The sequence below is a fragment of the Flavobacterium tructae genome (assembly GCF_002217475.1).
GTDB classification, from domain to species: domain Bacteria; phylum Bacteroidota; class Bacteroidia; order Flavobacteriales; family Flavobacteriaceae; genus Flavobacterium; species Flavobacterium tructae.
The window spans coordinates 1-57,671 of record NZ_MUHH01000009.1 but is presented as its reverse complement, the minus strand read 5'-3'; the positions used below and the strand labels follow the sequence as shown (position 1 = coordinate 57,671).

General features: G+C 35.2%; 59 protein-coding genes and 5 tRNA genes (1 of these 64 running past the window's edge). 22 read left to right on the top strand and 42 right to left on the bottom strand.

The features are described 5' to 3' along the window. Positions 1-14, bottom strand: the start of a protein-coding gene (locus B0A80_RS01985; RefSeq protein WP_089076240.1) for a four helix bundle protein. The gene continues 361 nt to the left of window position 1, outside the view; 14 of the gene's 375 nt are visible here — the first part of the coding sequence; its start codon is at positions 12-14; its stop codon lies beyond the left edge, outside the window. A 37-nt stretch (positions 15-51) separates the two neighbouring features. After that, on the bottom strand, positions 52-414 hold the full coding sequence (locus B0A80_RS01980; protein ID WP_089076239.1) for a DUF5522 domain-containing protein: 363 nt from the start codon (positions 412-414) through the stop codon (positions 52-54). A gap of 179 nt (positions 415-593) precedes the next feature. Between B0A80_RS01980 and B0A80_RS01975 the strand changes: the two genes are divergently transcribed. From B0A80_RS01975 to B0A80_RS01965, 3 genes are all read left to right on the top strand, one after another. Further along, on the top strand, positions 594-1,736 hold the full coding sequence (locus B0A80_RS01975) for an ABC transporter substrate-binding protein (RefSeq protein WP_017498677.1): 1,143 nt from the start codon (positions 594-596) through the stop codon (positions 1,734-1,736). A 5-nt stretch (positions 1,737-1,741) separates the two neighbouring features. After that, positions 1,742-2,770, top strand: coding sequence for an iron chelate uptake ABC transporter family permease subunit (locus tag B0A80_RS01970; RefSeq protein ID WP_394364265.1), 1,029 nt, complete (start codon positions 1,742-1,744; stop codon positions 2,768-2,770). 120 nt (positions 2,771-2,890) lie between these two features. Beyond that, complete coding sequence (locus tag B0A80_RS01965) at positions 2,891-3,667, top strand: ABC transporter ATP-binding protein (RefSeq protein ID WP_089076237.1); 777 nt, start codon at positions 2,891-2,893, stop codon at positions 3,665-3,667. Between the two features lie 66 nt (positions 3,668-3,733). On the opposite strand, the gene B0A80_RS01960 is transcribed toward B0A80_RS01965, so the two are convergent. From B0A80_RS01960 to B0A80_RS01945, 4 genes are all read right to left on the bottom strand, one after another. Beyond that, positions 3,734-4,189 (bottom strand): tRNA (cytidine(34)-2'-O)-methyltransferase, encoded by a 456-nt coding sequence (locus B0A80_RS01960; protein ID WP_089076236.1) that lies wholly within the window; start codon positions 4,187-4,189, stop codon positions 3,734-3,736. Positions 4,190-4,286: 97 nt separating this feature from the next. Continuing rightward, positions 4,287-4,859: a pseudouridine synthase gene (locus B0A80_RS01955; protein ID WP_089076235.1), complete on the bottom strand. Its 573-nt coding sequence runs from the start codon at positions 4,857-4,859 to the stop codon at positions 4,287-4,289. A gap of 53 nt (positions 4,860-4,912) precedes the next feature. Further along, the gene (locus B0A80_RS01950; protein ID WP_089076234.1) at positions 4,913-5,125 is read right to left on the bottom strand and encodes a hypothetical protein; all 213 of its coding nucleotides are present in this window, start codon (positions 5,123-5,125) and stop codon (positions 4,913-4,915) included. 39 nt (positions 5,126-5,164) lie between these two features. Further along, positions 5,165-5,641, bottom strand: a complete 477-nt coding sequence (locus B0A80_RS01945) for a copper resistance protein NlpE (protein WP_089076233.1) — start codon at positions 5,639-5,641, stop codon at positions 5,165-5,167. A gap of 423 nt (positions 5,642-6,064) precedes the next feature. Between B0A80_RS01945 and B0A80_RS01940 the strand changes: the two genes are divergently transcribed. Continuing rightward, positions 6,065-9,505, top strand: a complete 3,441-nt coding sequence (locus tag B0A80_RS01940) for a T9SS-dependent choice-of-anchor J family protein (protein WP_089076271.1) — start codon at positions 6,065-6,067, stop codon at positions 9,503-9,505. Positions 9,506-9,622: 117 nt separating this feature from the next. Here B0A80_RS01940 and B0A80_RS01935 read toward each other — a convergent pair whose 3' ends face one another. The 5 genes from B0A80_RS01935 to B0A80_RS01915 are packed head-to-tail and all read right to left on the bottom strand — an operon-like array spanning position 9,623 to position 13,873. Next, positions 9,623-10,144: a MepB family protein gene (locus B0A80_RS01935; RefSeq protein ID WP_089076232.1), complete on the bottom strand. Its 522-nt coding sequence runs from the start codon at positions 10,142-10,144 to the stop codon at positions 9,623-9,625. Positions 10,145-10,195: 51 nt separating this feature from the next. Then, complete coding sequence (locus tag B0A80_RS01930; protein ID WP_089076231.1) at positions 10,196-11,992, bottom strand: hypothetical protein; 1,797 nt, start codon at positions 11,990-11,992, stop codon at positions 10,196-10,198. Next, positions 11,989-12,540 carry an RNA polymerase sigma factor gene (locus B0A80_RS01925; RefSeq protein WP_017498834.1) on the bottom strand — a complete coding sequence of 184 codons (552 nt, stop codon included), beginning with the start codon at positions 12,538-12,540 and terminating at the stop codon, positions 11,989-11,991. Before B0A80_RS01925 ends, B0A80_RS01930 begins: the two co-directional genes overlap by 4 nt. Before the next feature lie 50 nt (positions 12,541-12,590). After that, positions 12,591-12,989 carry a hypothetical protein gene (locus B0A80_RS01920; protein WP_089076230.1) on the bottom strand — a complete coding sequence of 133 codons (399 nt, stop codon included), beginning with the start codon at positions 12,987-12,989 and terminating at the stop codon, positions 12,591-12,593. Positions 12,990-12,997: 8 nt separating this feature from the next. After that, entirely contained in the window at positions 12,998-13,873 is an 876-nt protein-coding gene (locus B0A80_RS01915) for a protease complex subunit PrcB family protein (protein ID WP_089076229.1), read from the bottom strand. A 179-nt stretch (positions 13,874-14,052) separates the two neighbouring features. Here B0A80_RS01915 and rmuC point away from each other — a divergent pair, with 179 nt between their 5' ends. The 4 genes from rmuC (at position 14,053) to B0A80_RS01895 (ending at position 17,488) form a co-directional block, all read left to right on the top strand. Further along, on the top strand, positions 14,053-15,426 hold the full coding sequence (gene rmuC / locus B0A80_RS01910) for a DNA recombination protein RmuC (RefSeq protein ID WP_089076228.1): 1,374 nt from the start codon (positions 14,053-14,055) through the stop codon (positions 15,424-15,426). Positions 15,427-15,489: 63 nt separating this feature from the next. Further along, positions 15,490-16,038: an acyl-CoA thioesterase gene (locus tag B0A80_RS01905; RefSeq protein ID WP_026110234.1), complete on the top strand. Its 549-nt coding sequence runs from the start codon at positions 15,490-15,492 to the stop codon at positions 16,036-16,038. A 219-nt stretch (positions 16,039-16,257) separates the two neighbouring features. Then, a complete protein-coding gene (locus B0A80_RS01900; RefSeq protein WP_070907589.1) occupies positions 16,258-16,650 on the top strand; it encodes a VOC family protein in 393 nt (130 codons plus the stop codon). 268 nt (positions 16,651-16,918) lie between these two features. After that, positions 16,919-17,488 carry a YceI family protein gene (locus B0A80_RS01895; RefSeq protein ID WP_089076227.1) on the top strand — a complete coding sequence of 190 codons (570 nt, stop codon included), beginning with the start codon at positions 16,919-16,921 and terminating at the stop codon, positions 17,486-17,488. On the opposite strand, the gene B0A80_RS01890 is transcribed toward B0A80_RS01895, so the two are convergent. Next, entirely contained in the window at positions 17,489-18,400 is a 912-nt protein-coding gene (locus B0A80_RS01890) for a TIGR01777 family oxidoreductase (RefSeq protein ID WP_089076226.1), read from the bottom strand. It lies immediately after the preceding gene. Positions 18,401-18,498: 98 nt separating this feature from the next. Here B0A80_RS01890 and B0A80_RS01885 point away from each other — a divergent pair, with 98 nt between their 5' ends. After that, on the top strand, positions 18,499-19,158 hold the full coding sequence (locus B0A80_RS01885; protein WP_089076225.1) for a TetR family transcriptional regulator C-terminal domain-containing protein: 660 nt from the start codon (positions 18,499-18,501) through the stop codon (positions 19,156-19,158). Further along, entirely contained in the window at positions 19,158-20,462 is a 1,305-nt protein-coding gene (locus B0A80_RS01880; RefSeq protein WP_089076224.1) for an ABC1 kinase family protein, read from the top strand. Before B0A80_RS01885 ends, B0A80_RS01880 begins: the two co-directional genes overlap by 1 nt. A gap of 75 nt (positions 20,463-20,537) precedes the next feature. On the opposite strand, the gene B0A80_RS01875 is transcribed toward B0A80_RS01880, so the two are convergent. The 14 genes from B0A80_RS01875 to B0A80_RS01810 form a co-directional block, all read right to left on the bottom strand. Beyond that, positions 20,538-21,833 (bottom strand): cryptochrome/photolyase family protein, encoded by a 1,296-nt coding sequence (locus B0A80_RS01875; protein WP_089076223.1) that lies wholly within the window; start codon positions 21,831-21,833, stop codon positions 20,538-20,540. Between the two features lie 51 nt (positions 21,834-21,884). Next, positions 21,885-22,349, bottom strand: a complete 465-nt coding sequence (locus tag B0A80_RS01870; RefSeq protein ID WP_089076222.1) for an SRPBCC family protein — start codon at positions 22,347-22,349, stop codon at positions 21,885-21,887. A 9-nt stretch (positions 22,350-22,358) separates the two neighbouring features. Next, entirely contained in the window at positions 22,359-22,799 is a 441-nt protein-coding gene (locus B0A80_RS01865) for a sterol desaturase family protein (RefSeq protein ID WP_089076221.1), read from the bottom strand. Between the two features lie 65 nt (positions 22,800-22,864). Next, positions 22,865-23,704 carry a phytoene/squalene synthase family protein gene (locus B0A80_RS01860; protein WP_089076220.1) on the bottom strand — a complete coding sequence of 280 codons (840 nt, stop codon included), beginning with the start codon at positions 23,702-23,704 and terminating at the stop codon, positions 22,865-22,867. 3 nt (positions 23,705-23,707) lie between these two features. Next, positions 23,708-25,174, bottom strand: a complete 1,467-nt coding sequence (locus B0A80_RS01855) for a phytoene desaturase family protein (protein ID WP_089076219.1) — start codon at positions 25,172-25,174, stop codon at positions 23,708-23,710. 37 nt (positions 25,175-25,211) lie between these two features. Next, positions 25,212-26,111 carry a MerR family transcriptional regulator gene (locus tag B0A80_RS01850; RefSeq protein ID WP_017498457.1) on the bottom strand — a complete coding sequence of 300 codons (900 nt, stop codon included), beginning with the start codon at positions 26,109-26,111 and terminating at the stop codon, positions 25,212-25,214. Between the two features lie 72 nt (positions 26,112-26,183). Then, complete coding sequence (locus B0A80_RS01845; protein ID WP_070907581.1) at positions 26,184-27,146, bottom strand: ion channel; 963 nt, start codon at positions 27,144-27,146, stop codon at positions 26,184-26,186. A gap of 127 nt (positions 27,147-27,273) precedes the next feature. Then, positions 27,274-27,774 carry a tetratricopeptide repeat protein gene (locus B0A80_RS01840; protein ID WP_165607929.1) on the bottom strand — a complete coding sequence of 167 codons (501 nt, stop codon included), beginning with the start codon at positions 27,772-27,774 and terminating at the stop codon, positions 27,274-27,276. A gap of 125 nt (positions 27,775-27,899) precedes the next feature. Continuing rightward, positions 27,900-28,844 carry a DUF4421 family protein gene (locus B0A80_RS01835; RefSeq protein ID WP_089076218.1) on the bottom strand — a complete coding sequence of 315 codons (945 nt, stop codon included), beginning with the start codon at positions 28,842-28,844 and terminating at the stop codon, positions 27,900-27,902. A gap of 272 nt (positions 28,845-29,116) precedes the next feature. Further along, positions 29,117-29,189 (bottom strand) — tRNA-Lys (locus B0A80_RS01830). 38 nt (positions 29,190-29,227) lie between these two features. Further along, positions 29,228-29,300 (bottom strand) — tRNA-Lys (locus B0A80_RS01825). A 155-nt stretch (positions 29,301-29,455) separates the two neighbouring features. Then, positions 29,456-29,538 (bottom strand) — tRNA-Leu (locus B0A80_RS01820). 41 nt (positions 29,539-29,579) lie between these two features. Then, positions 29,580-29,652: transfer RNA gene (locus B0A80_RS01815), tRNA-Lys, on the bottom strand. Between the two features lie 38 nt (positions 29,653-29,690). Beyond that, positions 29,691-29,763: transfer RNA gene (locus B0A80_RS01810), tRNA-Lys, on the bottom strand. 127 nt (positions 29,764-29,890) lie between these two features. On the opposite strand from B0A80_RS01810, the gene B0A80_RS01805 reads away from it, so the two are divergent. Beyond that, a complete protein-coding gene (locus tag B0A80_RS01805; protein ID WP_089076217.1) occupies positions 29,891-30,409 on the top strand; it encodes a shikimate kinase in 519 nt (172 codons plus the stop codon). Here B0A80_RS01805 and B0A80_RS01800 read toward each other — a convergent pair. Further along, positions 30,401-30,901 (bottom strand): phosphoribosyltransferase domain-containing protein, encoded by a 501-nt coding sequence (locus tag B0A80_RS01800; RefSeq protein WP_017498452.1) that lies wholly within the window; start codon positions 30,899-30,901, stop codon positions 30,401-30,403. The two genes, B0A80_RS01805 and B0A80_RS01800, sit on opposite strands and share 9 nt — an antisense overlap. 157 nt (positions 30,902-31,058) lie before the next feature. After that, entirely contained in the window at positions 31,059-31,448 is a 390-nt protein-coding gene (locus tag B0A80_RS01795) for an RNA-binding S4 domain-containing protein (RefSeq protein ID WP_017498451.1), read from the bottom strand. 79 nt (positions 31,449-31,527) lie between these two features. Here B0A80_RS01795 and B0A80_RS01790 point away from each other — a divergent pair, with 79 nt between their 5' ends. Beyond that, a complete protein-coding gene (locus B0A80_RS01790; protein WP_070907574.1) occupies positions 31,528-32,715 on the top strand; it encodes an FKBP-type peptidyl-prolyl cis-trans isomerase in 1,188 nt (395 codons plus the stop codon). A gap of 452 nt (positions 32,716-33,167) precedes the next feature. On the opposite strand, the gene B0A80_RS01785 is transcribed toward B0A80_RS01790, so the two are convergent. The 3 genes from B0A80_RS01785 to B0A80_RS01770 form a co-directional block, all read right to left on the bottom strand. Then, on the bottom strand, positions 33,168-34,121 hold the full coding sequence (locus B0A80_RS01785; protein WP_017498449.1) for a transketolase family protein: 954 nt from the start codon (positions 34,119-34,121) through the stop codon (positions 33,168-33,170). A gap of 75 nt (positions 34,122-34,196) precedes the next feature. Next, positions 34,197-35,045, bottom strand: coding sequence for a transketolase (locus B0A80_RS01780; RefSeq protein WP_017498448.1), 849 nt, complete (start codon positions 35,043-35,045; stop codon positions 34,197-34,199). A gap of 251 nt (positions 35,046-35,296) precedes the next feature. Then, on the bottom strand, positions 35,297-36,157 hold the full coding sequence (locus B0A80_RS01770; RefSeq protein ID WP_089076215.1) for a polysaccharide deacetylase family protein: 861 nt from the start codon (positions 36,155-36,157) through the stop codon (positions 35,297-35,299). A gap of 319 nt (positions 36,158-36,476) precedes the next feature. On the opposite strand from B0A80_RS01770, the gene tgt reads away from it, so the two are divergent. From tgt to B0A80_RS01720, 10 genes are all read left to right on the top strand, one after another. Next, complete coding sequence (gene tgt / locus B0A80_RS01765; RefSeq protein WP_017498446.1) at positions 36,477-37,607, top strand: tRNA guanosine(34) transglycosylase Tgt; 1,131 nt, start codon at positions 36,477-36,479, stop codon at positions 37,605-37,607. A gap of 67 nt (positions 37,608-37,674) precedes the next feature. Continuing rightward, positions 37,675-38,763 carry an LptF/LptG family permease gene (locus B0A80_RS01760; RefSeq protein ID WP_026110191.1) on the top strand — a complete coding sequence of 363 codons (1,089 nt, stop codon included), beginning with the start codon at positions 37,675-37,677 and terminating at the stop codon, positions 38,761-38,763. Then, complete coding sequence (locus tag B0A80_RS01755) at positions 38,750-39,637, top strand: DMT family transporter (protein ID WP_070907571.1); 888 nt, start codon at positions 38,750-38,752, stop codon at positions 39,635-39,637. The genes B0A80_RS01760 and B0A80_RS01755 overlap by 14 nt, the downstream gene beginning before the upstream one ends. A gap of 112 nt (positions 39,638-39,749) precedes the next feature. Continuing rightward, entirely contained in the window at positions 39,750-40,703 is a 954-nt protein-coding gene (locus tag B0A80_RS01750; protein WP_017498443.1) for an acetyl-CoA carboxylase carboxyltransferase subunit alpha, read from the top strand. Positions 40,704-40,842: 139 nt separating this feature from the next. Then, positions 40,843-42,387: a replicative DNA helicase gene (gene dnaB / locus B0A80_RS01745; RefSeq protein ID WP_017498442.1), complete on the top strand. Its 1,545-nt coding sequence runs from the start codon at positions 40,843-40,845 to the stop codon at positions 42,385-42,387. 138 nt (positions 42,388-42,525) lie between these two features. Beyond that, positions 42,526-42,903, top strand: coding sequence for a hypothetical protein (locus tag B0A80_RS01740; RefSeq protein ID WP_017498441.1), 378 nt, complete (start codon positions 42,526-42,528; stop codon positions 42,901-42,903). A gap of 144 nt (positions 42,904-43,047) precedes the next feature. Beyond that, positions 43,048-43,548, top strand: coding sequence for a hypothetical protein (locus B0A80_RS01735; RefSeq protein ID WP_089076214.1), 501 nt, complete (start codon positions 43,048-43,050; stop codon positions 43,546-43,548). A 1-nt stretch (position 43,549) separates the two neighbouring features. Further along, a complete protein-coding gene (locus tag B0A80_RS01730) occupies positions 43,550-44,341 on the top strand; it encodes a sensor histidine kinase (RefSeq protein WP_089076213.1) in 792 nt (263 codons plus the stop codon). A 114-nt stretch (positions 44,342-44,455) separates the two neighbouring features. Then, a complete protein-coding gene (locus tag B0A80_RS01725; RefSeq protein ID WP_017498438.1) occupies positions 44,456-45,121 on the top strand; it encodes a response regulator transcription factor in 666 nt (221 codons plus the stop codon). Positions 45,122-45,460: 339 nt separating this feature from the next. Continuing rightward, positions 45,461-46,720, top strand: a complete 1,260-nt coding sequence (locus tag B0A80_RS01720) for an asparagine synthetase B (protein WP_089076212.1) — start codon at positions 45,461-45,463, stop codon at positions 46,718-46,720. Between the two features lies 1 nt (position 46,721). Here B0A80_RS01720 and B0A80_RS01715 read toward each other — a convergent pair whose 3' ends face one another. From B0A80_RS01715 to thrS, 11 genes are all read right to left on the bottom strand, one after another. After that, entirely contained in the window at positions 46,722-47,525 is an 804-nt protein-coding gene (locus B0A80_RS01715; RefSeq protein ID WP_089076211.1) for an endonuclease/exonuclease/phosphatase family protein, read from the bottom strand. 132 nt (positions 47,526-47,657) lie between these two features. Continuing rightward, positions 47,658-47,912: a hypothetical protein gene (locus B0A80_RS01710; RefSeq protein WP_017498435.1), complete on the bottom strand. Its 255-nt coding sequence runs from the start codon at positions 47,910-47,912 to the stop codon at positions 47,658-47,660. Between the two features lie 80 nt (positions 47,913-47,992). After that, entirely contained in the window at positions 47,993-48,661 is a 669-nt protein-coding gene (locus B0A80_RS01705) for a response regulator (RefSeq protein WP_070907567.1), read from the bottom strand. Positions 48,662-48,671: 10 nt separating this feature from the next. After that, positions 48,672-50,450 (bottom strand): tetratricopeptide repeat-containing sensor histidine kinase, encoded by a 1,779-nt coding sequence (locus B0A80_RS01700; protein WP_089076210.1) that lies wholly within the window; start codon positions 50,448-50,450, stop codon positions 48,672-48,674. Positions 50,451-50,452: 2 nt separating this feature from the next. Then, entirely contained in the window at positions 50,453-51,925 is a 1,473-nt protein-coding gene (locus tag B0A80_RS01695) for a tetratricopeptide repeat-containing sensor histidine kinase (protein ID WP_233430687.1), read from the bottom strand. A gap of 417 nt (positions 51,926-52,342) precedes the next feature. Next, the gene (locus tag B0A80_RS01690) at positions 52,343-52,777 is read right to left on the bottom strand and encodes a carboxymuconolactone decarboxylase family protein (RefSeq protein ID WP_017498431.1); all 435 of its coding nucleotides are present in this window, start codon (positions 52,775-52,777) and stop codon (positions 52,343-52,345) included. 218 nt (positions 52,778-52,995) lie between these two features. Continuing rightward, the gene (locus tag B0A80_RS01685; protein WP_089076208.1) at positions 52,996-53,568 is read right to left on the bottom strand and encodes a Crp/Fnr family transcriptional regulator; all 573 of its coding nucleotides are present in this window, start codon (positions 53,566-53,568) and stop codon (positions 52,996-52,998) included. Between the two features lie 134 nt (positions 53,569-53,702). Beyond that, the gene (gene rplT, locus B0A80_RS01680) at positions 53,703-54,047 is read right to left on the bottom strand and encodes a 50S ribosomal protein L20 (protein WP_017498429.1); all 345 of its coding nucleotides are present in this window, start codon (positions 54,045-54,047) and stop codon (positions 53,703-53,705) included. Positions 54,048-54,147: 100 nt separating this feature from the next. Beyond that, complete coding sequence (gene rpmI / locus B0A80_RS01675) at positions 54,148-54,345, bottom strand: 50S ribosomal protein L35 (RefSeq protein ID WP_007810722.1); 198 nt, start codon at positions 54,343-54,345, stop codon at positions 54,148-54,150. Between the two features lie 133 nt (positions 54,346-54,478). Next, positions 54,479-55,030, bottom strand: a complete 552-nt coding sequence (gene infC, locus B0A80_RS01670) for a translation initiation factor IF-3 (protein ID WP_072974136.1) — start codon at positions 55,028-55,030, stop codon at positions 54,479-54,481. 22 nt (positions 55,031-55,052) lie between these two features. Then, on the bottom strand, positions 55,053-56,999 hold the full coding sequence (gene thrS, locus B0A80_RS01665) for a threonine--tRNA ligase (protein ID WP_017498427.1): 1,947 nt from the start codon (positions 56,997-56,999) through the stop codon (positions 55,053-55,055). Positions 57,000-57,671 lie beyond the last annotated feature (672 nt).

Genomic DNA, 57,671 nt, shown 5'->3' with positions numbered 1-57,671 from the left:
ATATTCTCTTTCATAATTCACAACTAGCAATTTATAATCAACAATCAACAATTAGTAAGGGCAGTGTCGGCATTCGTTTCCGCAGCAGCTTCCTCTTTTTAAGTGAAACCAGGCTTTGAAAACATAATTTCCGTTTTCCAAATAATAATCAATTCCTTCGATTAACTTTTCTTGTTTGGGTAAAGATATGGCTTTATTTTTAAGAGCTTTTTGTGGGGTAAGCGTTTCTACGTAAGCGTCGATTTTATCTTCGCAGGCTTCTTTAAAACAAACGGGGCAAAGACAGTCGCCTCCTTCGGAAAGATTAAAAATAGGGGGGAAATCATTACACCAACACTTGTTTTCATTTGAAGTATCTCCACAGCTGAAAGAAGATTCACAGCTCGAGCAGACTTTGGTTTTTATGGGATTCATTAGGGAAAAATGATGTTTATTTGATTTTGTAGGAATAAAGGTAGATAAAAAAAATAGAAATTGCGTTACCTTTGTCAGTAATGAAATTGTAAAATTTATAAGGAAGACGATTCAAATTATATGCCATAAAAGCAGCATGATGAAACTGAGCCCTTTAAAAAAAATAACAGAACCTATATATGAGACATTTACTGCCAAAAATGATTTTTGTTTTACCTTTTTTTCTTCTAATCGGATGCAAAAAAAATGAATCTTCGGAGATTGTAAAAACGGAAACCGAAAAAAATAGTATCGAATATGCGTCGGGACTCTCGATTATAAAGCACGAAGGTTATTCGGTAGTAACTGTATCAGATCCGTGGCCGGATGCCCATACCAAGTTTACTTATGTACTGAAAGAGAAAGAGGCGAAAGTACCGGACAGTTTACAAAAGTACACGACTATCAAAGTTCCTTTGGAGTCAATTGTGGTGACTTCAACGACTAACATTCCGTTTTTGGAGATGTTGGAAGTAGAGAATAAATTGGTAGGTTTTCCTCATACCGATTACATTTCTTCAGAAAAAACCAGAGCACTGATAGACAAAGGTGCCGTTAAAAATGTGGGGCAAAACGAGAAATTAAATATCGAACAATTAATAGAGTTGTCTCCGGACTTAATAGTGACTTTTGGAGTAGACAATAACAATGCGATGCTTGATAATTTGAAAAAAAGCGGTTTAAATGTTTTGATTCAGGCCGACTGGATGGAGCAATCTCCCCTTGGAAAAGCAGAGTGGATTAAACTCTACGGTGCTTTATTTGGCAAAGAAGAACAGGCGAAAGAGTTGTTTGATAAAATTGTTTTGAGTTATGACCAGGCTAAAAAATTAGTAGCGGGAAAACCAGCAACTTCAAGTGTTTTATATGGTTCTATGTACGAAGATATCTGGTATGTAGCTAAAGGAAACAGTTGGGTGGCGCAGTTTATGAAAGATGCTCAGGCCAATTATCTATGGGCCGATTTGAAAGGTACGGGAAGCGAAGGCTTGTCTTTTGAAAAAGTCTTAGTGAAAGCCAAAACGGCTAATTTCTGGATCGCTGCAGGTTCCTTTAAAAGTCTGGACGAATTCGGAAAAAGTAATCCTCATTATACAGAGTTTGATGCCTTCAAGTCTAAGAATGTTTATACGTTTGAAGGTAAATCAGGAGCAACGGGAGGAACCGTTTATTATGAGCTGGCGCCAAGCCGTCCTGATTTAGTATTAAAAGATTATATCAAGATTTTTCACCCGGAGTTGTTGCCAAGTTATGAATTTACTTTTGCCTCTAAATTAAACTAAGTTCATTGATTCATAAAAAACGAAATATAATACTGTTTTCGGTACTCGGTCTGGCCTTATTGTTTATGTTCTTTTTAGACATTAGCCTGGGATCAGTAACCATACCTTTTAAGGAAGTATATAACAGTATGACGGGAAGCCATGCCAGTAAATTGACCTGGGAATATATTATTGTCAATTATCGTCTGCCAAAGGCTATTACAGCCATGTTGGTTGGTATTGGTTTATCGGTGAGTGGTTTGCTGATGCAGACTTTGTTTAGAAATCCGCTCGCAGGACCTGATGTTTTAGGTTTAAGTTCGGGAGCAATTCTGGCAGTTGCGATTGTGATTCTAGGGGCAGGTTTTTTACCTTCATTTTTAAACTCGATTTTATTGTCGCCGTATGCAATTGTACTGGCTTCGACAATAGGAAGTGTTTTGGTTTTACTATTGGTTTTATTGGTAGCACAGCGTTTACGAAATACGATGGCAATTTTAATCGTCGGATTAATGTTTGGGAGTTTTACTAGTGCTATTGTTGGGGTCTTGACGTATTTTAGTTCAGCAGAACAATTGCAGAAATTCACCTTTTGGTCTCTGGGAAGTCTTGGGAACCTTTCGTGGACTTCGATCTTGATTTTGGCAGTTTGTGTTGCTTTTGGTCTGTTTTTGAGTGCCGGAAGTATTAAGCCTTTAAATGCCTTGCTTTTAGGTGAAAATTACGCCAGAAGTATGGGGTTGAATTACAAGAGAGCCCGATTGATCATTATTTTTGCAACAAGTATTCTGGCCGGAACTGTTACTGCTTTTGCAGGGCCGGTTGCATTCATAGGTTTGGCAGTGCCACATATTGCAAAGCTCACTTTTCAGACCAGTAATCATACCATTTTATACTGGAGTACTTTTTTCTATGGAGGAATAATTATGTTGTTTTGCGATATAGCATCACAAATGCCGGGACTGGAGACTACATTGCCCATTAATGCCATTACGTCTATAATTGGCGCACCAATTGTCGTTTGGCTGCTCATGCGTAAAAGAAATTTTCAGTAAATAAATTAGCCACAGATTAAGCGGATTCAACGGATTTTCGCAGATTGATTTTTAAAAATTAAAAGCGGTGAAGAAAAACCTTAGCATCTTAGCGACTTAGAACCTTAGCAACTTTAAAAGATGAAAACTATTTTAAAAACAAAAGATCTCAACATCGGCTATAAGTCAAAGAAAGGAGTTGTGACCATTGCTGAAAATCTAAATCTGAATTTAGCTTCGGGGAAACTAATCTCGTTAATTGGTGCAAACGGAATTGGGAAATCGACTTTGTTGCGCACGATTACCGGAATTCAACAGCCGTTGAAAGGACATGTTTTTCTAAATGAAAAAAATATAAGTAACTATAAGCCTCTGGAATTAGCTCAAAATTTAAGCTTAGTTTTAACCGAAAAGTTACCGCCAAGTAATTTGTCTGTTTTCGAATTAGTAGCTTTGGGACGTCAGCCTTACACCAATTGGATTGGGACTTTAAGTCAGAATGATATCGAGAAAGTTCAGGAAGCTTTAGAGTTGACTCAAATAGAGCATCTGGCACAGAAAAAGCATTTCGAAATTAGTGACGGACAATTGCAGAAGGTTTTAATTGCGCGAGCTTTGGCACAAGATACTCCGTTGATTATTCTGGACGAGCCGACAACACATCTTGATTTGCTGCACAAAGTTTCGCTATTCAAACTCCTCAAAAAACTAACAGAGGAAACTCAGAAATGTATTTTATTTTCGACTCATGACATCGATCTGGCAATTCAGTTGAGTGATGAAATGATTATTATGACTCCTGAATTGGTGGTACAGGATGCGCCATGCAATTTAATTTCAAAAGGAAGTTTTGCCACCCTATTCAAAGACGAACATATTATTTTTGATGCCGAAAAAGGAAAGTTCGTAATTACGTAGCAGACCTGTCGAATACTTTACAAAGGGACCGGATTACCGTTTAAAACTAAAGGAATTAAGGACTAATTATTTTTTCAGTCCGATTTGTCTTTTTGCTTCTCCTACCACAAAAGCCACAGAATTGGCAATATTAAAACTTCGGATTAATTTTGACATGGGAATGGTGAGGTGATTCTCAAAACGTGCCAGAACTTCTTTACTTAAACCTACACTTTCTTTACCAAATACAAGCCAGTCTCCATCCTGAAAATCAGTTTCGAGATATGATTTTTCGGCATGAGAACTCATCAGAAAAACACGTGACTGATCAGGAATCTGCTGAATCCATTCTTCTATATTTGGATATTCGGTAACGTCAAGATGTACCCAGTAATCTAATCCCGAACGTTTCAGGTTTTTGTCGTTAATTACAAATCCGAAAGGGTGAATTAAATGTAATCTGCTTTCTGTACCCACACACAAACGTCCAATGTTTCCGGTGTTATTAGGGATTTCAGGCTCTACAAGAACTATGTTTAGCATTTTTTTTTTTTTTGAGTTATGGGTTATGAGGTGTGAAATGTGAGATGTGAAATGGGTATGAGTGTTTTATTCTTTTAAATAATAATTGTCACATTATCTAATTATCTAAATTAAAATCAGTCACTTCCATCACTTCTCCGGCTTTTAAGTTTTGCAAAGATACATTTCCTATGCGAACACGAACTAGTCTTAAAGTTGGAAATCCAACAGCCGCGGTCATTTTTCGAACCTGACGAAATTTTCCTTCTCTTATTGTAATAGAAGCCCAGGAGGTTGGACCATGGCGTTCATCTCTGATTTTTTTGGCTCTTGGACCAAAGTCAGGAATTTCAGTAACGATAAAAGCAGTGCAGGGTCTGGTTTTGTATTTACCGCCATCAAAACCTATTTCAACGCCTTTTTGTAAGGCCTCGATGGCTTCTGGAGTGATGATTCCGTCGACCTGAACGTAATATTCTTTGTCTACCTTTTTGCTTCTTACCAGTTCGCTTATCCTTCCGTCTGTCGTCAATAAAAGTAAACCTTCAGAGTCTTCATCAAGTCTTCCGATGGCCATAGTACCTTCAGGGAAATGGTATAATTCCCCTAAAAGCTTTTTCTTTCTCTTCAATTCATAAATAAACTGACTTAGATAGCCGTAAGGTTTAAAAAGAAGAAAATGGTGATGCATATTTGTTTTTTGACTGCAAAGATAACTTTGTTTGCAGAGTTTAAAAGGAAATCTTAAGATTTAGATTTTTCATGCTTCATTTTTTTTAGCCATTTCAGAACAAACCAGATTGCCGTAATTGCAAATAGGACCAGAATTGGGAGATAATAATTTTTGAAAAAATCATGAAAATAACTTCCAATTAATACGTAAGCTGAAGCGATACACAATTTGATTCCAATAAATTCAGCATTAGACCAGGAAGTTTTGATTTTGAAGAAGTTCATAATTCTGGATTGAATCGTTAGTAAATACTGTTAAAGAGGTTATTTTTTTAAAGTCAAAAAGTAGTTTAGATCAGATTTAATCCTTTTTCTGTCTTTATCCAGTAGATAGATCTTTTCAGGATTAGAACTATAATAGCCATAGTACAGCTGTTTTTCTTCCGGCTGATCCCAGTTTAGGACATAAATTGTACCGTCCGGATCTTTATCTAATCCTCTTTCTGTATTAAAATTGCCTTTCTGGGTAAAGACATTTCCGGGTTCTTTTCCCTGATAGACACTTATGAGTTCGAATTTATTGTTTTGTGAAACACTATAATCGTTGTAGATTTTCAAGGTCATTTGAATTCCGCTACAATCAGCACACGGAATTATTCCTTCATAGATTGTTGTTTTGCTGAAACTGTTGTCGGTTTTAGTGACCGTTTCCTTGTTTGTAGTGTTGTTTTCTTTAGTTGTTTTTGTATTGCAGGACAGCAGCAGAGAAAATAGAGCCGAAAAGATAAATAAGTTTTTCATGTTGTATCGTATTAGTTAATGCCTCAAACGATTTAAAGGTAAAGAAAATTGTACAGATAGAAAAAGTGAAATTTAAGGATTCATTTTTCAGTTTTAGGAGTTCTAATAGCATAGACTAATGAGGAAAAATAATGTCGTTAAAAATATTTAGGGGGTAAATTAAGTCCTTTTGATTTTGTGACAGAGAAATTTTAAAAAAGAAATAACTTGTTAAATCGCAATAATCTCTTAATTCGTACAAAAACAAAATGTTTTGTGAAGTCGCACCAGATCTAAGAATAATTGAAAGAACTGACGGATAATTTATTTTTTGCTGGAAAATTTTCACAAAAGTGCGATACGATAAGTTTATGTTTTCACAATATTCTGTTAACTTTAAAGAATATAAATTTGATTTCTAAAAACTCTATTTTTTTAAACTTTATGAAAAACAATTACTCTGTACGCCATCTCATGGCTTTTTTAAGTTTTTTTTGTTGGTCAGGTCTAAGTCTTGTTGCGCAAACGATGCCAACAGTTCAGACTTTGCCTTACGCACAAAATTTTGATAATTTAACTGCCAATTCAACAACTTATCCGGCAGGTTTTCAGGGATGGAATGCAGCCGGAGCTCCTGGCAGTAATTATGTTACAAATGCGACTTTAGTTGGTGACAGAGCTCTGGTAGCAAGCAGCACATCGTCAACGAATAGTGGTAATGTCCATAATTACAATGGTAAAATTGGTTTTCTAAATAACTCATCGCTCGATTTGGCTATTGGTTTTGCTTTTTCTACAACAGGCAAAAGTAGTATTGAAATTAAATATGATGCGATGGTAGTTCGTAATCCTTTCGGTAGTACTGTTAATGATACAAGAATAAACGAAATGGTGTTGCAATACAGAATTGGAGATAATACTGCTTTTACATCACTATTATCGACAGCCTATCAAAATAACAATGTTATTCAGGTTACACCGGCTACTACTGCACCACAAAATCTTCAAACCATAAAAGTAAGTTTGCCGGCAGAATGTAACAACCAGCCGGTAATTCAGATACGATGGATTTCGAAGCAAGTTTCAGGAGGTGGCGCACGTCCTTCATTTGCGGTGGATAATATCAATATTGATGTAAAAGCAGATACCAGTGCGCCTGTAAGCGATTCCGGTTATCCAAAAGCCGATAATATTTTATTGGATAGTTTTGATTTCTCTGATAAATTAAATGAGGTGGGGAAAACGTATTATGTTTTAGTACCGGGAGGAAGTACAGCACCAACAGCTGCACAAATTAAGGCAGGTCACGATGCTAGCGATGCGGCGGCTTTACAATCAGGATTTTTGGATGTTACGAATGCTGCTAATGTGTACACCAAAACCTTCTCAGGTTTAACGCTAAATGCAAATTATACTGTTTTTTCTGTTTCAGAGGATGCTTTAGGAAATTTACAGGCTACCCCTGCTAAAGTTGATGTTACAATTTCGAGTGCACCAATTCCTTCTTTAACGACAACGGTTTCTACTTTAGATTTTGGATTTTCGGAGGCTAATTTGAGTTCGGATAATTTGAGTTATCAAATTCAGGGAACTAATATATCAAATACTGTTACGGTAACAGCAAATGACAAATTTACAGTTTCAAAAGACGGAAATACATTTAGTACTTCGGTTTCTTACCTTGCAGCTGATTTTGCTTCGGGTGCTACGCCAACAGTTTATGTGAGGTTTACACCGGATGCTATTGGAAGTTTTTCGGGACAAATAACACATGGTGCGACCGGAGCAACAACCAAAATAGTGACGCTTACAGGAGTAGGAATTGATCCGTACCAACAAGGTTTTAACGATGCAAATGTTTTAAGCAATAGCGGATGGACGCAATACAATGTTGCCGGTACTGCAAATAAATGGACTCCAACTACTGTGGCCAGAAATGTAAACTCAGGAGCGGGAGCGGTAATTATGAACGGCTATTCCGATAGCGGAGCTAGTAAAGACTGGTTGATTTCTCCAAAATTGCGTTTAGATAATGCAGCTAAATTTGATAAAGCGATCTTACTTTCTTTTTATTCCCGTAAATTTTATGCGGGTACCGATCTGAAATTAATGGTTTCTACCGATTATGATGGAAAGAGTAACCCTGAAAATGCAACCTGGACCGTAATTGATGGTAAATTTCCAACCATAACAGGAACCTATGCACAATCGCAATACATTAAATTAGACAGTTACAAAACAAGTCATACCTATCTGGCCTGGGTGTATGAAACTACAGCCGGAGGAGCAAACAATGCTGCAGAATGGTCATTTGATGATTTTGCAATTACAAATACAACAGGTTATATAGATGCAAATCCTGTTTTAGATTTTGGAGATGTAAATGTAAGTGGAGTTTCGGGAACCCAGACTTTTCCTCTTAAGGCAGAAGGATATGGAGATATTACCGTTACTGCTCCTGCAGATTTTCAATTGTCTTTGGACGGAAGTTCATTTCAATCGACTGTAGTAGTTAGTGCAGCTGACGCCGCAGGAAGTAAACAGATTTATGCAAGATTTACACCATCTGTAAAAGCATTAACGATTTCAGGTGTGTTAACAGTTACAGGAACTTCTTTAAATAAGCAAATAGGTTCGTTTACCGGTTCATCTATACCAAAGGCAGATACTTTTGATGTAGTGACCTATAACTTAGAGTTTTTTGGTACAGATGTGAAAGATAAGTCAAACAAAGAATTCGGACCTACCGATGATGCTCTGCAAATTGAAAATGTGGCCAAAGTAATGAACAAGTTAAATGCTGATGTTTATGTGGTTCAGGAAGTTTCTGATGAACCGGCTTTAGATGCTTTAGTGCAAAAAATTAGCGTTAATGGTAAAACGTTTGATAAAGTAATTTCACCTTCATGGTCGTATTCTTTTAATCCTGCAGATCCGAATTTTCCACCTCAGAAATTGGTGGTGATCTACAATACACAGACAGCAACGGTAAAAAATACCAGAGTAATGTTTAAAGATCTATACGATCAGATACGTGCTAAAACGGTTACGTTGAATAATTATCCAAGTCCTGAGAATAAGGATGAGAATTTTTTCTCATCAGGACGTTTACCTTATATGGTGCAAATTGAGACGAATGTTGGCGGAGTAAAAAAACTAATCAATTTAGTAGACCTTCATGCCCGTGCGAATAGTGGGTCTGATATCAGTAAATACAATATGCGTAAGTATGATGCACAAGTATTGAAAGACAGTTTAGATACTTACTATGCTAATTCGAATCTGATTATTTTGGGAGACTATAACGATGATGTAAGTAAATCAGTTATTACGCCAAATCCATCTTCTTATAAGATGTTTGTTGATGATCAGACTAATTATAATGCACTTACTTTAGAAATCAGTAAAGCAGGAGCATATACTTATTTAAGTTCGGGCGGATTTTTAGATCACATCATGATTTCAAACGAATTAAACGACCAGTACATCGCAAATTCGATTGCAGTTTATGATCCTCGTAACGATATTAATAATTATACCAATACAACTTCAGACCACGGTCCGGTAATTGCCCGTTTTGAATTGAAATCTTCGAATCTGTCGACTATCGATTTTGAAACTAAAAATGGTTATGCGGTTCAGGCTTATCCGAATCCAACTACTGATGTGGTGAATGTGATTGTAAAAACCAATACTGATAAAAAACTGAAATTGAAGTTTTACGATGTTTCAGGCCATTTATTAGGGAATCCGGTTGATATTAATGCAACACAGGATGTAAGTACTACGGCTGTCCCGGTAAGTTATTTGCAAACGGGGATTTACTTTTATACGCTAACCGAGAATAATAAAGTAGTTTATAAAGGGAAGATTATTAAAAAGTAAGAAGTGAAATGTAAAATGTAAGAAGGAAATTGATTTGTGGTTTCTTTTGAACAGTTTACAATAGCTTTCAGTAAAAAGTAAAAGCAGTCCAAAGTAAAATTTGGGCTGCTTTTTTATTTAAAACAATGTTTTGAATCGTTTCAGATTTGTTTCGGGCGTAATGAAGTAAAAGTAATTCAATTGCCATTGCTGCGTTTTCTGAGCTTGTTTACTTGTTGTTTCATCCCACGGAGGATACACTCTTGTGGCTCTTTTGCCTTCTTTTTTCGAAGTGGTAAAAATACCTTTCTCTAATAGAATCGGTTTAGGAAAAACAAATTGTCCGAAGAGTTCGTTCTTTCGAACACTGACAATCACAAAGTCAATAGCGTCTGTGAAATCAAAGGGCTCAATAATTCCCGTCGTATTGCGTTTCCATAAAGTTACAAACTGACCTGTTTTGGTGGGTGTGATTTTCGCTTTCCTGTAACAGATGTTTTTCTGATTCAATCGAAAACGGTAAGCATCGTACTCATTGCTTTCAGCTTCCGGCTGAGGTTGAGTGAGGTCAAAATCGCAACAATCGTAAAGTATTTCTTTGGCAATTATAAGATCTTTAGGTAGTGACTCCGGATCGGTCCCATTGTTTTTGAGGATCATTTTATCGTTTTTTCTAAGTAATTTTTTGGTAAAACTACCACAAAAAGAACTTTAAAAAGTAACATTCAATCCAAAATTTAATCCCCATTGAAACTGATTAAAAGATTGGCTGCTTAGCGGATTAACATAATAATTCATAGCAGGCTCCACAAAAACACTTGTTTTCTTGTAAACGCGATATTGCAAAGTACTGCTTAATGTAGAACCGTAGATGAAATCATTGGCATTGACATTCTGACCAATCGAATTTCCGTTTAAGGCCATGTTATTTGAAATCAGTTTCCCCACAAAACCACCGGTATTGATGTTGATGTTGGTCCTGTTTTTACTGAAAACAGAATACGAAACCTCTAAAGGCATTTCGATATATCTTAAGTTTTGATCCAGATTCCCACTTTCAATAGAATTGCTTTCAATGTTATTTTGTTTTAACGCATTTGTAGTGTTTTTAGAAACAAAAATGTAACCTGAACTAGTGCTAATTTGGGGAGCTGCTGCGACTACTGTTGCATTTTGATTAAAATAGTCATTAGAAGTCATGGCAGCATTAGGCGGACCATTGCTTATGTACGATACATCGGCAACACTTTGTCCTAATTCGTTGATCTTAAAACCTGAACCAACGGCCCATTTTTTGTTGATTTTATATTTTGTTTTAACACCGTAAGTACTTCCCTGTTTTGAGTCGTTTACATTGCCCAGCGTTTTGTCATTTTTATAATTTTCCGAGTTGGCTAATCCGGCAAAAACTTCAACGGCCCATCTTTCTCCTTTAGAAATTGTCGTTTTCTTTTCTTTCTCGTTTTTCTCTTCCGGATTAATTATACCTTTTTCTAAGTTTTGAAGTTCTGCCAACTGAACGGAATCCTGCTTGCTTAAAACGGTACTGAATTTCGAATTGTTTTTTGAATTACCTGTTAATTCTCTGCCCGGGAATGCATTTTCAATAGCAGTTTTCTGATGCTTATCAGAAAGCGGATTCACAGCACTTAAAGCTGTACTAATGTTATTTTTAGCAGGCAATTGCTCTTCGAAAACAGAAGCCGACACCTTATTTTTTGAATTTGGATAGAAAGGGTTGGCTTTTCCTGCACTAAAAGTTTGTTCCGCTACTATTTGATTAGCAGCTTTTTTATCAGCACTAATAGGATAATTTTTTGAATAAGAACCCAATCCATTATTTTTGCTGATAGTATATACTTTCTCAGCTACATTTTGATTGGAACTCTTTCCCTTTGGATTTAAAAATTGATTTGTTGACGCAGAATTGAATGCATTTGATGGATTTGAATGGGCTGTATTTGTTTTGGCAGAAACAATTACTTTTTGGGTTGCAGTATGATCTTCATTTTTCTTTTGAAGAGTTGAGTTCAAATTTGCATTCCCTGAATTAGCCTTATTTGTTACATCAGAATGAGCAACTGCCGTTTTTTGATTGTGATTTTTTATAGAAAGCTCAGACGAATTTGTACTGTTCTTCAGAGAAGAGTTACTAACGGTATGATTTGATTCTTGTTGAGGGGTATTTACAACAGCATTATTCTCTTTACTTTGAATTGTTCTGTTAGAGTTTTTATTGTCTTCTTTCTCATCAAGAACCACACTATTGTTTTCTATAGAGCCATTTTTTACTGTTTTGATTGCAGAAGTTGAGGTAAAATGTAAAACAGAAGGAAGCAGCAAACCTAATAATAAGCATGCAGCAGCCGACCACCAAAGAATAGCTTTCTTCTTTTTCTTTTTGGGTTGGTCTAATTTTTCTTCAATCTGACTCCATAATTCAGGAGGAGGAACACTTGAAAAGTTTTCCATTGATGAAAAAAGATCTTCTATATTTTGCTTTTTCATGCTATTTTAAAATTTTTTATGCTCATTATTTTTTTTTGCAAAATGCTTTTGGCCCGATTTAGATTTGATTTTGATGTTCCTTCGGAGATTTTTAAAAGTTCGGCTATTTCTTTATGCTTTAGTTTTTCAAAAACATACAGGTTGAAAACGGTGCGGTACTGATCCGGTAGATCCCGGATATATTCCAGCAGTTTCTCCTGTTCGACCGGAGCAATATCCAATTCCTCCTCCTCTACAAAATCAGTATCCGGATCAAAAACGTCCAAAAAGAAACTCTCTTTTTTCTTCTTGTTCAGCGTTTCAATCAACTTATTAATGAAAATACGTTTTAGCCAGCCTTCAAAACTTCCTTCAAATTTATATTGGCCGATTTTCTGAAAAACGATGACAAAAGCCTCCTGAAATACATCTTTGGCATCGTCTTCATTTCTCATATACTTCAGGCATATACCATATAAAACAGGAGAGAACAACTGATAGATTTTCAGTTGCCCTTCTCTGTCATTTTTGATGCACAGTCGTATGTATTTATCTAAATCGTCTTTCAAAAAAGTGGTTTGTTTGGTTTTGCAAAAATAGTTCTTATAAGCTTATAAAACTACCTTTTGTAAATAGTACGTGATGCATCGGTATTATTGCTGACAATGGTTAGGTTTTGATTGTCAAGGTTTTCTATAACATAAGTCTTGCCTTCAAAAGTGATTAAGTCATGTTCAGCCTGATCAAAGTAACCAACACCTTTTTCAATTGTATAGGCGCTATTTCTTATTTCAACATTGTTTTTGTACGTGATTATTCTTCCGTTTGGTGTAAAAACGACTTTTTTGTTAAATCCGATCGTTTTAGGAGTTGCCGTATAGGGATTACTGTTTCCTCCAATCGATTTTTCCCAAATCCAGGTGTTTACAATCGAACCCGAATTTATACCCGTAGATTCCAATGAATATGCCGACGAAAAGAGACCGCATATGATGATAAATAAGAAATATTTTTTCATGAATCAGATTATTTTAGACTTGTTATTTTATCCTGAATAGCCTTTTTGAATGCTTTTATTTCGGCACTTTGATCGGCAGTATCTTTGTTGTCGATGGTAATTTTAGTAACATTTATGCCCTGACGTAATTCAAAATATACGCCTCCCTGATCTGCAGCATCCGGAGAACCATACGTTTTAGTTTTTCCTTTTAAAGCTAAAATTTCAGCAGGTACCGATTTTAAGAATAGCGTGTAATCTCCTTTTTTGGTAGCCGCCGTATAGCGGTATTGATCGAAATCATAGGCACCAGCTTTAACGTTTAAGAATTTTTGAATATTAAAATCGTTGATCTGATAGAATTTTTGACAATCAGCACCTGTACATTGACCGTTGAAACTTCCTATTACGACATTGTCACGGTTGTCTGCTACTTTATTGAATAGTATTGTTTTAGTTGTTTTTGGTATTAAAATGAAATCTGACGGATACGTTGCCCCGGGTGCAATTGTCTCGCCCACTTCAGGTTCTTTTTCGTAGTAATTAACCAGAATCTGACATTTGTTTTGAACAATGCTGGTTATTTTAATTTTAAAACCGCCTGTAGGTTTAAGTCCTGAGAAAATACCAACGATCATTTCTTTATTAAAATCGATAGGTGTAATAGTAGCATTTGGACACGTATTCTCTTTTTTTGTGAAGTAAGCATTCAATCTTTCTTCAGAAGCAGCTAAAAATGCAACAGGATTGGTAGGTAAAGATTTAACACTATAGTTGCATAAAAGTGGAATTCCTGTAAAAGCTAAGTCTTCACTTTCTCCGCAAACCACATTCATATCTTCATTATTAAGGGAGCAGGCACTGAATCCAAAAGCTATAAACAAGCTTAGCATTAATTTTTTCATAACAATATTTTAATAGTTTATAATTAGTAGATGTCTTCTTTTAGAAATGGTTGCGTGAAATTTTTTATTTTTTTACAATAATGATTTCATTTTTCGAGATTAGGGATTCGTGAAATTTCTAATTTTGAATAAAGCACTGCGTATTATTGTGTACTTTTACTTTATATAAAAATGTAATCATGTTTGAATTTCTTCCGTATTTGTTAGCCTTCACAGCTGCGTTATTTCTAGGGATATATTTAGGAAAGACGTTATTTGCTGCACGATTTCAATCCGAAAAAGTGAGTCTGGAAGAAAGGTTGAGTGCCACCACAAATCAATTACAAATTCAGAAAGAGCAGTTTGAAAACGAAAGAAGAAGTTTCGAAAAACAGCTTCATCTGAGCAGTTCTGAAAAAGAGAATATCCGAACCGAAAAAGACAGTCTCGCAATTCAGCTTTCTAAAAAAGAAGTTGATTTTGAAAACTTGTGGGAACGTCATAAAGAACAAAAGAATGAAGTAAGCGAACTTCAGGAGAAATTTACCAAAGAATTTGAAAACCTGGCGAATAAAATTCTGGAAGAGAAATCGGCAAAGTTTACGGAGCAGAATAGTGAAAACATGAAAAATATCCTGCTGCCTTTGCAGGATAAAATTCAGGGATTCGAAAAAAAGGTAGAACAAACTCACAAAGAAAGTATTGATTATCATGCGGCTTTGCGTCAGCAGATTTTAGGATTGAGTGAAATGAATGCCCAAATGAGTAAAGAAACCCTGAATTTAACGAAGGCTTTGAAAGGTGACAGTAAAATGCAGGGGAACTGGGGCGAATTGGTTTTAGAACGTGTTTTAGAAAAATCCGGTTTAGAAAAGGGGAGAGAATACGAAGTACAGCAAAGTTTTACAAATGCTGAAGGAAACAGAGTTTTGCCCGATGTTGTAATCAATTTACCCGACGGTAAAAAGATGATCGTCGATTCAAAAGTTTCTCTGGTTGCTTATGAAAAATGGATCAATGAAGAATCTGAAATTCTTAAAATGGACTTCCTCAAAGAACATGTAAACTCTATTAAAAGACATGTCGAGCAGTTGGGAAGCAAAAATTATCATGATTTGTATCAAATCGAGAGCCCGGATTTTGTCTTATTGTTTATCCCCATTGAACCTGCTTTTGCGATTGCTTTAAATGAAGATTCGACCTTGTACAATAAAGCGTTTGATCGAAACATCGTTATTGTAACTCCTACAACCTTACTGGCGACTTTAAGAACTATTGATAGTATGTGGACCAATCAAAAACAACAGGAAAATGCCTTTGAAATTGCCAGACAAGCAGGAGCATTATACGACAAATTTGAGGGATTTGTTACCGATTTGGTACGTATTGGAAATAAAATAAAAGACACAAAAACGGAATACGAAAATGCCATGAGCAAGTTGGTAGACGGAAGAGGAAATCTGATTTCAAGTGTCGAAAAATTAAAAAAAATGGGAGCGAAGGCTAAAAAATCGCTTCCTGAAAATATTATTGCAAGAGCTTCTAATTCAGATGAAAATCAATCTTTAAATTAAAAATGGAGTTTTATCAAAGCTGTTCGCAAAGAAACCTTTCCATTCAAATACAAATAAAAAATTATGACTGCAGATTTCAAACACGTTTCTTCATCGAAAATAAGTATATCAGAATTAATGTTGCCTTCGCATACTAACTTTAGTGGAAAAATTCACGGAGGATATATTTTACAGCTGTTAGACCAGATTGCTTTTGCATCAGCCTCAAAATTTAGTGGCAACTATTGCGTAACCGCTTCTGTGGATACGGTAAACTTTTTAAAACCTATTGAGGTTGGAGAATTAGTAACTATGAAAGCATCGGTAAATTACGTGGGAAGAAGTTCTATGATTGTGGGAATTCGTGTGGAAGCTGAGAACATCCAAACGGGAGCCATCAAACATTGTAATTCTTCTTATTTTACCATGGTGGCTAAAGATAATGAAGGGAAAAGTGTGCCTGTTCCCGGACTTATTTTGTCTAATTTAGAAGAGGTGAGACGCTTTAGGAAATGCATCAAACAAATCGAATCTAAAAAAGAAGTAGAAGAACATGCAAGAATGACAGACGTTAATTCTATCGAAGATCTGGCAAATTTAAATCAGTACAATGTGCTTTTAGAAATTCACTAAGGTAGGGCTTTAGAGGTGAGTTCTTTTGATAAATAGTGAGATGGGTTTTTTAAAAAGAAAAAAGAAGAAAGAGAAAAGAAAAGAGAGAAATATAGTCTTCTGCGTTTTATTAGAAGTGAAACGCTTTTTTCGGTTAATAAACTATGTTTCTATGTGTTAAAAAAGATTTTTTATGTACATACACCCAATTAAAATAATTTACAATCAAATCAAATACAAATGGTAAAGTTTGGCTATACAATTCTATACGTTGAAGATGTAGAAAAATCAATTTCGTTTTATGAAAATGCATTTGGATTTTCAAGAAAATTTGTAACTCCGGAGGCGGATTATGGCGAATTGAGTACAGGAGAAACAACCCTTTCGTTTGCTTCAAAAGAATTAGCAGCCCAAAATCTGAAAGACGGTTTTATCGAAAGTAAACCGGAGCAGAAACCTTTTGCCATCGAATTGGGTTTTATAACCGATGATGTCGAGGAATTAGTACAGAAAGCAATTTCAGCAGGAGCGACACTGGTCAAAGAAACTACTCAGAAACCATGGGGACAAGTAGTGGCCTATGTACGTGATCTGGATGGATTTTTAATTGAAATCTGTACACCAGTGCAATAAGATTTCGTGGAGTTTCTGATGTCATAATTGGAGTGCCAGTAAACGGTATCAGAATTGATTTTTAGGCAGGTAAAACATTCACAAATATTTAGCAGTAAATAGGCAACCGTAATCCTGAAAAAATCGTAACTTTAAGTATAAATGATTGGGTTACTGTTTTTTCACGGAGTACTGCCATTCTATTTTTTAACTTATCTTAAGTCCAGTTGTTTCTCTTCTTAAAAATAGAAAAAGATCGAATGACATAATTGTTTAATTGTTAACGATTATGAAAAAAATTACATTACTTATTTTACTGTTTACAGCTCATTCCGTTATGGCTCAGGATAAATTTTTTACCAGTACGGGAACCATAAATTTTGAAGCATCAGTGCCCTTTTTCGAAGATGTAAAAGCTGTAAACAGACAGGTCACAATTATTGTTGAGCCCAAAACGAGTACTTTTATCTGTACCGTTTTTATTAAAGATTTTCGTTTTAAATTAGACCTGATGCAGGAACATTTTAATGAAAATTATATGGAAAGCCATCGTTATCCGAAAGCTGTTTTTAAAGGAAAAATTCAAAAATTTGATCTAAAAAACATAGACGAAATCGAAAAGGAATATCAAATTAAAGGAAAACTTTCGATGAAGGGAAAATCAAGAGAAATTCTGGTAAATGCACTTATTAAAAAAGTGGGTGACGGAATCCAGATCATTTCCGATTTTCCAATTTTGATCTCTGATTATAATATCGAAATTCCGAACAGAATAGCCGTTAAGATTGCTAAAACGGTGAATACTGAATTAACGGGAGTAATTAAAAGTGATGATCCGGTATATCTAACGCTAAAATGACTAATTGAGGCAGTTGACCAGCGCGCCTTCTAAATCGGTAAATTGAAATTCAAATCCTGTCTTTTGTATCTTTTCAGAGGAAACCCTCTGTCCTTTTAAGACAGCCTCGCTCATTTCGCCTAAAACAATTTTAAGAATAAAGGCGGGTACTTTTGGGAGCCAGATTTTATAACCGTATAAGCTGGCAAGCATTTTTGAAAAACTAAGGTTCGTAGTATTGTCTGTCACGCAGGCATTGTACGGACCTTTTATCGTTTCATCAGTAAGTGCTTTTAGATAAATCTGACATAAATCATCGATATGAATCCAGGGAAGATATTGTTTTCCCGTGCCCAAAATGGCACCGAAACCGGCTTTGAAATTGGGTCCCAGTTTTTTTAGAAAACCTTCATTTCTTCCCAAAACAATCCCCGTTCTGATTTTAGCAGTTCGAATTCCTAAAGAAGTAATTTTATCTGTGGCCTGTTCCCATTCAACGCAGGTAATGCCTAAAAAATCGGTTGCAGGAGGCGTGTCTTCCGTACAGATAACAGAACTGGTGACAGCTCCGTAAATTCCAACCGCCGAAGCCGAGATAAAAGCCTCCGGAACTTTATTGTTTTTCTTTAAGATCGAATAAATAAGATCGATGGGTTGTACACGGCTTTCTACAATGACTTTTTTACGTCTTTTAGTCCATCTCTTCTCAACAATTCCTTCGCCTGCTAAATGGATAATATAATCAGCCTGAAGAATTGCTTCTTCGTTGATATAATTCGTTTTTAAATTCCATTTATAATAGGTGATTAATGAGGTGTTTTCTCGTGCGCTACGGCTCAAAATCGATACCGTAAAACCACTGTCAGTGAGTAGATCGGTAAGTTGTTTCCCAACAAATCCAGTGCCTCCGGTTAATAAAACATTTTTTGCCATGATAGTTTATAATATATTTAACAGTGCATTTTGTTTAAGGCAAAGTAAAGGTACTTAAACATTCCTTACCTTTAAGGCAAATTCTAAATTTTAATGAAATGGCAACTAAAAATAAGGCTATCACAAGAGAAGATATCGTTTCAAAATACATGGATGAAGTTTTAGAAAAGGGGCAAAAACCAAAATCGGTTTATCATTTTGCAAAAGAAAATGGTTTTACTGAGGCAGAGTTTTATGCTTTTTTTGGAACATTAGAAGGTTTAGAAAAAGAAATATTCAGACTGTTTTTTGCGAATACAGTTGATTTGCTGCACAAAAACGCAGATTATCACGAGTATGATATGAAAAACAAGATGTTGAGTTTCTATTATACATTTTTTGAGATTTTAACGGCCAACAGAAGTTATGTCCTGCAATCTCTCAAAATAGACAGAAATCCACTTAAAAATTTAGTACAACTGACTTCGCTTCGTGAGGCTTTTAAAGAATATGTTTCGGAAATATTGACTGATGATTACAGACTGGAACAGGAAAAATTTCAAAAATTTCAGGAAAAAGCCCTTCAGGAATCGGCCTGGCTGCAATTAATGATGACCATAAAATTCTGGATGGAGGATTCTTCGGCAGCATTCGAAAAAACGGATATTTTTATTGAAAAATCAGTTAACGCATCCTTCGAATTGATGAATGTAGCCCCAATGAATTATTTAATTGATTTTGGAAAATTTCTGTTTAAAGAAAAAATATACAGTAAGTAATGAAAACGATCGATTATATACCTACCTCAAAAATAGAAAGAGCCAGTAAATTAGTGCAAACGGGTGCAAAAATCGGAGTGAACTATATTAAGCATTATGCTGAGAAAATGGTAAACTCAGATTTGACTCGTGACAAGCTGAATGAAAACAATGCGGAAGATATTTATGACGGACTCAAAAGTTTGAAAGGAAGCGCACTTAAAGTGGCTCAAATGCTGAGCATGGACAAGAACTTTCTGCCTCAGGCTTATGTAGAGAAATTTTCATTATCGCAATTTTCAGTACCGCCGCTTTCTGCACCTCTGGTTTTGAAAACTTTTAAAACCAATTTCGGAAAAACTCCCTATGAAATTTTTGATGAGTTTAATGCCAATTCGGTCAATGCAGCTAGTATCGGTCAGGTACATTTAGCGGTTAAAGACGGTAAAAAACTAGCCGTTAAAATTCAGTACCCTGGAGTTGCTAATAGCATCTCGTCTGATTTGGCTCTGGTAAAACCTATTGCGATCAGAATGTTTAATTTGCAGGGAAAAGATTCTGATAAATATTTTAAAGAAGTTGAAGATAAACTGATTGAAGAAACCAATTATTTGTTGGAACTTCAACAAAGTCAGGAAGTGGTACAAGCCTGCAGTAAAATCGAAAACATACTTTTTCCGAATTATTATCCTGAGTTTTCATCAGAGAAAATTATCACCATGGACTGGATGAGCGGTCTGCATCTTTCGGAGTTTACCGCTAAAAATTCAGATCAGGAAGTGGGTGATAAATTAGGTCAGGCGCTTTGGGATTTTTATATGTACCAAATTCATGTTTTAAGAAAAGTGCATGCCGATCCGCATCCGGGAAATTTTCTGGTGGATGAAAACAATCAGTTAATTGCGCTGGATTTTGGCTGTATGAAACAAATTCCGGATGATTTTTATGTGCCTTACTTTGAATTGATCAATAAAAATGTAATCACTGACGAAACACTTTTCAATCAGAAATTATTTGAACTGGAAATTCTTCGTCCCGATGATTCGGCTTCTGAGATTGCCTATTTTACTGAAATGTTTCATGATTTATTGTCTCTTTTTACCCAGCCGTTTCAGAAAGAAACCTTTGATTTTTCAGATGAGACTTTCTTTGACAATATTGCCAAATTAGGAGAGCGTTTTACCAACGATACCAATCTTAAAAAAATGAACGGAAACAGAGGTTCCAAACATTTTATCTATATGAACAGAACTTTCTTCGGATTGTACAATCTGATGTTTGATTTGAAAGCGAAGATTGTTGTAGAGAATTATATGAAGTATTAAATAGAGTTTTTTTGTTTCAGGTTTCACGTTGCAATAAAACCTGAAACTTGAAACTTGAAACCTGAAACAAAAAAACTATTTCAAAATCCCTTTTTTATAAGTTTCAATGGCACGATCTCTTGCAAACGCATGGTCTACCATTGGTTCGTTGTAGCCTAAGTCAAATTCCGGAATCCATTTGCGAATGTAGATTCCTTTCTCGTCAAACTTCTTTTGTTGAATTTCGGGATTGAAAACTCTGAAATAGGGTGCAGCATCACAGCCTGTTCCTGCTGCCCACTGCCAGTTGCCTACATTGGAAGCCAATTCGAAATCCAATAATTTTTCGGCAAAGTACGCCTCACCCCATTGCCAGTTGATGAGTAAATGTTTGCATAAAAAGCTGGCCACTACCATGCGAACCCGATTGTGCATATATCCCGTTTCGTTTAGCTGACGCATTCCGGCATCGACCATTGGGTAACCCGTAGTTCCGGAACACCAGCGTTTAAAATCTTCTTCGTTATTACGCCATTGAATGCCGTCGTAAGCCGATTTAAAATTGTGATTCACAACATTTGGAAAGCTAAATAAAATCTGGATGAAGAATTCTCTCCAAATAAGTTCGCTTAAAAAGGTTTGGTTTTTTCTATTGGCCCAATTTACGAGTTTGCGAATGCTAACCGTTCCAAAACGCAAATGCGGTGAAAGGTAGGAAGTACTGTCCTCAGCCGGGAAATCACGTGTTTCTTTGTAATTAGAAATTTGACTTAAATCCGGAGGAAGTACTTTTATAGTGCTTTTTTCAAAACCAATTTGGGCTAATTCCGGAAAAATAAACTGATTTTTACTGAAGTTTTCATAACCAATTTTGGTATCAAATTCCGGAGCCTGTCCTGAAAGATGGTATTTTTCCAGCCACTTGTTTTTGTAGGGTGTATAAACGGTGTAAGGAAGTCCGTCCGCTTTTGTAATTTCCTTTTCTTCAAAAATCACATGATCTTTGAATGAGGAAGTTGTGATATGGTGTTGTGCTAATAATTGCTGAATAGCAGCATCACGTTTGATAGCAAAAGGCTCGTAATCTTTATTGAAAAAAACGTGCTGAATGTCAAATTCAGTTGTAAGTGATTCCCAGACCTTACTTGTAGTTCCTTTTTTAATCAGAATGGAAGAATCAATTGCTTTTAGTTGTTCGTTTATTTTTTGAAGTGACTCCAGAATAAACTGAACGCGTGCATCATTTTTGGGAAGGTTTTCCAGAATTTCATCATCAAAAATAAACAGTGGAATTACCGGGAAATCCGATTGCAGGGCATGGAAAAGTCCGGTATTGTCTTCTAAACGTAAATCACGTCGGAACCAGAAAAAAGAAACTTTTTGTTTTGTCATTGTATGATGTTCTGCTAGATTTTTTATCTCAGTGAAAAGATTTATACTGATTTAAGCTTTTGAATTGAATAGTTCTTCGATTTTATTGTAACGATAATCAAAAATAGTTTTGAGTTTATTTTTAACAATAAGACTGTTCATGATTCTGCCCAGATACCCTAATGGTAAAGCGTAATGCACCACATCAATCATTTTTGTTCCGGTTGCTGTGGGCTCGAAAAAGTGTTTGTGATGCCATAAAGCGTAAGGGCCAAATCGCTGTTCGTCGACAAAATATTGGTTCTCCTTTGAAACCGTGATGATGGTCATCCAGTTAATTTTAATGCCCAAAAGAGGTTTTAAAGTATAGGTGATAATTTGTCCGGGATACATGCGTTTGTTGTCAAAATCCTGAATTTCGAAACTCATATTATCCAGTGTTATCGTTTGGAGATTTTTCGGACTTGAAAAAAAATCCCAACATTCTTCAACAGTAGCGTTTACATGCTGTACGGTTTCTATTTTGTATACTTTCATAAAATCAATTTAAATTTTATAATATTTAAAAGGAACAAACAACATCCCGAAACATTCCCCGTCTTCTTTGCCTAAGTGCTTGTGGTGTATTTTATGTGCTTTTCGCAAGCCAATTAAGTATTTGTTTTTGGTGTTTTTAAACCATTTAAAACGCTGATGAATCAGAACATCGTGAATCAAAAAATAACACACACCATAAAGCGTTATTCCACTGGCAATAAAAAATAAGTAGTTGAATCCGCCCTCAACACCAAAGTAAAAAAGAATAATACTGGGGATGGCAAATAGGACAAAGAAAATATCGTTGCGTTCAAAAGTGTTTTCGTATTTGGGTTGATGGTGATCTGCATGAAAATACCACATCAGCCCGTGCATGATGTACTTGTGAGTGAGCCAGGTGACACATTCCATGAATAAAAAAACACCTAAAAAAATTAAAAAAGAAACCATTTTGTATGTCTTGAATTTACGTTTTAGCTAATAAAAGTTAATTTTCTCTGTATTAGAAATTGATTTTAAACTAACTTTAATTTGTAGGTTACAAAAGACTGTGCTAAAAGCCCGGCTTTGGTATAATTAGAAACTCTGATTCTCGAGTTTCCAATTTCGTAATAAGGGGTGTTTTTAAGCTTCTGAAGCAGTTTTCGGTAATAAATGTAAGCAGTATAAACACCAAATTTAGCGTCGATTGGAAGTTTTACAATACCCTGAAAAGCGATTCTGAAATCCTCTTCGATTTCAGCAATAATATTCGTTTTAGCTTCTTCGTCAAAAGAATTTAGATCAATTCCCGGAAAGTAATTTCGGTTTAAGACCAAATTATCTTCTTTCAGATCTCTCAGGAAATTAACCTTTTGAAAGGCCGATCCCAATCGCATGGCTTCATTTTTGAGCTGTTCGTATTTTTGCTCGTTTCCTTTTACAAAAACCTTCAGACACATTAAGCCAACTACATCGGCCGAACCGTAAATGTAATCTTCATATTCAGTATGAGTAGGGTAACTTGACTTCACAAGATCGAGTTTCATGCTTTTTAAAAAGGCCTGAATCAGATCATCAGTAATGTTGTACTGTTTTACGGTATGCTGAAAAGAGTTGAGAATAGGGTTAAGGCTGATACCTGTTTGCATCGCTTTGTAATATTCTTTCTCGAAATCATTGATGAGATTCTCTTTTTCAAAATCATGAAAAGAATCGACAATTTCGTCAGCAAAACGTACAAACCCGTAAATGCTGTAAATAGCATCGCGAATACCTGGTGACAACATTTTGACTGCTAATGAAAATGAGGTGCTGTAACTCTGAGTAACCAGTTTGCTGCATTTAAAAGAAACAGTGTCGAATAGTGATTTCATTTGTTAAGAACTAAAAGATTTTTGAATTAACTCAGCTGCTAATTTTCCTGAAATTAAAGCAGGAGGAACACCAGGGCCGGGAACAGTTAACTGTCCCGTAAAATATAAATTACGAACTTTTTTACTTTTTAGTTTGGGCCTTAGAAAAGCGGTTTGCAATAGTGTATTGGCCATTCCGTAAGCATTGCCTTTATAGGCATTGTAATCGTCGACAAAATCGTTTTTACAAAATGATCTCTTAAATATAATGCTATTTTTTATTTGTTGATCGGTTAATTGTTCAAATCTGGAGATTATTTTTTCAAAATAGACTTCACGAAGTTGTTCATTGTCTTGTATTCCGGGGGCTAACGGAATGAGGAAAAAACCGCTTTCCATTCCTTCCGGAGCAGCAGTTGAATCTGTTTTAGAGGGGAAATTGGCATAAAACAAGGGTTGTTCGGGCCATTTCGGATCGTCGTAGATGTCGGCTGCGTGTTGGTTAAAATCAACGTCAAAAAACAAAGAGTGGTGTGTGACGTTGGCTATTTTTTTATTGAATCCCACAAAAAAGAGAAGGGAAGAGGGAGCAAAAGTGCGGCTTTCCCAGTATTTTTCTGAATAAGCGCGATGTTCAATATCCAGCAAAGTTTCGGTATGATGATAGTCGGCACCGCTTAAAATAATATCCGCTTCTATCGTTTTTCCGTCCATTAAAAGTCCTGTGGCTTTTTTGTCTTTAACAATAATCTTTTCAATAGGAGAGTTGGTTTTAATCGTTACTCCTAATTCCAATGCCAGTTTTTCGATTCCGCGTACCACATCGTACATTCCGGTTTTAGGATGCCAGGTTCCTAAGCCAAAATCGGCATAATTCATAAAATTGTAAAAAGACGGGGTTTTTGTTGGTTTTGCACCTAAAAACAAAACGGGAAACTCCAGTATTTGGATGAGTTTTTGGTTCTTAAACTGCTTTCGGATATCGACGCTAACAGTACTAATAAACTGATTGAGTTTGAAAGCTGTTTCGATTGTGATTAACTCCAGTGGCGAAACTCCGGGACGATAGACCAAATCTTTGATGGCAATGTCATAATTGCTTTTGGCGTGATTGATGAATTTTTGAAGTTTTTCACCACTTCCTGTTTCGATCTCTTCAAAAGTGTTTTTTATTTCTTCTAAATTGTCATAAATACTAATGAAGTCATTCAAACCAAAATACACCCGGTAAGCCGGATTCAGTTTGATGAGCTCGTAATAGTCGGAAGAGTTTTTATTGAAATCCTGAAAAAAACGTTCGAAAACATCCGGCATCCAATACCAGCTTGGCCCCATGTCGAAAGTAAAGCCTTCTTTTTTAAACTGTCTGGCTCTGCCTCCAATAGTTTCGTTTTTCTCATAAATAGTTACCGTATTACCTTGCTGTGCGAGATAACATGAAGCGGCTAGAGAAGAAAAGCCTGAACCTATTATTGCTATAGTTTTTTTCATTTGTTTAACAAATATACAAAAACTTTAAACAAAAATATTACAGCATACTGATTGTTTCGTCCATAGAATCAAAAACGCGTATTCTTTCTGATAAAATTTTCTGATCGATATGTTCGACCATGTTTCCCATAAGCCAAATCTCATTGTTCTTTTGGAGCAACTTTTGTCCCATCGATTTGACATATTGGTTGATTACGTTGCGATCCGGTTGAACAGTCATGAAAGATACAAAGGTAATGTTCTCGAAATGTTTGGTTAAATCTTGCAGGTTTTCAATAGGCATGCTTTCGCCCAGATAAATGGTCTTATATCCTTTTAGTAAAATCTCGTACTGCAAGTAAAGTAAGCCTATTTTATGGATTTCATTCAACGGAAGAGAAAGTACAAAAATTCGATCGGTTTTCGTGGGTTTTAGGATCTGCAGGCTTTCTGTATAAATTAAGATCTTCTGCTTGATCAGATGGCTCATAAAATGCTCGTTTGCCGGAGTTATGGTTTCGGATTGCCATAATAAACCCAATTCTTTTAGCAGAGGAAGGAAATTGTCTTTAAAGACTTCTCTAAATGATTTTTCAGAAATAAGCCAGTCGAAAGTATTGAAGAAGATTTCCTGATCAAAATTCATCATTGCCATTTTGAACGAAGTGATGGCGTAATTTTGTGAGTTTTTCTTTGAGATGATTTCGCGAACTAATTGTGGAATTTTTTCTTCGGGATAGGTTGCTATTTTAGATATTTTATAGCCGTATTCGTGTAATAATGTGATGTTTAAAAGTTTCTGAAGATTCTGCAAATTATAAAGCCTGATATTGGTGTCAGTACGCATGGGCTCTAAGATATTGTATCTTTTTTCCCAGATGCGAATGGTATGTGCTTTTATTCCGGATAAGTTTTCAAGATCTTTTATGCTGAAAACAGTTTTAATATTGTTTATCATTTTTCGCTAATTGGTGAACAAAAATAGAATAAAATCTCAAATTACCTTTATAACTTGGTTGAAATCCACAGGTTACGAGAGATTTACAGATTGATAATGATTTAATTTGTCTAAATGAAGGATCGTTTTAGAACCGTCTTTACTTCTGTTATACATTGTTTCAAATTTGGCACCGTAAATTACTTCATCAAAAGTATAAGAAGTTCTTGCAGCTACAGTATTGCTGTACATGTCATCGAAAGTGGTAATAAAAACCAATATTTCGCCATGTAGCTTTTTAAAATCTTCTTCTGTAAAATTATATAGCGGACTGCTTTCTGTGATGGGATGTACCAGCGTCCAACTTAATGAAAGAGCATTTATACGTTCCAGTTCAAGGTCTAGGCTGTAGAACTTATTGGTTTTTTGACCATTTTCTTCCAGACTTAATCCCAGAGTCATTCTGGCAGTTGCGTCAGTAAAATTGGTGTTTTTAAAAGGAACAAGACGTACCATGAGCCCTCTCTTATCTTGGTAAGGTGAAATTAATGCATGATCGGCAAACTTTAAAAAAGCGGTTGGTTTGCTGAATCTTCCAAAGAACAGGCCGGTTGCTATGGCGAAGCTCAGTAATCCAATCAAAGCTTCGGCAGCAGAAAGAGCGCTCGTTAAAAATCCGGTAGGGCTTATATGTCCGTATCCTACAGTGGTAAAAGTCTGCGCGCTAAAAAAGTAAGCCTGTCCGAACTGAATCAGTATGCCTTCTGATTGTTTAATTCCGTTAAGATTTTCAATCCCGATAGCATAATAAGCAAGTGCAAAAATAAAATTGATACCGATATAAAACGAAAAAAGGATAAGCATGAATTTCCAGTTTGGCATATCGATCATGGTGTGGTACCAGCTAATGCGACGAAGTAGATGCATTCCTCTTTTTTCGACATTAGGCGTTCCGTTTTTGTTTACAAAACGGCTTCCGTAGCTGTTTGCATTTGATCCGAAACCGGAGTTAATGTCGGGTTGAGCTTTTTTGTTTATTTTCTTGAGAAGCGCCATTGCAGATTGGATTTAACAACAAATGTAAAAATATCTGCGAGATCAGGAAATGGGCTGTAAAGAAAAAGCAATCTGTAAATAGAAATACTACAGATTGCTTTTGTTTTTATTGCGATAAGATTTTACTCTATTTGCAAAAAGTTGATTTGTTTTTGATAGCGCTTTGGCTGCCTAATTCTATTGCTTTTGTAAAATCTTTGCAGGCATTTTTCTGATCTCCGATTTTGTTATAAGCCAAACCTCTCAGATTATAAGCGATGTAATCTTTTGGATTTAAACCTAGAGATGAGGTACAGTCCGCAACGGTTTCTTTAAAATTCGTTAACTTGTAGTTTACGTTTGCTCTTCCGGTAAAGGCGTCGGCATTCATGCTGTCTAAGTCGATGGTTTTGCTAAAATCAGCAAGGGCGCCTTTAAGGTCATTGAGTTTTAATTTTGCAACACCTCGATTTTGATAGGCCTCTACAAATTTTGAATTCATGCTGATGGCTTTTGTATAATCGGCAATCGCTCCTTTTGTATTGCCGGCTTCAGCTTTTTTCAGGGCTTTATCAAAATAGCCGGTTGCAGATTGTGCCCAGGTAGAGCAGGTGATCATAATAAATGATACTAATAGAAATTTTTTCATAAACCAATTTGGGATTAGTTAGTAGGTTAATAATTCAGGAAACGAATTTAATGAAGTTTTGTTTTGCAAAAGAAGTGCTTTTGTCAAATATTTATTATTTTTTTTTGAAGAGAAGGATCGATATTTTATTCCGGTTTCTTCTTACTTAAAAAAGGGGTGGTGTTTAACCTCCAGATGGCGCCAATCTGGAAATTTCCAGAAGACAAGCCAATGTTGTTTTCGTTATTGTCAGAGAAAGCAGAGAATGTAGAATTATTGAGATAGGACATACCAAGTGACCATCTCTCTTTGTTATAGCCCAAGGCAATTCTGGGAAAAAATGTGGGGTAAATTTCGATTTTTTGTTTTCCGAAATCATTTATTCTTTCGGTGCCAACATTTGCGCCTAGGGTTACTGATCCGCTGGTAAACCATCTTTTGCTAATTGCCCAGGTGTACGCATAGCCTCCGCTAATTCCAAATTGAAAATTGCGCAGTGAATTTTTAGATTTGTGTACAAAAGAGCTATCAGAGCCTATTTTCGAAAAATAAACTCCTCCACCAAGCAGGAAACTTCCGGCTGATTTTAATTGTCTTTCGTTTTGAACAAAGGCCGCTTTATAGGAGAATTTTTTGTTGTTAAAAACATATTGTCCAAAAGCGCCATATTGCTGGATTTTGAGATCAGGGTATAATTGTATGTTTTTGTCGGCATCATCGGCCGTATAGAAACCGTGGTATTTTTGAATGAAAAGATCAATTATGAATTTTCTTCCGTAGTTATGAATCTGAAAATCGAGTGCTTTGGTTCTTCCTTTTTCTTTGTCTTTCAGAAAACTTAGTCCGTAACCGTAACTAAAGTCGATTATAGTGTTTTTTACAGAAACACCAAAACCTAAGCTCATTGGTGTATTGGGCATGAATCTTTTTATGTCTCCTTCAGTTTCCTGTTGTAACGAAATGAATTTCATCGACAAATAGGTTCTTACGGAAGCTTTATTTTCAAAAGGTTTGATGTAAGTTGTGTCGATCTGTGCAGTGCAGAAATATGGAAAAACAAAAATAAGCAGCAGCGAAAAATAGAATTTCATTAGATTCTCGAAAAGTAGATGATTAAGGTTGTGCTTTGTTTAATTTGTTTTGGCTGTGTTGATAGGTTTATAGTTCAAAGATATTTAAAACATTCTATCTTCTGTTAAGTTTTCCGGCTTCAAATCCGGATTTGTTGATTTCAAGGTTGTAATAGGGAGTGGCTTTAAAGGATTGTAAACTTTGGGGCTCAATTTACCACAATAGCGTCTAATGTTTTAAGGTATGGCTTAGAAATAAAAAAAGGTCAAGTAAATTAATACTTGACCTTTTGTGACCCGACTGGGGCTCGAACCCAGGACCCCATCATTAAAAGTGATGTGCTCTACCGACTGAGCTATCGAGTCATTGCTTTCAAGAAACTTGTATTGTGAATCACAGTTTGTGACCCGACTGGGGCTCGAACCCAGGACCCCATCATTAAAAGTGATGTGCTCTACCAACTGAGCTATCGAGTCATATTCGTTTCTTGAACGCGGGTGCAAATATAAGAAGTTATTTTGGATATATCCAACCTTATTTCAAGTAAAATTTAATAAAGAATTAATATGCTGAAACAGAGGTTGTAAATAAAAAAAGGTAAATTACAATTTGTGTAATTTACCTTTTTTAGTGACCATGGAGGGATTTGAACCCTCACGCCCTTGCGAGCACCACCCCCTCAAGATGGCGAGTCTACCGTTTCTCCACATGGCCGAAAATTAAAAAAGGTCAAGTAAATTAATACTCGACCTTTGTGACCCGACTGGGGCTCGAACCCAGGACCCCATCATTAAAAGTGATGTGCTCTACCGACTGAGCTATCGAGTCAATGCTATCAAGAAACTTATATTGTGAGTCACAATTTGTGACCCGACTGGGGCTCGAACCCAGGACCCCATCATTAAAAGTGATGTGCTCTACCAACTGAGCTATCGAGTCATATTCGTTTCTTGAACGCGGGTGCAAATATAAGAAGTTTTTTTTATTATTTCCAAGCTTATTTATTATAAATTTGTCTTTTTTTAAGTAAAATTTACAACGTCTTAGTTTATAAGGTATTATTAAAATGAAAAAAATTATATTGTTAGGATATATGGGGTGCGGGAAGTCAACGATTGCCCAAAATATGTCAAAAATTACAAATATTCCATTTCTGGATTTGGACAAATGCATCGAAGACAGAACCAATTTATCAATAAATGAGATTTTTGAGAAACATGGAGAGATTTATTTTAGAAAATTAGAACATGAAATGTTTGTAGAATTGCTCCAGTCTCCTGAAGAAAGTATAATAGGTTTAGGAGGAGGAACACCCTGTTACGCCAATAATCATGAATTATTAAAAGGTGATGATGTCGTTTCAATCTATTTAAAGGCTTCTATTGAGACTTTATATGGAAGATTGGTTCATAATAAAAGCAAACGTCCTTTAATTGCTGAAATGAATGAAGAGGAAATGAAAGAATTTATCGCGAAACATTTGTTCGACAGAAGCTTTTATTACAACCAGGCCCAATATAAGATTACGGTTGATGATAAAACTGTCGAAGAAACGGTTCAGGATATTTTAGCTATTTTAGCTTAAGAAAGCGTAGTTGTCGCCATTATCATCAAAAACAACTTGTACGTGTTCTAATAAAGAAGTAGACAAAGAGATTCCTTTGAAATCGGCTTTTACCGGATACTTCTTGTGATTTCTGTCAACCAATACGGCTGTTTTGAATTTCTTAAGCGGAACATCTAAGAAATGACGAACAGCATATATTAAAGTAGTACCGGAATTTAAAACGTCATCTACTAAAACCAGACCTTTGTTTTCGTATTCTTCTTTGGTTAATGACGTATGTATAGGTAATTGCGGATTTTGTTTGTCGACTTTAACTTCGCAAAGGGAGATCTTTAGAGTTGAAATACTTCCTAAAGATAAGGCAAGCTTTTGAGCAAAAACAGAACCATTTGAAGCAATTCCTGCAATAACAACTTCGTCTTCATCAACAAAAGTTTCGTATATCTGATAAGCGATACGCTTTATTTTGTGTTCGATTTCCTGATTGGTTAAAATGATATTTTTGCTCATGATTTATTTTTTTGCTAATATAATTAATTTAAATTCCAATATGAAAAATCCAAATTCCAATTTTGATAATGGAATTTTTATGATTTTATCTGTGAAATTTTTACGGACGTAAGGTTTGAATTTTGAATTTTGAATTTTGAAATTTGGAATTTGAATTTTAAACGTCTTCTTCCTCGTCAAAAATCTCATTTCCATATTCGTCAATATCACGACGGTCTTTTTTGGTCGGCCTTCCGGTACCGCTTTTACGATAATGTTCTTTTGATAGTTTTAGTAATTCCAGATGAGCATATGCTTCAGGCGGAGTTTCGTTTTTTCGATATATATCAACCAGTTTTGCTCCAACACGGCTTTCAGGAATATCGAGTACAGTTATAATTTGTGTAATCTGATCCTTTCTAAAAGTAATTCTGTCGGTTGGGAAAACCTCTTTGGATGGTTTGGCAACTTGCCCGTTTACAGTGATATGGTTCTTTTTGCAGGCCTCCGTAACCATGTTTCTGGTCTTGTAATATCGTACGCACCAGAGGTATTTATCTATTCTCATAATTTTTCTAAAATCGAAGTTAAAATCTTTACAAAAATAAATCAATATTGTATCTTGCGCACCTAAAAAATTAACAATAATGAATAAATTTAAATATTATTTTATTTTATTGCTTGCAGGTATTTCGTTTGTTTCTTGTAGTAAAAAGGATGATGATGAGGTGGTGATTACTCCGTTAAGAGATTATGCTACGCAGTATAAAGCTGATAATGATTCTATTGTCAAATATTTAAAGACAAATTATATCATTGTGACAAATAGTCCTGGTAATCCGCAAGATCAGGATGTAGTGATAAAGAAAATAGTTCCCGGCGACGGAAATGTTTCCATTTGGGATCAGAAAACGTATGTTTTAGATACAAGAGACGTATATAGTAATGATGTTACTTATAAAGTCTATTATTTAACCTTGAGAAAAGGAGTTGGCAGTTCTCCAACAAATACAGATAAAATTGTATCTTCTTACTCTGGTAATTTATTGAATGGGACAGTTTTCGATACTTCCAATAATAATCAGGTAGTTTTTAATTTGTTCCCATATGCGGTTGAAAAGACTGTAATTGAAGGCTGGTCAGAGATTTTTCCGAAGTTTAAAACGGGTACTTCAAGTACGGATAGTAATGGGGTTATTACCTACAGTGGTTTTGGTGCCGGAGTGATGTTTTTACCTTCAGGACTGGCGTATTATGGTGATGTTAAAGATGCTATCCCGGCATATTCTCCAATAGTTTTTAGCTTTAAATTGTATGATCTTCAAAGAATGGATAATGAAGTAAGTACTTCAGCAAATGGTGACAGACTTGTAGTTGGAGATGGTATTCCGGATTATTTAGAAGATCTTAATGGCGATGGTTATTTGTATGATTTTGGTATCAATAAAACAAAATATCCAAATCCTCCAGCCGGATTAGCAGATGATACAGATGGTGATGGAATTTCAGACTTCCTTGATCTGGACGATGACGGAGATGGTTTTACAACCCGATTTGAAATTACGAAACCAGCAACTGAAGTAGGGATTGTAAATGGAATTAATTATGGTGCTAGTAAGTATTATCCTTGGGAGCCAACTGTAGATAATCCTCTAACTCCAAATGTTGATGAAACAGAGCCGAGGGGTATTCCTAGAAGACCAACAGGGGCGCTTACTGACCCTAGCAAGCCGGAATCGTATACCAATGCAAGAAAATTTATAGAAGCAGATTATACGGATAAGCCAAGATTAAAGATTCATTTGGATAAAACATATCCTTTTAAGCAGAACTAAATTTTAGCTTGTATAAAAGATAAAACCTCGAAAGTGATTTCGAGGTTTTTTTTATGACTTGAAAGACGATGCTTTTTATCTGTTTAATCAGGAATTTGAAGATTTGTTTTCGCGCAGATTCGGCAGATTTTTGCTTAAAAAAAACGTAAATCAGTTTTAAGATTCGTTCTGGATCTCAATGAGAATATATTTGAAATAAAAGCGTGGTACAAAGTATTGTAAACTCTAATCTCAATACATTCAGAGTCTTTTTTGTCTTATACAGATTTAGAAAGAGACATTGCTAGTTTCTAAAATTAAAATCTGCAAAATCTGTGTGAAGTAAAAAGAAATTTTATAAAGATGAAGGTAAGGTGAAATATGTTCTAATTCTCTCTTAAGGAGAGGTTTTAAAATGAAAAACCCCGAAAATTGCTTTTCGGGGTTTTTTATAAAGTAAGAAAATGAAGTGATTATTTTCTTTTGATTACTCTTTCTACAGCTTCAACGATCGCCTGATTGTTTAATTTGTATTTTTCCATTAGCTGCTCCGGAGTTCCAGATTCACCAAAACTGTCGTTAACAGCAACAAATTCTTGCGGTGCAGGATTGTTTAGCGCTAATACTCTTGAAACGCTTTCACCAAGACCTCCAAGGATGTTGTGTTCTTCGGCGGTTACCACACATTTTGTTTTAGCTAATGATTTTAGAATGGCTTCTTCATCAAGAGGTTTAATGGTGTGGATGTTGATTACTTCAGCAGAGATTCCTTTTGCTTCAAGAGCTTCGGCAGCAATAAGTGCCTCCCAAACCAAGTGTCCAGTTGCAACGATAGTTACATCAGTTCCTTCGTTTAATAAAATGGCTTTTCCAATTACGAAAGGCTCATCAGCAGGAGTGAAGTTAGGTACTACCGGACGACCGAAACGCAAGTAAGCCGGTCCGTGGTGATCTGCTAATGCTAAAGTAGCAGCTTTAGTCTGATTGTAATCGCAAGTATTGATTACAGTCATTCCAGGTAACATTTTCATTAACCCAATATCTTCAAGAATTTGGTGTGTTGCTCCGTCTTCACCTAGTGTTAAACCAGCGTGAGAAGCACAAATTTTTACGTTTTTATCAGAATAAGCAACTGATTGACGGATTTGGTCATAAACTCTTCCTGTAGAAAAGTTAGCGAAAGTTCCTGTAAAAGGAATTTTTCCTCCAATAGTTAAACCTGCAGCGATTCCGATCATATTTGCTTCAGCGATTCCGATTTGAAAGAAACGTTCCGGGTGATTTTTTTTGAAATCATCAAATTTTAATGATCCAATTAAATCCGCACATAATGCTACAACATTTTCGTTCTTTTGACCTAGTTCAGTCATTCCCGCTCCAAAACCCGAACGAGTATCTTTACTTCCTGTATTTGTATATTTTTTCATTTTTGTTTTTTTGCTGTACGCAATAGGCTGTAGGCAATAGGCATAAAGCTTACTGCTTAAGGCTTAAAGCTGTTTTTAATAGTCTGCTAAAGTTGATGTGTTTTGAGCCAGAGCACTTGCCAACTGATCGTTGTTTGGTGCTTTACCATGCCATGCATGTGTGTGCATCATAAAATCAACTCCGTTACCCATTTCTGTATATAGCAAAATACAAACTGGTTTTCCTTTTCCGGTTCTTGATTTTGCATCGTTTAAACCTGCAATAATAGCTTCGATATTGTTTCCTTCTTTAATTTCAAGAACGTCCCAGTCAAAAGCTTCAAATTTTGCACGAAGACTTCCCATTGCTAAAACTTCGTCAGTTGTTCCGTCAATTTGTTTTCCGTTAACGTCTACAGTTGCAATAAGGTTGTCTACTTTTTTAGCAGAAGCATACATGATCGCTTCCCAGTTTTGACCTTCTTGTAATTCACCATCTCCGTGTAAGCTGTAAATTAAATGATTGTCTTTGTTTAGTTTTTTTGCTTCGGCAGCGCCAATAGCTACAGATAAACCTTGTCCTAATGAACCAGAAGCCATGCGAATTCCAGGTAATCCTTCATGAGTTGTTGGATGTCCTTGCAAACGAGAGTTTAGTAATCTGAAAGTGGCAAGTTCTGAAACAGGGAAATAACCGCTACGTGCTAATACGCTATAAAAAACAGGAGAAATATGTCCGTTTGAAAGGAAGAAAAGATCTTCTCCAATTCCGTTCATATCAAAACCTTCTTTGCGTTCCATAATGTTTTGGTAGAGTGTTACCAAAAATTCAGTACAACCTAATGAACCACCTGGGTGACCTGAGTTGACAGCATGTACCATTCGAAGAATGTCTCTTCTTACTTGGATAGTTAAATCGCTTAATTGTTGTGTGTTAGGCTTCATTTTATGTGTAAAAGTTAAACTGGTGCAAAAGTAATTTTTATTTTGCGGGGAGACAAATGATTTTTCGCTTTAGTTTCCTGTAAAAATGAAATAATCACTCTTTTTTGTCTTCCTACAGAGAAAAAAAGGGAATGTTTCGATTTTATAAAGTAAAAAAGAGGCGTCACCATGATTTCAAAGCACGTTTTGTGTGTCATCCCGTTTTTATGAGATTGCAAAAAGGAGAAATGACTAATTGCCAAATTATCTAATTATCCAATTGATCCAATCTCTCGCCAGGTCACCAGTTGAATGTTATTTTCTTTCAGTTTTGTACCGCATTCTTCACTGGTAAAAAAGTCAAAGTCAATTTGTCGCCAGGCCGAACCAAAATTAGGATGATTTAGGGTGATGCCCTGCATTTCAAAATCGTCAAAAGCAGGGTGAAGCAGAAATACATTTAATCCCGGGAGGGCATTATCCAGTGCCTTAGAGTATGATTTTCTTAATTCCCCTTTTTCAAAGTCCGAAAAATATCCAATCAATAAATGATCAGCGAGAAGAGTGTCTTCAAAATTATATTTTTCGTTAGATAAACTTATGGATTCAACAAATTGTTTGTTAATGAAAACTGGAAGATTGTACTGTTTTCCAAGTTCTTTATAAATTTCTAAAATTTCAGGAGTTACACCGATGCTACACATGTGTGAATCAAGATGGGTAGGCTGTATTCCGAATTGTAAAGCTTTTTCGATCTGAGCAGTAAGTTCTTTCCTGATTTCAGGAAGTTTTGCATTGTTTTTAAAATCAGTTCTGTTTTTGTAGAAATGACCATTTTGATCTGTTAAACTTGAAACCTCAGAAAGTGGAAGAACCGGACCAAATTTGTAATTCTCCCATTCGCAGGTTAAGGTGAGGTGAATACCACAATCGTACTGCGGATTGTCTTTGGCAAAATTTGCCATTTCGAAAAACCATGGGCAGGGAACCATTATGCTGTAAGAGTTTACATAGCCATTTTGCAGTGTTTTTATGGTTGCCTGATTTTCAGAATGCGACAGGCCGGCATCATCAGCATGAATAATTAATAGTTTAGTATTTTCAGGATATCCAAGTTTTTGTGCTAGGTTCATTTTTAGTTGTCTTTTTGTATAGAGGAGATTAAGCGGATTTTCTGTTTTATCAAAATTAGATTTTTTTCATGATAAATACGCATTAATGGTTTCAGGTTTCAGGTTTAAAAGTTTCAAGTTTAAAAGTTTCAAGTTTAAAAGTTTCAGGTTTCTGACTGCATTAAAAATAAAGTTGCCTAAATAATCGGACTATCTAAAATTCCAGCGATCCAATAATCTAACAATCCAACATCCAAATTATCTAATTTTCTAATTGCCAAATTATCTAATTAATTTTCTCTGAAATTAGCTTATCTTTGCCGACTGAAAAAAGAAACAGATGAAGTTTGATTTATTACAAAGAGATCCGCAATCTAAAGCAAGAGCGGGAAGTATTACTACAGATCACGGCGTAATCGAAACGCCTATTTTTATGCCTGTCGGGACGGTGGCTTCTGTAAAAGGAGTGCATCAGCGAGAACTTAAAGACGATATCAATCCGGATATTATTCTTGGAAATACCTATCATTTGTATTTACGTCCGCAGACCGAAATTCTGGAGAAAGCAGGTGGATTGCATAAATTTATGAATTGGGATCGTAATATTTTAACGGATTCTGGAGGATATCAGGTGTATTCCCTTTCTAATAACAGAAAAATTAAGGAAGAAGGAGTAAAGTTCAAATCTCATATTGATGGTTCGTACCACTTTTTTTCGCCGGAAAGCGTAATGGAAATTCAACGTACTATTGGAGCCGATATTATCATGGCTTTTGATGAATGTACGCCTTATCCGTGTGATTACAGATATGCACAGCGTTCGATGCACATGACCCACCGCTGGTTAGATCGTTGTATCAATCATTTGGATAAAGTGCCTTATAAATATGGATACGAACAAACATTTTTTCCAATTGTTCAGGGAAGTACTTATAAAGATTTACGTCGTCAGTCGGCAGAATATATTGCAAATGCAGGACAACAAGGAAATGCAATTGGAGGTTTGTCTGTAGGAGAACCTGCAGAAGAAATGTATGCCATGACCGAAGTAGTTTGCGAAATTTTACCTGAGGACAAACCACGTTATTTAATGGGAGTTGGAACTCCGATTAATATCTTAGAAAATATTGCTTTAGGAATTGATATGTTCGATTGTGTTATGCCAACCCGTAATGCCAGAAACGGTATGTTGTTTACAGCAAACGGAACTATTAACATCAAGAATAAAAAGTGGGAAGCTGATTTTTCTCCAATCGATGAAATGGGACATACTTTTGTGGATACAGAATATACAAAAGCGTATTTACGTCACTTATTTGCAGCTAACGAGTATTTAGGAAAACAAATTGCGACTATTCACAATCTTGGTTTTTACATGTGGTTGGTTCGTGAAGCCAGAAAACATATCTTAGCAGGCGATTTCAGACCATGGAAAGAAATGATGGTTAAAAATATGAGTCAGAGACTTTAAAATAAGTTGATTTGTTTAATCGTTTATTCGGTTAAACGGTTAAACAAATAATCGATTAAACTTTACTATGTTAACGATAATAGATAAGTATATTTTAAAAAGATATTTAGCCACTTTCTCAGTGATGATTTTATTATTTATTCCAATTGGAATTGTAATCGACGTTTCTGAAAAGGTGAATAAGATGTTGGAAAATAAAATTCCGTTTACCGCAATTGCGATCTATTATTACAATTTCACGGTTTATTTTGCGAATTCCTTATTTCCGATTTTTTTGTTTTTATCTGTAATTTGGTTTACCTCAAAATTGGCCAATAATACAGAAATTATTGCCGTTTTAAGTTCCGGGATCTCATTTTCCCGTTTTTTAAGACCTTATATTATTGGGGCTTCGATCGTTTCGGTTTTTGTACTTTTAATGGGGTTTTTTATTGTTCCCGCGGCCAGTGAAGGTTTTAATAATTTTAGGTATACGTACCTGAAAGGAAACGGAAAACAGTTAATGCGTGGCGAGAATACCAATGTTTACCGTCAGATTAATGACAACGATTTTATTTTTGTCAATAGTTTTAATGAAGAGTCTAAAACGGCTTTTAATTTTACATTAGAACATTTCGAAAATGAAAAGCTAACCTATAAAATTACTGCCAGCCGTATCAAATGGGATCCCAAATCTAAGACTTATGCTTTGTATGATTACACCAAAAGAACTCTTGGAGAATTAAACGATCAGATAGAAAAAAGTCCTGAGAAAAGAGTTGCTTTCAAATTTGAACTAGCCGATTTAACTCCTGTAGTTTACATCGCAGAGACCCTGCCACTTGGAAAACTAATCGATTTTATTGAAAAAGAACGCAAAAGAGGCTCAGGAAATATTGATATGTATTTGGTTGTGCTTTACAAAAAATACAGTGTACCCGTTTCGGCTTTTATTCTGACTATTATCGCTGTGGCCGTTTCGTCGATGAAGCGCCGTGGAGGTATGGGTACTAATTTAGCGATCGGAATTGCAATTGCCTTCTCCTTTGTGTTCTTTGATAAAATATTCGGAACACTTGCCGAAAAATCTGCTTTCTCACCTTTATTTGCTGTCTGGCTCCCGAATATTGTTTTCGGAATCCTGGCGGTTTACCTATTACGTAATGCGAAACGATAATTTAAAAAGTTATTTAAATCTTCATTTAATTGTTTTTATTTGGGGTTTTACGGCCATTCTGGGCGCTTTGATAACCATTGATGCCGAAAATTTGGTCTGGTTCAGAATGCTTCTTGCAGGAGTTTTTTTGGCAGCATTTATTGTGTACAAAAAACAATCGTTTGTAATCTCCGCCACTTCCTTTGCGAAACTGATTTTTGTGGGATTACTGATTGCGCTTCACTGGATTTTCTTTTTTAGAGCGATACACGTTTCAAATGTTTCTATAACACTTTCGATATTCTCACTCGGTGCATTTTTTGCGTCGTTACTGGAACCTCTTTTTTACGGAAGAAAGATCTTATTCTACGAAGTTTTCTTCGGATTGATTATTATTGCCGGTTTAGCATTGATTATGCAGGTCGAAGTAAAGTATCTGCATGGAATGTATTATGCATTAGCAGCTATTATTCTGGGGGTTTTATTCACTTTAATGAATGGGAAATTAATAACAGAACACGATCCTTCGGTAATTACTTTTTATGAGTTTGCTGCCGGAGTATTCTTTATTTCAATTTATTTTTTAGTACAAGGAAAATTCACTGCCGATTTTTTTACAATGTCACTAAACAACTGGGCTTTATTGCTTGTTTTGGCTTCAGTTTGTACCGCTTATGCCTTTACTGCTTCAGTGAAAGTGATGCAGAAATTAACGCCTTATACCGTAATGTTAACGACTAATTTAGAGCCTGTTTACGGAATTATGCTGGCTTATTTTATTCTTGGAGGAAAAGAAAAAATGAGTACAGAATTTTATATTGGCGCCCTGATAATTGTAATTACAGTTATTTTAAACGGTGTTTTGAAACATTATAAAAACAAGAAACAAGTGTAATAATTTCCTTATTTTTAAATTACATTTTTATATTTTAAATACGATTTAATTCAACCAATGATATAATATTTTTATATTTGCGGTTCGATTTACAAACAAAATTCAAAAATCCATGGAATATTTAGATTTTGAGCTTCCAATTAAAGAACTTGAAGAACAGTTAGAAAAGTGTGTCATAATTGGAAAAGAATCTGATGTTGATGTAACACCAACCTGCAAGGAAATCAACAAAAAATTAGAGCAAACTAAGAAAGAAATATACAAAAACCTTACAGCCTGGCAACGTGTTCAGCTGTCAAGACATCCAAATAGACCTTATACTTTAGATTATATCAAAGCACTTTGCGGAGATACATTTTTAGAGCTTCACGGAGACAGAAGCTTTAAAGATGATAAAGCGATGGTGGGTGGATTAGGAAAAATAAACGGACAGTCGTTTATGATCGTAGGTCAGCAAAAAGGTTTTAATACCAAAACCCGTCAGTACCGTAATTTTGGTATGGCAAACCCTGAAGGATATCGTAAAGCTTTGCGTTTGATGAAAATGGCAGAGAAGTTCGGAATCCCGGTTTTAACTTTAGTAGACACTCCGGGTGCATACCCAGGACTTGAAGCTGAAGAAAGAGGACAGGGAGAGGCAATCGCCAGAAATATTTTCGAAATGGTTCGTTTGCAAGTGCCTATCATTACAATTATTGTGGGTGAAGGAGCTTCAGGAGGAGCATTAGGAATTGGTGTAGGGGATAAAGTGTATATGTTAGAGAATACTTGGTATTCTGTAATTTCTCCGGAATCTTGTTCGTCAATTTTATGGAAAAGCTGGGAGTACAAAGAACGTGCTGCCGACGCTTTAAAATTGACTTCATCTGATATGAAAAAACAAAAATTAGTTGATGATGTGATTCCTGAACCATTAGGAGGAGCACACTACGATCGGGAAACAACTTTTAAAACAGTAGCGGAGTACATCACTAAAGGATATAATGAATTGAAAGACTTATCAACACATGATCTGATTGCCCAAAGAATGGACAAGTACAGTAAGATGGGGGAGTATAAAGAGTAAATTCTTACAAAACGAATTAAAATCCGAAGCCTTACAGTTTCGGATTTTTTTTTGGTTATGAACAAAAAAACATATTTATAAACAATTAATAGTTATAACTCAATAGCAATTTTTTTTTAAATTTTGTTACTTTCGCTATATGGAAAATTTCAAGAATGTAAATCCTGTAAAGGTAGATAAAACCACAATTATTAATTTAGAAAAAGGAAAACTTCCGCCGCAAGTGCTTGAATTGGAGGAGGCTGTTCTTGGGGCGATGATGATTGATAAAAAAGGGGTTGATGATGTAATTGATATTTTGCAGGCTGATGCTTTTTATAAAGATGCGCATAAATTTATTTTTGAAGCGATCGTTCAGCTTTTTACCGAAACACAGCCAATCGATTTGCTGACGGTTTCGGCACAATTGAAGAAGAATGGAAAATTGGAGTTAGCCGGAGGAGATTTTTATTTAATTCAGCTTACTCAAAAAATTGCTTCTTCTGCGCATATCGAATTCCACTCTCGTATTATCCTTCAAAAATTCATTCAAAGAAGTTTGATACGAATTTCGTCCGAAATTATCGAAGCCTCTTACGATGAAACGGCAGACGTGTTTGATTTGCTGGATCAGGCCGAATCTAAACTGTATGAAGTAACACAAGGAAATATCAAACGTAGTTCTGAAACTGCTCAGAGTTTAGTACTTCAGGCTAAAAAGAAGATTGAAGAGATTGCGAAAAAGGAAGGATTGAGTGGTGTAGAAACCGGTTTTCATAATCTGGATAAACTGACTTCGGGATGGCAGCCTAGTGATTTAATTATTATCGCGGCGAGACCTGCGATGGGAAAAACGGCCTTCGTACTTTCAATGGCGAGAAATATAGCCATTCAGTATGGACATGGGGTGGCTTTGTTCTCTCTGGAGATGGCATCCGTTCAGTTGATTACAAGGTTAATTTCGTCAGAAACAGGATTGTCATCAGAAAAACTTCGTACCGGTAAATTAGAACCCCACGAATGGGAAATGTTGAGTACCAAAGTAAAAGATCTGGAAAAAGCACCTTTGTTTATTGATGATACACCTTCGCTTTCTATTTTTGACTTGAGAGCAAAATGCCGTCGTCTGGCTTCACAGCACGGAATTAAAATTATTATTATTGATTATTTGCAGCTGATGACTGCCGGAGGAAATAATAAAGGAGGAGGAAATCGTGAACAGGAGATTTCTACAATTTCCCGAAACTTAAAAGCCCTCGCAAAAGAGCTAAACGTTCCGGTAATTGCACTTTCGCAGTTATCGCGTGCGGTTGAAACGCGTGGATCCAGTAAACGTCCGTTGCTTTCGGATCTTCGTGAATCTGGAGCTATTGAGCAGGATGCCGATATCGTTTCGTTTCTATACCGACCGGAATACTACAAAATTGAGGAGTGGGATGACGATGAAGCATCTCCAACTGCAGGTCAGGCAGAGATTATGATCGCCAAACACCGTAACGGGGGTATCGAAAACATTCGATTGAAATTCTTAGGACACCTTGGAAAGTTTGATAATCTGGATGATTTTTCAGGTAGTTATGATGATTTGCCATCAAAAATGAATCATGACGATAATTCTTTCATCACTAAAAGTCTGCCTTCGGCTAATGAAGCTTTCGGAAGTAATTTAAATGACGACGACGACGACAACGATGTTCCGTTTTAATAAAACAATTTAGCCTCATTTTGAGGCTTTTTTTATGCCTTTATATTAATACTTTTCCTAGAAAATTCTGTAGTTTAGCTAAACAATTGCGTGAAGCGATTAATGAATTAAATTTTAACCCAAAAACAAATTTAAATTATGTCAGAAGAAAAAAAATTAGGATCAGTTGAAGTCAGTTTGGCTGTTGGTCAGGAATGGGCTCGGAAATTTCGAAAGTCTCAGGAAGGTAAAGGAAAAGTAGATGCTTATTTAATTCCGTTAGAAAGTATCAAGCTGGTGTTAGATCAGGATATTGATGCTGTGCGTGCTTACGTAGGGATTAATAATGCCGGAGAGCAAAACTTAATGCTTGTGGGGACAAAACTGGACCCAAAAACAGGTGTTTATGTAGATGTTTTCAAAAAACAGCTAGCCGCAGCCGGAGCAAGAACTGCCGGAGATGGTGAAGATGTACTTTACGATGCTTCTCGTCCTTGTCCTCCATACACCGACCCGGATAGTCCAATGAATCAATAATTGATGGATAATTTTCTAATATATTCTGGTTATTTGGTACTCTTACTTAACCTGATTTTATATACATATAGCTTTTTCCTACGGGAAAAAGCTAATGTTTTTTTTACAGTTTATGTCGTGTTTTTATGTGTTATTCAATTCACGATGGAGCTGTTATACCGTTTTCAGATTGAAAATTTATTTTTTGTAAACACCTATTTTATTGGTCAAATGGTTTTGTTAGGACTGTTTTACAAATCAATTTTAGGGTTAAAAAGACAAAAAGCATTTGTAAACTGGAGTCTGACTTTAATGTTGTTCGTTTTGGCCGTCCAGTGTTTGATTAATTCAGAACAATTTTTTAAATTTAATTTGTTTGCCATTACGGCGACTTCTTTACTAAGCGTTGTATATGCTTTATTGCATTTTTATAATATGCTGACCGATGACAGGAAGTACTATTATTTTACAGTGGGATTGTCTTCTTATTTGTTAGTCAGTACGGTCCTTTTTTTAGTGGGTAATCTTACCCTCGGATTAAGCGATGATTTAAAATATTTTACATGGAGACTAAATGCTTTTTTCGTACTGTTGTATTATCTATTTATCTTGTACGAATGGAAAGTAAGTTTTAATCCAAAAAATAAAATTAATAATCAGATATGATATGAGTGGAAGCCCGGTTTACGAAAAAGAGATAGTTGCCATCATCTTGTACACGTCATGTTTTTTTATGGTTGTGGCATTTTTCTTAGTAGCCTTCTTTTATTTTTCGAGAAAGAAAATTATTCAGAAGGAAGTAGAGAAAAGAGATTTGGAAATTCAGTATCGAAAGGAACAATTGCATGCAGTTATTGTTACGCAGGAAGAAGAGCGAAAAAGAATTGCTCAGGATTTGCATGATGACATCAGTTCTAAGCTCAATATAGTTTCATTAAATTCACATTTACTATCCTCCCCAAATTTAACGCAGGGCGAGACAAATGAAATTACGGATACAATTATAAGTCTAACAGCTAAAGCATTAGAGAATTCCAGGAAAATTGCCCATAATTTATTACCCCCGGTTTTTGAAAAGTTTGGTCTGAATGCCGGAGTTCGGGAACTTTGTGACGAATTTGAAAGTTCTAAGGCAGTAAAAGTGCATTATCATAATGGAATTGATTTTGACTCGAATCATAATGACCGACATTTGCATATTTTTCGAATCCTGCAGGAATTAATGAACAATTCTTTGCGCCATGGAAAAGCGACCGAAATTTGGATTGATTTTAAAGTAGAAAATGAGATTCAGACTTGTTATTATAAAGATAATGGAATTGGTTTTGATAGCGAAAATGCCGAAAATCAGAAAGGATTGGGTATGAAAAATATGGATAGCCGTATTTCGTTTTTGAAAGGAACAATCGAAATTCATTCGGAAATTGGTAATGGTATTAGCGTAGTTTTTACTTTTTAGGTTAAAAAAGGACAATAAAATAGGTTTTTACCTAATATATTATGGTTGTAGTACTCTTTTCTGATTCATATTTTGTAATTTCGGTGTACCAAAAGACCAAAAACAAAAAATCAAATGAGTGCCGCTATTAAAATTGCTTTAGTAGATGACGAAGTTTTGTTCCGTAAAGGAATTTCTTTTTTATTGCAAAGAGAAGATAATATCGATATTATTTTTGAAGCATCAAACGGAGAAGAACTTCTGTTAAATTTAGACAACAGCGTGATCAAACCTGATATTATTATCATGGATTTGAAAATGCCCATTTTAAATGGTGTCGAGGCTACAAAAATTATCCGGAAATCATTTCCCGAAATTAAAATTATTGCGCTAACCAGCTATGATACAAAATCATTTATTGCCAATATGATTCAGGTGGGAGCTGTGGCTTATTTGATAAAAAATACTACTCCAAAAGATTTAATTCATACCATCAATCAAGTAGCAAAAAAAGGGTTTTACTATAATGAAAGTGTGCTGCAAACCATTCAGGAAACTATTATCTCCAGTAAAACTTCAAAAGGAAATCTGGAAACCGGTTTTCTTTCACAACGGGAAATAGAAATACTTCAGCTTATTTGCCAGCAAAAAACAACTTCAGAAATTGCAGATCATCTTTACTTAAGTCCCAGAACCGTAGAAGGGCACCGTAACAACTTATTGCTTAAAACAGAATCCAAGAATATAGCCGGTTTAGTAGTATATGCGATTCAGAATGAAATCGCTGTTTTAACGCTGTAAATCTAAGCTTGCTAAATATTGAATGGAGAGTACGTAGTATAAAATTATAATAAGTACGAGTATAACTATTCCTATTTTTTGTATCATACTTAATCCCTTAGGTTCTTGGTTGCTATCATTAAGCTTCATGCCTTTGTCTTTTTCATTGATTAAATTTACGCCCGGGGGACAGCAAATGTAAGAATAATGTGCTGTTGCAAAATAGGTGTTTCTACGTGATTTTAGCCGTGTATTTAATTATTTTCAGGTATTTTTTTAACATTTATCTACCTATAAAAGCGAAAGAACAGTGGTGTTTTTTGAAGGTTCCTTTATATCTTTACTAAAATAATTTTTCTAATGAAGAAGTGCTTAGTTTATATTTTCATATTGCTACTTTCATTCACGGCAAAAGCCTCGTTTATCTTACTTCCGATGGACGAAACCACACAGCAGAATCATCTTAAAGCATACGGAATTACCTATTGGTGTTTAAGTAGAGACTATAAAGCAAGCTGGTTGTTGAATTATCGTGGGGGCTCATTTTTACTCCCGGATGCCGATGAAATTCGTAAAGAATGTAAAATTAGAGGAGTAAGTTTTGAAGTTCTTTCAGATGCTGAGGAGGCTTCGATACTAAATGATATTTCAAGCCCCTCCCAAAATATGGAATCTGTTATTTTAGAAAAAGCACCTAAAATTGCTGTTTATACCCCAAAAGGGAAACAACCTTGGGACGACGCCGTAACTTTAGTTTTAACGTATGCCGAAATTCCTTTTACACCAATTTACGATGAAGAGGTTTTAAGTGATCAGTTGCTTCTTTATGATTGGCTGCATTTACACCATGAAGATTTTACCGGACAATATGGTAAATTTTACTCTGCGTATAAAAATACACCCTGGTACATTGAACAAAAAAAAGATGCCGAGGCTCTGGCTGCAAAATTAGGATATCCTAAAGTGTCTCAGGAAAAAGGAGCAGTTGCAAAAAAGATTAGAGATTTTGTAATTGGTGGTGGATTTATGTTTGCCATGTGTTCTGCAACAGATAGTTTTGATATTGCACTTTCGGCTGATGGAGTTGATATTTGTGAAGCCATGTTTGATGGAGATGCCAGTGAATCCAATTATCAGTCAAAATTGAATTACGGAAATTCATTTGCCTTTAAAGATTTTACTTTGGAACGAAGACCGGAGGTATATGAATTCTCGGATATTGATATGACTGGAAAACGCAGAATTCCTATGGAGAAAGATTATTTTACTTTAATGGAGTTTTCAGCAAAATGGGATCCGATTCCTAGTATGTTGTGCCAGAATCATACACAATTGGTAAAAGGCTTTATGGGACAGACGACTGCATTTGATACCAATTTGGTAAAATCAAATGTACTGATAATGGGTACTTGTGAATTGAATGGAGAATCAAGATACATTCATGGCGAGAAAGGAAAAGGGATGTTTACTTTTTTTGGAGGACATGATCCTGAAGATTTTCAGCATCAGGTTGGAGATCCGCCTACCGTTTTAGATTTACACCCAAACTCTCCGGGTTACCGTCTCATTTTAAATAATGTTTTGTTTCCTGCAGCAAGAAAGAAAAAGCTGAAAACATAATCTAGTTCAGTGAAAATTCAATCCAGATTGGAATATGATCGGATATTTTTCGGGCCTCCTGAAGCGAGTTAAAGTTTTTATAGAACGAAACAATACCGGAGTTTATATAGTTTACGGACTTTTTATGATAAAAAATATTATCAAATTCTGATGCCAGACAAACGGTTTCTTTGCATTGTTGTTTTAAAGTAGTCTTTTGATTCTGTAAAGTAGAATTGTATCCCATTTTTTTTAATGGAGTAAATACAGAGTGAGATTGTGGACAGTTGAAATCACCAACAAACACCAAATTTAAATTGGAATATTGCTCAGGCAGAAATTTAAAATATTTAATTTCCTTCTCAGGTTGCTTCGTCTTAGTGATAGCATGAAAATTGACTAAAGTAATGCTCTTTTTATTGATTTCAAAAGTACCCAGATAAGGCTCACGATCAATTTCTGAATGGTATTTTTTTTCCAGCCAGGCATTTCCTTTCAGTTTTACTTTACTGGTTTTCCAAAGATAAGCGTATCGTTCGGTTTTATAACTGTTTCCGCTTGTTGGATTGCTTATCGTATAATCCCATTTTGATCCCTTATTGTTTAAAATTGCAGCAAGTTTTGCAACAGCCTGCGAACCGCCATATCCGGCAACAACTTCCTGAATTGCGATAATATCATAAGCAAGAACAGTATTTGCAATGAAATTCAGTTCTGATTCGGATTTTGATTTTCCTAAGTTCTCAATATTCCAGGATAGAATTTTAGTTTGTGAGTATGTGAGAATAGAAAAAAGGAAGAAAGTAAGACTTAATAAGTATTTCATGCTGTATTTAAAAATTCAAATATAGGCATTTCAAAATTCGATTACTGTTTAGTCGAATTCTGTTTTTAGTTTCAATGAGAATCTGTCTTAAAAAAGATTCTCATTGAAATTTTAGCATCAATAAATTTAAGATTAATGCTTTTTATACCTGTTTTTTAGAGCAGTACCAATTATAATGATTTGCAAAACAAGCAGAGCCGGAATAAAAATAATTTTCCAATCTACTTCCAGCCATCCTGTTTTTTCAGAAACGAAAGCAAAACTTAAGGATAGAAAAAGACAAAGTAACATTGTTTTCATTATGATCTTGTTTTTAGTTGTATTAATCTTCGAAACAAAAATCTGTAGAAAATTTCTTTTAGAGCTATTTTTGTATTTGATTTTCATTAGTTGACTAATAGATTACAGACAAAAATAGATTTATTAAAAAACATTTCCTTACGGGAAACCGTAAAACCGGTTAAAAATTAAATCAGGCCAAAATCTTTTGCAATAGCAATTAAATGCACATTGTTGTTTGCCTTAAAGTAAATCTTTAGTTTATTAATGCGTTTTTCGATACTACTGGTTCCGTTTGGAGTGATCGAAGTCGCTTTAAATTCGTTTGATATGTTATCTAAAATATAGCCTTGCGACAGAAGTTTTAAGATTGAAATATCGTACGATTCAATTTCAAACAATGATTTTTCGTTGAAATTAAAAGACAAATCAGAAGAAAGTATTTTCTCTTCATTTCTAAAAGTTCCTTCAATTGCTTTTTTTAATTCGACGATACTATTACGTCCTTTAGAAACATAAGCACTAATACCTAAATCATAAAAAAGAGTTTTTATACGATAAGATTTATCTTCTATAGAAAATACTATCTTTTTTATTTTAGGCTGAACTTCATTAACCGCTTCGATTAACTCTTCGCCACCATTTAAAATAGTTTTGCGATGGTCTTTTTTGAAAGATAAATCAGTGATTAATAAATCATATGGCTCATTATCCATAATAGCTTTTTTTACTTTATTTAATCCGTCGTCGCAATATTTGACATGGTCAATTACAGGAACGTTGAGTTCTTGAAGTGCTTGAATTACGGCAATGCTGATACTGTCTAAATCTTCGGCAACTAAAACTTTTTTGAACATATTACTTTGTTTATTTGGGGAAATTGAAACTTAATTTAAAACCTGTTTTAGAATTGGAGTCAAAAATAATATTTCCATTTATGGTTTTAATACGGTTTTCCACATTTTGTAGTCCATTTTTTAAAATTATTGATCTATTATAGGCTCCAACCCCGTTGTCACTGTAAATTATAACTATTTTTTTTTCAAAATTTTTAAAAGTAAGACTAACTAATGTTGCCTGACTGTGCTTTTTCATGTTCACAAATAGCTCCTGAAGGATTCTGTAAAGTATAATTTTTTTACTTTTTTCAAGTTCGTTCCAGGAAATTGCATCAAAACCATTGAGAATAATATTTAAATCGGCAGTTTTAAATCCTGAAATCATTTCTTTTAACGAGGTGGAGTAGCTTTCATTTGTAGGTACTGAGCCATTTTCTTTTGAAATGTTTCGGGTTTTGGTGTAAATCGCATGTAAATTATTTAAAAGCCTTTCTTTATTCTCACGTTTTTCCAAATCAACAGTTTCAGCAAACGTTAAGCTGTGATACACATCATTGGTAAGTTCATCTTTCAATTTTTGTGATATTCGTATTTCACTCTCAAAAACAGCATCGTCTTTTTGTTTTGTTCCTTTTGATTTGAGATAGAAGTAAACAAAAGCAATAAGACTTAGAATAAGTACAATGATCATATACAAATAGATGTTGCGTCTTTTTTGCCTTGCCAGTTCTAGCTCATTTTCTGCTTTTTGTGCTTTAAGTAGTAGGTTCTCTGTTTTGTCTATTCGGGATATATATTTAATATTGGTGAATTGATTCTTTGTTTTACACCTTGCATGAGTAATGCTGTCAATAAGTTTAATGTAGGATAAGGAGTATTTTTTTAGATCCGATCCCTCGCTGGTTTTAATTAATAGTGATAGCGAACTAATTCTGTCCGTCAGGATCTTTATTTTTGTGGCTACTTTATGTGATTTTAGAGCGTATTCCTTTGCTAACTTAGGATTGGTTTGCATGTAAAAAAGGCAAAGATGTCTGTAAATTCCAACCAATGAGTATTCGTATTCTGACGAGAGTGAGAGCCGGATCTTTAAGGCTTCATTTACATATTTGAGTGCTTTATCAGGATCTCCCAATCTAAAATAGCACAGACCTAAATTATCAATTGCCCGGGCATAATTATCTTTATCAATATCTTCATAATTTGAAGTTCTTTTTTGTGTCGATAGGATAAATAAAATTTGTTCTGCTTCCTTATATCGATGTTGATCCATATAAACAGTAGCCAGATTGTTTAAAGCCATGTATCTTCTCCAGGTACTTGATTTTAGATGTATCGCTTTTTTTAGATAAAGAATGGCATCACTATAGTTATAGGTATTAGAGTAGTTAATTCCTAGTTGATTGTAAAGGATTGATGCATGTCTTGGATTTTTAATATACTTTAAGTAAGGTAAAGCTTCGGTTGCATGTGCTTCACTGGTAATATAATCCCCCTGATCGTATTTGATTTGAGACATCGAGTACAAAGTGTAAACATAATCAATAGTATTGATTTTAGGATTACAAAGAAGCTTGGCCTTATTGTAGTAATAGTAAGAACTGTCCAATTTATAAGCATCATATAAAGAGTCGGCCAGATCTGAAAATTTTAGAATTTCTGCTGAATTATTCTTTTGACCAGAATCTGATGGTGTGTTGAACTCGTCGGATTGCAATAACGTTATACCGGCTATTGCTATTGATAGCAGTAGTATCAAACGCTGTAAAAAAACTCTTCTATGAAGAAAGTAAAGTGGTTTTTTCATTTTTAAACTGGAAAATTAATAAAAACTTTAAAACCTTTTTCGGGAGTAGAATCAATAAAGATTTCTCCTTTTATTGACAGAATTTTATTTTCTATATTATAAAGGCCATTTTGAAATTTTATGGCAGCAAGGTCGATTCCTATTCCATTGTCAGTATAGGTTATCATTACATTTTGATCTGTTTTTTTAAAGGTGATCGTAACAAGAGTTGCGGCGCTATGTTTTTTCATATTTACAAGCAACTCCTGTACTGTTCTGTAAACAGTCATCTTTTTATTCTTTTCAATTTCGTTCCAATCTATAGTTTCTAAGTCATTTACAAAAATATGAATGACGGGAGTATTAAATCCTTCAATCATTTCCTCTAAATTAAGAATGAAATCTTCTGAAGTTATAATTTGATTGTTCTCTTTCGATATATTTCGGGTTCGGGAGTATATGGCTTCCAGGTTGTTTAATAATTGTATTTTATTCTCCTTTATAGAAAGATTTTTGCTTTCAGTAAAAGCCATCGTGTGATAAATGTCGTTGGCTAATTCATCATGAAGTTTTTTTGCGATCCGGGTTTCACTTTTATAAGTAGCTTCTATTTTCTCTTTATTTCCTTTTGAAGTCAGGTAGAAATAAAGTACAGTGACTAAACTTAAACTAAGGGTAATTATGATATAGGAGAAAATGTTTCTGTTTCGTTGCTTTTCTATTTGTATTTCATTTTCGACTTTGTATGTTTTTAGTCTTAAATTTTCATTCTTCTCTTTTGTCGAGTCGTATTTAATTTTGGCATATTGATTTTTAGCTTTTTGTTTAACTTCAAAAATGCTGTCGATTAGATTTACATAAACAATAGAATATTTTTTTAATTCACGATCAGAACTATTCTTGATAATTAGTTTTAAAGAAGACAGACGCTCGTCGATAGTGTGGGCAAGAGTAAATTTCTCATAGCTTAAATGCATGTATTTTTTGGCTAATAACAGATTGCTTTCTTCGTAAAATTTAGCAAAATGCAGATAGCTTTTTCCCAAACCGAAAGAATCGTTTTGTTTTTTCCTTATTTCAAGACTTTTTTGAAAATAATACAGAGCTTTATCTGAATGGTATATTTTAAAGTAGCAGAATCCAATATTGTCCAGTGCTTTCCCTTGAAACTCATCATTATTAAGAACTTCTTTCTTTGTTGTCAAAGACAGGAAGATCTGGAGAGCCTCATTGTATTTTCCTTCTTCCATTAAGATAACAGCCATGTTATTTTTTGCGGCCAGTTTTCTCCATTCTTCAGTTTGCAGCTGTAGTGCCTTTTGATTGTAGCGTATAGCATTTTTGTAATCGTAGGTATTCAGATAATTGATACTTAAAATGACATAGGTGTTCCATATCTGAGATTGCTTTTTTGTATACTTCAGATAAGGCAGTATTTCTTTAATGGTATTTTCGCTACCTGCATAATCAGCTTGATCTTGCTGTATTTCTGCCATGCGGTTCAGAGAAGTAATGTAGTTTTCCGAATCTGTTACCGGATTGCAGATCGATCGTAGTTTGTTGTAATAAAAAAAAGCGCTGTCAAATTCTTTTTGGCTGTAAAAGCGATCTGCAGTTAGTATCGCTTGTTCAATTTCGGGTTTTGTATTTTTTGGCTTGGGAGTATTTGAGGTTTTTTTCTGACAGAATTGCAAGGATAAAATAGTGAATATAATAAATAGGAAAACGCGCATTCTGTAAGGTATCATGCGCCAAAAGTAAAGAATTAAAGTTCTTAAAAAAGCGTATAAATACCTGTTTTTCCATAAATTTTGATTTTATTTTTCATACTTGATTTTCAGTTAAATACAAAAAAAGCTTTCAGGTATGAAAGCTTTTTTTGTATTGTCGGGTATTATTTATTTCTGAAACAATTATGAAACTCTTAATCCTGTTGTGATTGCAATTCTATTCCAGGAGTTAATGGTAATAATAGTCAGGATAATTTCGGCAAGGTATTGATCATTGAACAGGCTTGCAGCATTTTGATAGGTTTCATCAGAAACGTGATGGCTAATTAATGTTACTTCTTCCGTCAGAGCTAAAATTGCTTTTTCCTCCTCAGTATAAATATCAGTATCTCGCCAGGCGCTAAGTAAATAAATATACTGTTCTGATATACCCTGTTTTCTGGCATCGGTGGTATGCATATTAATGCAATGCGCACAGCCGTTTATTTGAGAAGCGCGAATTTTAATTAATTCTTTGTGTACAGGTGTAAGTGAAGTAGTAGAAATGTATTTTTCTAAATTAAGTAATGCTTGGTACGCTTGAGGAGCAACTGTTGGAATAACGATTCTTGGTTTCATTTGAAGTGTTTTTAAAAGTTTGATACAAAGATCATATATATCATTTTTGAAAAACTTGAACTACTTCAAGAAAACTATCGAGTTGCTGAGATTCTGAAAGACTAAGGTTCTGAGTTTGCTAACGATATGTAAAAGAACAGGATTTTTTTTTTTTTTTGATACTCTAAAACCAAAAGAAGCTCAGTGGTTTAGTATCCGAGAACCTTAGTTTTTTAGAATTAAACTTTTCCAGCCCTGATTTTACTCATAAATTCAGCCGAAAAATCAAGATAGGAGGCAAGCATATATTGAGGAACGCGCTGAACAAACTCAGGATTGAGGTTATTGAAATGATGATACCTTTCCTCTGCAGACATGGTGAATAGAAACTTAATTCGCATTTGTGCAGCTCCAAATGACTTCTGGGAAACAATGCGAAAGTAGCGCTCCAATTTCGGAACTTGAATTAGTACAGACTCCAGTACAGATTGTTCTAAAGCAATAACCTCAGAATTCTCTACAGCCTGAATATAAAAATGAGAAGGAACATGGTTGTGGTAACTTAAGTAATCTGTAATCCACCAGCTTTCAATTTCAAATTGAAGAGTTTGTTCCGTCCCTTTCGAATTAATTATGTATTGACGCATGCATCCTTTAACGATAAAATAAAGAGTGTTGCATACTTGACCTTCCCGAAGTACGTGATCTTTCTTTTTAATATTTGATAAACTTAAAACAGATTCTAGGAGATCAATCTCAGAAGCTTCGAGAGTTACAAATTTTTCGATGTGTGCAAAAAGAGCAGTGTACATTGGTATAAGTTTTATACAAATGTAGTTTTAAAAATTAGAATTTAGCAAACGGGTATAAAGCAAAAAACCATCCCGTTTAGACGAGATGGTTTTTCTATGATAAGTAAGTAATCTAAATTGAGTTTATAAAACGTTTATTTTACTTTATTAAGTATTGCTTTGAAAGCTTCAGGGTGGTTCATCGCTAAATCTGCAAGAACTTTACGGTTCAATTCGATTCCGTTAGCTTTTACTTTCCCCATGAATTGAGAATAAGACATTCCTTCTAATCTAGCTCCAGCGTTGATACGTTGAATCCATAAAGCACGGAAATTTCTTTTATTCTGTTTTCTGTCACGGTAAGCGTAGCTCATCGCTTTCTCTACCGCATTCTTAGCAACTGTCCAAACGTTTTTACGTCTACCAAAGAAACCTTTGGCTTGCTTCATTATTTTTTTTCTTCTTGCTCTTTTAGCAACTGAATTTACCGATCTTGGCATAATTTTAATGTGTTTTTGTAGCAGGCGTCCTGAATTGAATCAAAGGAACTTAAAAGCCATACTCCAAGGTTATATAAATAATTTTAAACCTAAAGAATTATTAGATAATTCTTAATTGTTGTTTGATGCTTTTCATATCTGTAGAGTGAACTAGCGCTGAGTGTGTCAAAGCTAATTTACGTTTTTTAGATTTTTTAGTCAAGATGTGACTTTTAAAAGCATGCTTTCTTTTAATCTTTCCAGAACCAGTAACTTTGAAACGTTTCTTGGCGCTAGATTTTGTTTTCATTTTAGGCATTTTTCCTAGTGTTTTAATTTATTCTTACTTACTTATATCTTCAAAAGCTTTAGGCTTTAGGCTTTAAGCTTTAAGCAAATAGTTTATTTAAACTCCTGCTTAAAGCTTATTGCTTATTGCTTAAAGCAAATAATTATTTTTTCTTCTTCGGAGCAATGAACATAATCATTCTCTTTCCTTCTAAAACTGGCATTGCCTCAACTTTACCGTGCTCCTCAAGGTCTGTTGCCAAACGTAAAAGTAAAATCTGACCTTGATCTTTATAGATGATAGAACGTCCTTTAAAGAATACAAATGCTTTTAGTTTAGCACCTTCTTTCAGGAACTTCTCCGCATTTTTTCTTTTAAATTCGTAATCATGCTCATCCGTTTGAGGACCGAATCGAATTTCTTTTACGACAACTTGCGTAGACTTAGCTTTTAACACCTTATCACGTTTCTTTTGTTCGTAAACGAATTTCTTGTAATCCATGATTTTACAAACCGGTGGCTCAGCGTTTGGCGAGATCTCAACTAAATCAAGTTCAAATTGATCTGCTAATCGTAAAGCTTCAGCAAGCTTAAATACACCAGGTTCGATGTTTTCGCCTACTAATCTTACTTCTTGTACGCCACGAATATTATTGTTTATTCTGTGGGCATCCTTTTTTTCTACTCGAGGTTGGTAACCTCTGTTGCTTCTTATTGCTATGACTTTATAATTTAAGTTAAACTGTAAAAACTTTTAATGTCTTTTTTATTTCTTCGTTTACAATAGCGACAAATTCATCGATTGTAACTGTAATATTACCTTTTCCTTCTTGCCCGTGACGACGGATAGAAACCGTTCCGTTTTTCTCCTCTTCCTCACCAACAATCAGCATAAATGGAGTTTTTTGCATCTCAGCATCTCTAATTTTCTTACCGATAGTTTCGTTTCGGTTGTCAATTAGGGCGCGAATTTCGTGATTTTCTAGCAAATCTAAAACTTTTTTAGCATATATTTCGTATTTCTCGCTCAAAGACAAGATTATAGCCTGCTCTGGCATTAACCAAAGTGGGAAATTTCCTGCGGTATGTTCCAGTAAAATTGCGATAAAACGTTCCATTGATCCAAAAGGAGCTCTGTGAATCATAACCGGACGGTGTAATTCGTTATCGGCACCTTTATAAGTCAATTCAAAACGTTCCGGAAGGTTGTAATCTACCTGAATAGTTCCTAATTGCCACTGTCTGCCCAAAGCATCTTTAACCATGAAGTCAAGTTTCGGTCCATAAAAAGCAGCCTCACCATATTCTACAACCGTATTCAGTCCTTTGTCGGCTGCAGCATTGATAATAGCGTTCTCGGCTTTTTCCCAGTTCTCATCAGAACCAATGTATTTCTCTCTGTTTTCCTGATCTCTCAATGAAATCTGGGCTGTAAAGTTTTCAAAACCTAAGGAACCAAATACATAAAGTACTAAATCGATTACCTTTTTGAATTCTTCGTCCAACTGTTCCGGAGTACAGAAGATATGTGCGTCATCCTGAGTAAATCCTCTTACACGAGTTAGTCCGTGTAGCTCACCAGATTGTTCGTATCTGTAAACTGTACCAAATTCTGCGTAACGTTTTGGTAAATCTTTGTAGGACCAAGGTCTTACATTGTAGATTTCACAGTGGTGAGGGCAGTTCATTGGTTTTAATAAGAATTCTTCACCTTCGGCAGGAGTGTGTATAGGCTGAAAACTGTCAGCTCCATATTTCGCATAGTGACCAGAAGTAACATAAAGCTCTTTTTGTCCAATATGTGGAGTAACAACTTGTTCGTATCCTGCTTTCTTTTGAGCTCTCTTTAAAAATTGCTCTAAACGATCTCTAAGTGCCGCACCCTTAGGTAACCATAAAGGTAAACCTTGTCCAACTTTCTGAGAAAAAGCAAACAATTCAAGTTCTTTACCAAGTTTACGGTGATCACGACGTTTAGCTTCTTCAAGAAGTTCAAGATATTCAGTCAAATCTTTTTGCTTAGGGAAAGAAGTTCCGTAAACTCGAGTTAATTGCTTGTTTTTTTCGTCACCTCTCCAGTAAGCCCCGGCTACACTCATAACTTTCATGGCTTTGATAATTCCTGTATTCGGAATATGTCCACCACGGCATAGGTCAGTAAAAGTAGCATGGTCGCAAAATGTAATAGTACCGTCTTCAAGATTTGAAATCAGTTCCGTTTTGTAAACGTTATCTTTGTACATTTCTAAAGCGTCAGCTTTGCTAACCGGACGCATTTTGAATTCATGTTTCCCTCTTGAGATTTCAAGAACACGATCTTCGATTTTTTTGAAATCAGCGTCAGTAATTTTTTGATCTTCAAAATCAACATCGTAATAAAAGCCATTTGCAATTGCAGGTCCTAGAGTTAGTTTAATTCCAGGGTACAATTCTTCAAGGGCTTGTGCCATTACGTGTGAAGTGGAATGCCAAAAAGCCTTTTTTCCTTCCGCATCATTCCAGGTATATAAAGTAAGACTACCGTCGGTCGTCAATTGGGTTTCGGTTTCAATTGTTGTACCATTGAAAGATGCAGAAATCACGTTTCTTGCAAATCCTTCACTAATGCTTTTCGCAACCTCCATCGGAGTTACGCCTGAAGCGAACTCTCTAATTGACCCGTCGGGTAAAGTAATCTTAATCATTGTTTATAATTTTGTGAATGCAAATATAGCGCATTACGTAAATACATACAATATATAAATTCATGTTTATACTATAATATAATAGGTGTTGATTGGATAGGCTGGTTTTCTTTGTTTTTGTATACTATAATATAGGGTGTTGTTGCGGGTTAAGTTGGAAAGAATATGATTGGAGTTGTTTTGGAGTCTGCTATGTTTGTTTCAAGATGGGTTTTAGTAGTTGCTTGGTAGCGGGAGATGTCAAAAAACGGAGGAGTGAGGTTGTGTATGGGTGAAATTTGATAATATAATGATAGGATATGTAAGGAAAGGTGTGAAAAGATCATGTTGTGGAGGGGGTAAAATGCGACAAATGGACGTTGTTTAAGAAAAATCGTATAAATTTAAAAAGAATGATAGTTTGTAAAATGGCTGTTATCAGAGTGTTAGGTGGAAGTTTCGAAAAAGATTAAAAATAAGTTTAGAAAAAGCTTGTAAAAGCGGATAAAGTGACTACTTTTGCACCCGCAACAGCGATAAACGTTCACCGAAATACTGACAAGCGAAGGAATTAAAACGGAAAGAAATTTTCAAAAAAAAACTTCAAAAAGCTTGCGAGTAAAGAAAGAAAGTTTTAAGTTTGCACCCCGCAAAACAAGGGAAGTTCATTGAGAGATTGGTAAGGAGGGAGGT

Bases quoted from the DNA above. Each gene is read 5' to 3' on its own strand.
- B0A80_RS01980 (WP_089076239.1), bottom strand. From the start codon at position 414: ATGAATCCCATAAAAACCAAAGTCTGCTCGAGCTGTGAATCTTCTTTC.
- B0A80_RS01975 (WP_017498677.1), top strand. From the start codon at position 594: ATGAGACATTTACTGCCAAAAATGATTTTTGTTTTACCTTTTTTTCTT.
- B0A80_RS01965 (WP_089076237.1), top strand. From the start codon at position 2,891: ATGAAAACTATTTTAAAAACAAAAGATCTCAACATCGGCTATAAGTCA.
- B0A80_RS01960 (WP_089076236.1), bottom strand. From the start codon at position 4,189: ATGCTAAACATAGTTCTTGTAGAGCCTGAAATCCCTAATAACACCGGA.
- B0A80_RS01955 (WP_089076235.1), bottom strand. From the start codon at position 4,859: ATGCATCACCATTTTCTTCTTTTTAAACCTTACGGCTATCTAAGTCAG.
- B0A80_RS01950 (WP_089076234.1), bottom strand. From the start codon at position 5,125: ATGAACTTCTTCAAAATCAAAACTTCCTGGTCTAATGCTGAATTTATT.
- B0A80_RS01945 (WP_089076233.1), bottom strand. From the start codon at position 5,641: ATGAAAAACTTATTTATCTTTTCGGCTCTATTTTCTCTGCTGCTGTCC.
- B0A80_RS01940 (WP_089076271.1), top strand. From the start codon at position 6,065: ATGAAAAACAATTACTCTGTACGCCATCTCATGGCTTTTTTAAGTTTT.
- B0A80_RS01935 (WP_089076232.1), bottom strand. From the start codon at position 10,144: ATGATCCTCAAAAACAATGGGACCGATCCGGAGTCACTACCTAAAGAT.
- B0A80_RS01930 (WP_089076231.1), bottom strand. From the start codon at position 11,992: ATGAAAAAGCAAAATATAGAAGATCTTTTTTCATCAATGGAAAACTTT.
- B0A80_RS01920 (WP_089076230.1), bottom strand. From the start codon at position 12,989: ATGAAAAAATATTTCTTATTTATCATCATATGCGGTCTCTTTTCGTCG.
- B0A80_RS01915 (WP_089076229.1), bottom strand. From the start codon at position 13,873: ATGAAAAAATTAATGCTAAGCTTGTTTATAGCTTTTGGATTCAGTGCC.
- rmuC (WP_089076228.1), top strand. From the start codon at position 14,053: ATGTTTGAATTTCTTCCGTATTTGTTAGCCTTCACAGCTGCGTTATTT.
- B0A80_RS01905 (WP_026110234.1), top strand. From the start codon at position 15,490: ATGACTGCAGATTTCAAACACGTTTCTTCATCGAAAATAAGTATATCA.
- B0A80_RS01900 (WP_070907589.1), top strand. From the start codon at position 16,258: ATGGTAAAGTTTGGCTATACAATTCTATACGTTGAAGATGTAGAAAAA.
- B0A80_RS01895 (WP_089076227.1), top strand. From the start codon at position 16,919: ATGAAAAAAATTACATTACTTATTTTACTGTTTACAGCTCATTCCGTT.
- B0A80_RS01890 (WP_089076226.1), bottom strand. From the start codon at position 18,400: ATGGCAAAAAATGTTTTATTAACCGGAGGCACTGGATTTGTTGGGAAA.
- B0A80_RS01885 (WP_089076225.1), top strand. From the start codon at position 18,499: ATGGCAACTAAAAATAAGGCTATCACAAGAGAAGATATCGTTTCAAAA.
- B0A80_RS01880 (WP_089076224.1), top strand. From the start codon at position 19,158: ATGAAAACGATCGATTATATACCTACCTCAAAAATAGAAAGAGCCAGT.
- B0A80_RS01875 (WP_089076223.1), bottom strand. From the start codon at position 21,833: ATGACAAAACAAAAAGTTTCTTTTTTCTGGTTCCGACGTGATTTACGT.
- B0A80_RS01870 (WP_089076222.1), bottom strand. From the start codon at position 22,349: ATGAAAGTATACAAAATAGAAACCGTACAGCATGTAAACGCTACTGTT.
- B0A80_RS01865 (WP_089076221.1), bottom strand. From the start codon at position 22,799: ATGGTTTCTTTTTTAATTTTTTTAGGTGTTTTTTTATTCATGGAATGT.
- B0A80_RS01860 (WP_089076220.1), bottom strand. From the start codon at position 23,704: ATGAAATCACTATTCGACACTGTTTCTTTTAAATGCAGCAAACTGGTT.
- B0A80_RS01855 (WP_089076219.1), bottom strand. From the start codon at position 25,174: ATGAAAAAAACTATAGCAATAATAGGTTCAGGCTTTTCTTCTCTAGCC.
- B0A80_RS01850 (WP_017498457.1), bottom strand. From the start codon at position 26,111: ATGATAAACAATATTAAAACTGTTTTCAGCATAAAAGATCTTGAAAAC.
- B0A80_RS01845 (WP_070907581.1), bottom strand. From the start codon at position 27,146: ATGGCGCTTCTCAAGAAAATAAACAAAAAAGCTCAACCCGACATTAAC.
- B0A80_RS01840 (WP_165607929.1), bottom strand. From the start codon at position 27,774: ATGAAAAAATTTCTATTAGTATCATTTATTATGATCACCTGCTCTACC.
- B0A80_RS01835 (WP_089076218.1), bottom strand. From the start codon at position 28,844: ATGAAATTCTATTTTTCGCTGCTGCTTATTTTTGTTTTTCCATATTTC.
- B0A80_RS01805 (WP_089076217.1), top strand. From the start codon at position 29,891: ATGAAAAAAATTATATTGTTAGGATATATGGGGTGCGGGAAGTCAACG.
- B0A80_RS01800 (WP_017498452.1), bottom strand. From the start codon at position 30,901: ATGAGCAAAAATATCATTTTAACCAATCAGGAAATCGAACACAAAATA.
- B0A80_RS01795 (WP_017498451.1), bottom strand. From the start codon at position 31,448: ATGAGAATAGATAAATACCTCTGGTGCGTACGATATTACAAGACCAGA.
- B0A80_RS01790 (WP_070907574.1), top strand. From the start codon at position 31,528: ATGAATAAATTTAAATATTATTTTATTTTATTGCTTGCAGGTATTTCG.
- B0A80_RS01785 (WP_017498449.1), bottom strand. From the start codon at position 34,121: ATGAAAAAATATACAAATACAGGAAGTAAAGATACTCGTTCGGGTTTT.
- B0A80_RS01780 (WP_017498448.1), bottom strand. From the start codon at position 35,045: ATGAAGCCTAACACACAACAATTAAGCGATTTAACTATCCAAGTAAGA.
- B0A80_RS01770 (WP_089076215.1), bottom strand. From the start codon at position 36,157: ATGAACCTAGCACAAAAACTTGGATATCCTGAAAATACTAAACTATTA.
- tgt (WP_017498446.1), top strand. From the start codon at position 36,477: ATGAAGTTTGATTTATTACAAAGAGATCCGCAATCTAAAGCAAGAGCG.
- B0A80_RS01760 (WP_026110191.1), top strand. From the start codon at position 37,675: ATGTTAACGATAATAGATAAGTATATTTTAAAAAGATATTTAGCCACT.
- B0A80_RS01755 (WP_070907571.1), top strand. From the start codon at position 38,750: ATGCGAAACGATAATTTAAAAAGTTATTTAAATCTTCATTTAATTGTT.
- B0A80_RS01750 (WP_017498443.1), top strand. From the start codon at position 39,750: ATGGAATATTTAGATTTTGAGCTTCCAATTAAAGAACTTGAAGAACAG.
- dnaB (WP_017498442.1), top strand. From the start codon at position 40,843: ATGGAAAATTTCAAGAATGTAAATCCTGTAAAGGTAGATAAAACCACA.
- B0A80_RS01740 (WP_017498441.1), top strand. From the start codon at position 42,526: ATGTCAGAAGAAAAAAAATTAGGATCAGTTGAAGTCAGTTTGGCTGTT.
- B0A80_RS01735 (WP_089076214.1), top strand. From the start codon at position 43,048: ATGGAGCTGTTATACCGTTTTCAGATTGAAAATTTATTTTTTGTAAAC.
- B0A80_RS01730 (WP_089076213.1), top strand. From the start codon at position 43,550: ATGAGTGGAAGCCCGGTTTACGAAAAAGAGATAGTTGCCATCATCTTG.
- B0A80_RS01725 (WP_017498438.1), top strand. From the start codon at position 44,456: ATGAGTGCCGCTATTAAAATTGCTTTAGTAGATGACGAAGTTTTGTTC.
- B0A80_RS01720 (WP_089076212.1), top strand. From the start codon at position 45,461: ATGAAGAAGTGCTTAGTTTATATTTTCATATTGCTACTTTCATTCACG.
- B0A80_RS01715 (WP_089076211.1), bottom strand. From the start codon at position 47,525: ATGAAATACTTATTAAGTCTTACTTTCTTCCTTTTTTCTATTCTCACA.
- B0A80_RS01710 (WP_017498435.1), bottom strand. From the start codon at position 47,912: ATGAAAATCAAATACAAAAATAGCTCTAAAAGAAATTTTCTACAGATT.
- B0A80_RS01705 (WP_070907567.1), bottom strand. From the start codon at position 48,661: ATGTTCAAAAAAGTTTTAGTTGCCGAAGATTTAGACAGTATCAGCATT.
- B0A80_RS01700 (WP_089076210.1), bottom strand. From the start codon at position 50,450: ATGAAAAAACCACTTTACTTTCTTCATAGAAGAGTTTTTTTACAGCGT.
- B0A80_RS01695 (WP_233430687.1), bottom strand. From the start codon at position 51,925: ATGGCAGAAATACAGCAAGATCAAGCTGATTATGCAGGTAGCGAAAAT.
- B0A80_RS01690 (WP_017498431.1), bottom strand. From the start codon at position 52,777: ATGAAACCAAGAATCGTTATTCCAACAGTTGCTCCTCAAGCGTACCAA.
- B0A80_RS01685 (WP_089076208.1), bottom strand. From the start codon at position 53,568: ATGTACACTGCTCTTTTTGCACACATCGAAAAATTTGTAACTCTCGAA.
- rplT (WP_017498429.1), bottom strand. From the start codon at position 54,047: ATGCCAAGATCGGTAAATTCAGTTGCTAAAAGAGCAAGAAGAAAAAAA.
- rpmI (WP_007810722.1), bottom strand. From the start codon at position 54,345: ATGCCTAAAATGAAAACAAAATCTAGCGCCAAGAAACGTTTCAAAGTT.
- thrS (WP_017498427.1), bottom strand. From the start codon at position 56,999: ATGATTAAGATTACTTTACCCGACGGGTCAATTAGAGAGTTCGCTTCA.